Source organism: Halorubrum sp. Ea1 (assembly GCF_002252965.1).
Classification (GTDB): domain Archaea; phylum Halobacteriota; class Halobacteria; order Halobacteriales; family Haloferacaceae; genus Halorubrum.
Genome location: NZ_NHPG01000008.1, coordinates 1 through 52,994, shown reverse-complemented (window position 1 = coordinate 52,994; position 52,994 = coordinate 1). Strand labels below are relative to the sequence as shown.

The following is a 52,994-nucleotide window of genomic DNA, read 5'->3' as shown; positions in this document are numbered from 1 at the left end:
GCGTTCTGATGACGACGTAAGCACTGGAGGGAGTGAGCGAAGCGAACGACCGAAGCGCGTGGTTCGAGACGCCTCCGGCGTCTCGTCATCGCCGGAAATCAGAGATTTCCGGCTAGCAGTCAGAACGCAGAGCGTTCTGACGACATCACGAAAGGCGCTCCGCGCCTTTCGAACGACAACGAGCGTGCGCCGTCCTCGCGGCTGGGGCTTTGGAGGTGTTCACCGTTGATCCAGTATCAACCGTGTACCGCCGAGTGGCTGAGGATTTCGAGGTCTTCACCACGGCACCCGTAGCTTCCATTTATAAGCGATCGACTAAAACCTCTCAGTCGACCGCTCCACTGTCAACTACCTCCTATCGCTCGATTCCGCCCTGCTCTTTGATCCGCATGATGTGCCGGACGTTCAGGTAGATCTCCTCCGGGGAGGTCTGCTCTTCCGAATCGTACAGGTCCGACACGCGGTAGAGGATCGCCGAGAGCTGCTTGCTCTCTGAGCTGTCGCCGCGTACGTCGGCCGCGACCTCGCGGAGGAACGCGCGGACCTCGTCGTCGTCGGGGAACGCCTCGTCCGCCGCGTCGACGACCGGGTCCGGGACGACCGGGTCGACGCCGGCGGCGTCGAGGGGGTCGGCGGGGTCGCCGCCCGTCGCGTCCCGTTCCCCGTCGCCGTCTGACTCGCTCCGTTCCCCGCTCATCGCCCTTCGCTCACCCCGCGTCGGCGCACGACGCCGGCGTTGTTCGCGACGTTCTCCACGATCACGCGGAACGCGTCGGCGGTCTCGCCCTCGCCGAGTACCACCGGCTCGCCCTCGTCGCCCCCGGTCCGGACCGCGGGGTCGAGCGGGACGCCGCCTAGGAAGGGGAGCTCGTGCTCCTGCGCCAGCGCCTTCCCGCCGCCGGAGCCGAAGATCTCGTGGAAGCCCCCGCAGTCGGGACAGCGGAACCCGGCCATGTTCTCGGCGATTCCGAGCACGTTCGTGTCGTGTTTGCCGAACATCCGGAGGCCTTTCACCGCGTCGTCGAGCGCGACCTCCTGCGGCGTCGTGACGATCACGGCGCCCGTCAGCGGGAGCGTCTGGAGGATGGTGAGCTGGGTGTCGCCCGTCCCCGGCGGCAGGTCCAACACGACGTAGTCCAGATCGCCCCACTCCACGTCCTCGACGAGCTGGGTGATGATCTTGTGGACCATCGGCCCGCGCCAGATGACGGGGTCGTCCTCGCCGGTGAGGAAGTCCATGCTCATCAGCTTCACGCCGAAGCGCTCGGGCGGAACGATCGTCTCCCCGTCGGTCTGCGGGCGCTCCTCGGCCGACACCATCCGCGGGACGTTCGGCCCGTACACGTCGGCGTCGAAGAGCCCGACGCGCGCGCCGAGCTCCGAGAGCCCCGCGGCGACGTTCACGGCCATCGTCGACTTGCCGACGCCGCCCTTCCCGGAGGCGACCGCGATCACGTTCTTCACGCCCGGAAGAACCTGCTCGTCCGCGTCCAGTTCGTCCGGGATCGACGCCGAGAGATCCACCTCGAACCCAGTGTCGGCGAGCGCGTCCCGGACGTCCTCGGCGATCGCCGACTCATGCGGCGAGAAGGGAGCGCCGAGCGCCAGCGACACGTGGACCGTGCCGCCGGTCCCGTCCGCCTCGGTCTCGACGGCCACGTCGTTCACGAGACCGAGCGAGACGATGTCGTCCCCGAGGTCGGGGTCCTCCACGCCCGCGAGCCGCTCCCGCACGTCCGCTTCGTTCATGCCCGGAGGGAGGACGGTGGGGCGAATAAGGGTTCTGTCACCCGATCAGTCGACCCGCGTGCCGGCGTCCTCGCCGCGCAGAAACGGCGACAGCCCGTCGGCGCCGAACACGTACGCCGGCGCGTCGAGCGCCAAGAGCTCCCGCACCTTCGCCGCCATACCTCCGGAGACGTCGGTCGCGTCGCTCGCCCCGAGCGCGTCGGCGACCGCCTCGAAGGAGTCGATCGCGGGGATCACGTCGCCGTCGTCGTCGAGGACGCCCGGAACGGTCGAGCAGACGCCGACCCGTCGCGCGCCGAGCCCCGAAGCGAGCTCGACCACCAGCTCGTCGCCGGAGACGACGGTGACCCCCTCACCGGCGGTCGCGACGCCGTCGCCGTGAAGCACCGGGACGAACCCCTCGCCGAGCAGCGTCGCGGTCGAGCCGAGCGGCAGGTCGAGGTCGCCCTCGACCCCCTCTGGGCGGGCCGAGAGCGACAGCGGGTGGACCGGCACCGCGGGCACGTCGCGGTCGCGGAGCCGGTCGAGGACCGCCCCGTTTAGCGTCTTCATCGCGCCGTGGACTTCGGCCACCGCCGCCGGATCGCGGGTCCCCTCGCTCGTCGACACGCCGTGCTCGCTGGCGCGGTGGTGGCCGAAGCTCCCGCCGCCGTGGACGACGACGAGCCGGTCGACCGCCCCGTCGGCGAGGGCGTCGGCGACCGCGTCGCAGGCGGCCGCGAGCGCGTCGTCGTCGAGCGTCTCGGGCCGGTCCTTCTCAGTGATCAGGCTCCCGCCCAGCTTGAGCACGACGGGAGGCGCGGCGCCGTCGGAGACGCCGGCGGCGACGTCTCTTCCGTCCGCCTCGGTCGCCTCGCGGTCTGCGGTCACGGCTCCACCACACGAACGCCCTCGGTCGCCAACTCCGCGCGGAACGCGTCCTCGCAGCCCTGCGTGAACGAGAGCGCCGTCTCGGTAGCGTCGCTCTCGTCGAGCGCGACGATGCAGCCGCCGCCGCCCGCGCCCGTGAGCTTCGCCCCGTGCGCGCCCGCGTTCCGGGCGGCCCACACCATCGAGTCGAGCGACCGCGCCGAGACGCCGAGCGCGGAGAGCAGGCCGTGATTGAAGTCCATCAGCTCGCCGAGCTCCGCGAGCAGCTCCGCCGGCGGCTCGGCGTCGCCGGTCGGCTCCGAGCCGGAGCCGGGCGCGCCCTCGGCGACGGCGTCTGCCAGTAGCGCCTCACCGGTCCGGACGACGTCGCCGATCGACTCGACGGTGTCGGCGGCGAAGCCGTACTCCTCGCGGAGCTCGCCGACGCCGGCCACGAGCTCGCCGGTGTCGCCGGCGCCGCCGTCGAAGCCGACGACGAACGGGAGGTTCGGCGCCTCGATCGGCTCGCAGTCGTCGCCCTCGACGCGGACCGCGCCGCCCATCGTCGAGCAGAAGGTGTCGGCGCGGGAGGCCTGCCCGTCCTGCACCTCGTGCTCGGCGCGGTACGCGCGGTCGGCCAGCTCGCGGCGGTCGATCGGCTCCCCGAGCGCCCGCGTCGCGGCGTCGATGCCGGCGACGACGACGGCCGCGGAGGAGCCGAGCCCCGCCCCGAGCGGGATGTCGCTCTCGACCGTGATGTCGAAGCCGGCGTCCGGCGCGTCGGCCGCGTCCCGGGCCTGCCGCACCGCGGCGTCGACGTACCCCATCGCGGCCTCGACCAGCGGCGTCGGCACGTCGACGTCGGGGTGGTCGCCGGTGCCGCCGGAGTACTCCACCGTGAACCCGTTTAGCGAGAGGTCCTCGGCCTCGACGCGGACGTGGTCGTCCGACCGCGGTTCGGCGGTCACCGCGGCGCGTCGCTCGATCGCGGCCGGCACGGCCGGCTCGCCGTAGACGACGGCGTGTTCGCCGAAGAGGTACACCTTCCCCGGCGCTTCACAGACGGTCATACGAATCCCCTCTCTCCGGGGGCATACAGGCGTTGCGTTTGTCGGGTCGGCGTCCGGGCCCGCGGAGGCGAGACGGCGGGAGCCCCCTCCCGCCAGCTTTTCAGCATCGGCCACCGTCGCGTTCGTCATGGCGCAGATACCGTCGCTGCTCGCGCGGTCGGTCACGAACTTCGTCGACGGCGTGGCCGTCGCGATTCCGCGGCTGCTGTCGGGACTGATCTTCCTCGCGCTGGCGTACGCGACGGTGCGGGTCGTCCTCTCGCTCGTCCGGACCTCGATCGATCGGATCTACGTCGGTGACCGCGAGCTCGTCGGCGACCTCATCACCACGCTCGTGGCGGTCTTCCTGTGGTTCGGCGTCGCGCTGACGTTCCTGAAGGTCGTCGGCATGGGGGATATCGCGGCGAGCCTCGGCACCGCCGTCGGCTTCATCGCGCTCGGCGTCTCCTACGCGCTCTCCGAGATGATCGAGGACACCGTCGCCGGCGTCTATCTCCTCCGCGACCCCGACTTCAACGTGGGATACCGCGTCGAAGCGAAGGGCGTGACCGGAACGGTCGCGGCCATCGAGCTCCGGAAGACCCGGATCGACACGGACGACGGTGACCGGATCGTGATGGCCAACCGGGAGATAGAGCCGCGCTGGACCCACGACGTGCCCGACGGGGAGCAGTAGTTTCGCGGTCCGGGCGAAGGATATTCACCCAATACTTATCAATTCTGTCTGAGATATCTGCGGTATGTCATCCCAAGTAGATGCGAGCGCCGAGGAAACGGTCGACGGAGACACGACACTCGCCGCGCTTTCGCACGCGTCGGCGCTGGTCGCCTCGTTCTTGGGGCCGCTGCTGTTCTTAGTGCTCGCGGACGACGACGACGAACTCGTCAAGCAGAACGCGAAGAACTCGCTCAACTTCCAGATCGTCGTCTTCATCGCGATGATCGTCTCGGGGCTGTTGACGGTCGTGCTCGTCGGCTTCCTGCTCCTCCCGTTGATCGGACTGCTCGACCTCGTGTTGGTCGTTATGGCCACGCTGAAGGCCAACGAAGGGCAGGTGTACTCGTACCCGTACACGCCGAACATCGTCTGAGGACCGCGGAACCCCTCTTTTACCGCGATAGCAACGGAGAAAGCGACGGCTCTGCGCTTTCGAAACGTCTTAAAAGTCGAACTCGACGTCGAAGACCGGTTACAGCTCGTCCTCGAAGTCGTCGAGGGCGAAGACGGTGTCGGCGCCGCGGCGGTCGAGCGTCTCGTTGGCGAGCAGCCAATAGACGACCGACAGCGCGCGTCGACCCTTGTTGTTCGTCGGGATGACGAGGTCGACGTTCGACAGCTGGTTGTTGGAGTCGCACATCGCGATGACCGGGATGCCGACGGTGATGGCCTCCTTGACGGCCTGCGCGTCGCCGATCGGGTCGGTCACCACGACGACGTCCGGTTCGATGTAGCCGGCGTAGTCGGGGTTCGTCAGCGTGCCGGGGATGAAGCGTCCCGTGCGGGCGCGGGCGCCGATGGCGTCCGCGAACTTCTCGGCCGGGAACCGGCCGTACTGCCGCGAGGACGTGACGAGGATCTGCTCCGGGTCGTAGTTGGAGAGGAAGTCCGCCGCGGTGCGGATCCGTTGGTCCGTCGTGCTCACGTCGAGCACGTACAGCCCGTCGTCGCGGACGCGGTGGATGAACCGCTCCATGTCCTTCGTCTTCTGCTGGGTCCCGATGTGGACACCGGCGGAGAGGTAGTCCTCGACGGGGATCAGCAGGTCGACGTCGTCGTCGGGCATGACGTCGTCGTCGAACGGGGAGGCCTCCTCCTCGTCCGCCTCGTCGCCCTCGTCGGTCTCGGCGTCGGCGGGTGCCCCGTCGGCAGCCGCGTCGGCGGTCGGTTCCTCGGTCGTGTCGGCCTCCTCCTCGACCGCCGCGTCGACCGCCTCGGTCTCCGCGTCGTCGTCGAGTTCGACCGCGTCGTTGTCTTCGCTCATGCGTGGTGTGGGCCCGTCATACCGCGTCGTCCGCGATGCGGACCAGTTCGTTCAGCTTGGCGGTTCGCTCGCCGCCGACCGTGCCGGTCTTGATGAACCCGGCGTCGGTCGCCACGGCGAGGTGTGCGATGGTCGTGTCTTCCGTCTCGCCCGAGCGGTGGGAGATGACGGTCTCGTACCCGTTGCGGGCGGCGAGCTCGACCGCGTCGAACGCGTCCGACAGCGTCCCGATCTGGTTCGGCTTGATCAGGATGCTGTTGGCCGCGCCCGCGTCGATCCCCTCCTGGAGGCGCTCGACGTTGGTGACGAACAGGTCGTCGCCGCAGATCAGCGTCCGGTCGCCGACCCGGTCGGTCAGCTCCGCGAACGCCTCGTAGTCGTTCTCGTCGAGGGGGTCCTCGACGTACGCGAGGTCGTACTCGTCGACGAGGCCGGCGACGTACTCGACCTGCTCGTCGGTCGACTTGGTCTCGTCGCCGTACACGTACGCCTCGGAGTCGTCGTCGTACAGCTCGGCGGCGGCCATGTCGAGGCCGAAGCGGATCTCGAAGCCCACCTCGTCCTCGACCAGTTCGACCGCCTCTTCGACGACCTCGAACGCCTCCGCGTCCGAGATCGGGGGCGCCCACGCGCCCTCGTCGCCCTTCGCCGCGGGCACGCCGCGCTCGTCGAGCACGTCCGCGACCGCCGCGTGGACCGCGGCGTTCGCGAAGACGGCCTCCGAGACGCTCGGCGCGCCGACGGGGGCCGCGAGGAACTCCTGGATGTGGGTCGCCTCCTTGGCGTGCTCCCCGCCGCCGACGACGTTGCCGAGCGGGACCGGGAAGTTGCCGCCGCGGAACGCGCCCCCGAGGTGCTGGTACAGCGGCGCACCGAGCACGTCGGCGGCGGCCTTCGCGGTCGCCATCGAGATCGCGACGGCGCTGTTGGCGCCGATCGCGGAGAAGTCGTCCGTGCCGTCGGCCGCGCGGAGCGCGGCGTCGACGGCGCGCTGGTCGCCCGCGTACAGCCCCTCGAGACGGGGGACGGCGTGTTCGCGGGCCTTCGCGATCGACTCGCTCGCGGGGAGCTCGATCGCCTCGTACTCGCCGGTGGACGCCCCGCTGGGCGCCGCGCCGCGGCCGAAGCCGCCGGACTCGGTGAGCACGTCGGCCTCGACCGTGGCGTTCCCGCGGGAGTCGAGCACGCGACGCAGCGAGACGCTGGTGATGCGGGTCATCAGTTGGACTCCCTCCGGACCGTGAACGGGAGCACGCCCGCGTCGTACTCCTCCGCGGCGACGAGGATGGGCTCCGTCTGGTCCGTGTCGATCAGCACGGGCGCCCCGTACGACACCTGCAGCGCTCGCGCGCCGAGGATGCGTGCCTTCTCGTATCGATTGTATCGCTGTGTTGACATTGTTACTGGTACGGGGAGACGACGTCGACGAGGTCGCGATGGCTGACCATCATCCGGCGGCAGCAGTGCCGGTCGACCCCGAGTTCGTCGAGCACGTCGCCCGGGTCCTCTTCGCCCTCGCGGGCGCGCTCCTTGAACTCCTCCCAGTGTTCACCGATGACGTTGCCGCACGTGAAACACCGGACGGGAATCATCATGACTGGATCACCTCAGCGGTAGGACTTCTGGTAGCGGGCACGCGCGCCGGGTCCGCCCCACTTCTTGGGTTCGGACTGGCGCACGTCGTTGACCAGCAGCGTGCGGTCGAAGCTCATGTACGCGTCGCGCAGCTCGGCGTCGCCGAGGTGCTGGACGAGACCGCGCGCGATGGCGGTCCGCGTCGCGTCGGCCTGGCCGCTGAAGCCGCCGCCCTCGACGTTGATGTCGATGTCGACGCCGTCGCGGAGCTCCTCGCCCGCGATGCGGAACGGCTCCAGCATCTTGAGCCGCGCCTGTTCCGGTTCCACCAGCTCGACTGGCTGGGAGTTGATGCGAACGCGACCCTCGCCGTCGCGCACGGTGGCGCGGGCGACGGCCGTCTTCTTCTTGCCTGAGGTGTTAGTTACCATGTGACGTTGGCTCCCAGAGACTCGGAGATCTCCCCGAGCGTCGTGAACTTGATGTTCGAGAGGCGGTCGAGCGAGGTGCCGTCGAGGACGACGGTCTCGGCGTCCTCGTCGCGCTCGTAGGGGTTGCCCACGTAGACGCGGACGTTCGAGAACGCCTCGCGGCCGTCCTCCGTCTTGTACGGCAGCATGCCGCGGATGGCGCGCTTGAAGATCCGGTCGGGGCGCTTGGGGTAGTACGGCCCGCTGTCGGAGCCGAGCTCCGCGCGGGTGTGGTACGTCTCCATCGTCGCCTCTTCGTTGCCGGTGATGACCGCGCGTTCGGCGTTGACGACGGCGACCGTCTCGCCGTCGAGGACGCGCTGGGCGACCTTCGACGAGACGCGGCCGAGGATGCAGTCGCGGGCGTCGACGACGACGTCCGCGTCTATCTTCGCGAGACTCATCGGATCACCCGGACGTCGCTCCCTTCGGGGTTCTGTTGTACGAACTGTTCTAGCGACACCGCTTCGCCGGCCTGATCGATCTTCGTGCGGGCGGTGCCCGAGAAGTCGACGGCGGCGACGGTGACGTTCTTTTCGAGCACACCGCTGCCCAGCACCTTGCCGGGGACGACGACCGTCTCGTCTTCCTGAGCGTACCGTTCGATGCGGCCCAGGTTGACCTCAGCGTGCGTGCGCCGTGGCTTCTCCAGTCGGTCGGCGACGTCCTGCCACACGTTGGCACCGGAGTCGCGCGAGACCGACTTCAGATCGGCGATGAGGTTCTGTAGTTTCGGATTCGTCTTGCTACTCATAGCTGTCCCTCCTGAAGTGGAGAGTTAGTGAAAACGGAGTGCAGGGAGCAGGATTTGAACCTGCGGACCTCTACAGGACAGCGCCCTGAACGCTGCGCCGTTGGCCTGACTTGGCTATCCCTGCGTGCACTCCTGCGTAACCCGGCTCCCTTCAAACCACTTTCGGTCCCGCCGTCGGAACGACCCGACTCGAGTCCGAGGCGATCCGACGCGGCGTCGGATCGGGCAGCGGCGCCGCGGCTCCGTGCAGGGGCGAGCGCCGGCCGCGTGGTCTGAAGGTCCGTCATTACGTTAGACCGCGACTTTCGTCTGTAGTTCGTCCGCGCGCTCCTCGATGGAGTCGATCGCGCGGAGCAGCAGTTCCTCGACGCTGAACGACCCGTCCGTCTCGATGTGGAAGACGAACGCGCCGGGGACGTCCTCGATCGCGACCTCCTTGCCGGGGAACCGCTCCGAGAGGTCGTTGTCGAACTCGTCGGTGAGCTCTATCGAACCGTCGGGCGCCTCGATGACGCCGCGGAGGATCCGCGGCTCGTCGTCGTCGAACTCGCCGAGGTCGCCCTCGACCGAGACGCGCTGGAGGTGGCGGTAGCCGACGGAGACGCCGCCCTGGTGTTTGGCGTGCTCCTTGCCGGTGTTCAGCACCGCGTCCGCCTCGAACTCCAGCCGCTGTCCCTCCTTCAGCTCGATGATCGGCACGTTCTCGTCGGCGACTCCGACGAGCGGGTCCGCGCTCTCGATGTCGCCGGAGTACGCCGTCCCCGGTCCCTCGACGTCGAGCGCGAGGGTGACCTCGTCGCCGACCTCGAAGTCGTCGAGCGGCGTCGTCAGGGGCACCAGCCCCAGCCGAAGCCCGATCATCTCGTCGAACATGACGGAGGAGTTCTCGACGAACCGGACGGTGTCGATCGAGAACGTCGGGACGTCGGCGATCATCGCGCGGCGGATGCCGTTCGCGAACGCCGGGGTGAGCCCGCGGATAAGCACCCGCGCGCTGCGTTCGTCCCGTTCGACGTACTGGACGTCGAAGTCGTCTTCCGTCATGTCAGACTCGCTTGTTCTTTGGCGCCTTCGTCCCGTCGTGCGGGATGGGCGTGACGTCCTCGATCCGGCCGATCTCGACGCCCGCTCGCGAGAGCGCGCGGATCGTCGCCTGCGCACCGGGACCGGTGGACTTGTTGAGGTTGCCGCCGGGGCCGCGCACGCGAACGTGCACGCCCTCCAAGCCGGCGTCCTTGACGCGCTCGGCGACGACCTCCGCCATCTGCATGGCGGCGTACGGCGACGCCTCGTCGCGGTTCTGCTTCACCACGGTGCCGCCGGACGACTTGGCGATCGTCTCGGCGCCCGTCTCGTCGGTGACCGTGATGAGCGTGTTGTTGAACGACGCGTACACGTGGGCGATGCCCCACTTTCCGTCCTCGGATTCACTCATGGTTGGTTACTCCTGTGACTCCGCGCGCTCGGGGTGGAGATCGTCCGCGAGCGGGCTCGTCTCGTCGAAGGCGATGGCGCCTTCGTCGTCCACGTCGACCTTCACCGAGGGACGCGTGACGCGAGCGCCGTTGACGGTGATGTGGCCGTGGACGATGAACTGGCGGGCCTGCTGCGTCGAGGACGCGAACCCCTGCCGGTAGGCGACCGTCTGGAGACGGCGCTCGAGCAGGTCGGTCACGTCCAGCGAGAGGACCGCGGAGATGTCGTCGTTGTCGCTGAGGATACCGATGCGGCGGAGTCGCGCAACGAACTCCGCACCGGCATCCTGGGCGACGTCGACGTCACCCTGGGCCTCGCCGAGCAGGCGACGCGCCTCGCGTCGCATGCTGCGCAGCTCGGACTGGGCGCGCCAGAACTCCTCTTTGTTCTTCAGGCCGTACCGCGAGAGGAGGTCGGACTCCTCGGCGATGCGCTCGCCCTGGTACGGATGATTCGGCGTCTCGTAGCCCTTCGTGTTCTTACCGGTGCTCATTCCTCGTCACCCGCTTCGTCTTCCGCCATCTCCTCGCGGATCTCCTCGACGTTGACGCCGATGGTGCCCTCGGACCGACCCGTGGACTTCGTGCGCTGGCCGCGTACCTTCTGGCCGCGCTTGTGGCGAACGCCCTTGTACGATTCGATGACTTTCATCCGGTTGATGTCGTGACGGCGCTTCTCCTGGACGTCGGTGCCGACCAGGTGCGTCGTCTCTCCGGAGTAGAAGTCGTTCTGTCTATTCGTCATCCACGACGGGACGTGGTCTTCGAGGTTCTCGGCGATGTCGACCACCGCGTCGATGTCGCCCTCGTCGAGGAGACCGAACGTGGCGTTGCGATCCACGTCGGCCTTCTCGGCGACCAGCCGCGCCGTGCGCGTGCCGATGCCGTCGAGTTCGGACAGGCTTCGCTCGACCGTCTTCGTCCCGTCGAGGTCCGCGCCCCCGATCCGGACGAAGTACTGGAGGTCTTCCTCCTCCTCCGGCGAGTCGTCCTGTGATTCTTCCGTGCTCATGTGTTGGTTGTGGTGAGCCCTACCGGCGCGAATCCGGCGGTGCTCGGTCCGTTCGAGCGTTGCGGCGGGGATTCGAACCCCGGAGGCAGTGACGCCACAGAGTTAGCAACCCTGCGCCTTGGGCCAGGCTTGGCTACCGCAACTCGCGTCGTATCGTCGCCCTCGTGGACTCGGGACCCGGCGCCCCTGCAGTTCGTGCATCCGTACGGTCCCGCCTTCGCTACTTAAACATCACGGAAGGGCGGAGCGAATGCGCCCGGTTCGCACGGGTGTGAGAGGGTATCACGGTGGAACGGGGAGTCGCCGAGTCTGTCGCGGTCGGGCGGCTCCTTCCGGTCGCGACCGTGCGGCACCGTCCAGTGGAGATTGTGCGGCACCGTCCGGTGGAGGTCGTCGACCGCGCGCCCCGGGGGTTCCGTTTGGCGTACTGTTTAGTGGATGCCGCGGGTGCATCGACGCATGAAGGCCGTCCAGTTCGGTTCCCACGGCGACCGCGACGTGATCGAGTACGGCGAGTTCCCCGACCCGGAGCCCGACCGCGGCGAGGTCGTCGTCGACGTCAAGGCGGGCGCGCTCAATCACCTCGACATCTGGACCCGTCGCGGCCTGCCCGGTGTCGACCTGGAGATGCCCCACATTCCCGGCAGCGACGCGGCCGGCGTCGTTGAGGCGGTCGGCGAGGGCGTGACGCGGTTCGAGCCCGGCGACCGCGTCGCCGTGAGCGCCGGCGTCTCCTGCGGCGAGTGCGAGTTCTGCCGCCACGGCGAGGAGTCGCTGTGCCCCTCGTTCCACATCATCGGGGAGCACGTCCGGGGCGTCCACGCCGAGAAGGCGACCGTCCCGAGCGAGAACCTGGTCCCCGTCCCCTCGGGCGTCGACTGGGAGGTCGCCGGCTCCGCCTCGCTCGTCTTCCAGACCGCCTGGCGGATGCTCCAGACCCGCGCGGACATCGAGGCGGGAGAGAAGGTGCTCGTGCTCGGCGCCTCCGGCGGCGTCGGCCACGCCGCGGTCCAGATCGCCGACCACGCGGGCTGTGAGGTGTTCGCGACCGCCTCCAGCGAGGAGAAGCTCTCGCACGCCGAGGCGTGCGGCGCCGATCACGTCATCGACTACGAGGCGAACGACTTCGCCGAGGAGATCGCGGGGCTCACCGGCCGCCGGGGCGTCGACGTCGTCGTCGACCACGTCGGCGAGGCGACCTACCCGAACTCCCTGAAGTCGATGGCGAAGGGCGGCCGGCTGGTCACCTGCGGGGCGACGACCGGACCGAACCCGGACGCGGAGCTCAACCGCATCTTCTGGAACCAGCTCTCCGTCATCGGGTCGACGATGGCGACGCCCGGCGAGGTCGACGACGTCCTCGAACTCGTCTGGGACGGCACCTTCGACCCGGCCGTCCGCGAGACGCTTCCGATGAGCGAGGCCGCGCGCGCCCACGAGATGATAGAGAACCGTGAGGGCTTTGGCAAAGTAGTGATTAAACCGGACAGTGAGCTCTGAGACCGACGCGGACGGGAGCACGGGCGGCTACGTCCACGTCCCCGACTCCGAGACCGACGGCGAAGGCGAGGGCGCCGTGGGCGTCGCCGACCCCGCCGCGTCGGAACCGGGCGCGGGCGATCCGGGGACCGACGAGCCGACCGCCGACGGCTTCGGCCGACGGGGATGGGCCCTGACGGCCGTCCTGTTCACCTGCGTCCTCGTCATCCCCGGCGTCATCTACCTCTACCCGTACGCCGCGGGCTGGTTCGGGCTCCCATTCTTCGCGACGTACCTCGCGCTCCCGCTCGTCCCCGCGGTCCTGCTCGGGCTGGTCGCCGTCTGGTCGATGACCGCGGCGACGCGAGACCGGTAGCGAGGGCGACGCGATCTCCCGACGCCGCCGGCCGCGAGCGCCGAACGACAACCGTTTTGAACGACACCCGCGCAGTAGCGATATGTTGATCACCGTCTCCGGCCCGCCGGGCAGCGGGAAGAGCACGAACGCCGCGGGACTCGCCGGTCGACTCGGCTTAGAGCACGTCTCCGGCGGCGACATCTTCCGCGAGATGGCGGCCGACCGCGACATGACGCCGGTCGAGTTCAACGAGTTCGCGGAGGAGGACCCGCAGTTCGACCGCAAGCTCGACCGGCGCCTCCGGGAGATCGCGACGACCCGCGACGAGTTGGTCCTGGAGTCGCGGCTCGCCGGGTGGCTCGCCGCCGATCACGCCGACTTCCGGTTCTGGTTCGACGCCCCGCTCTCGGTCCGCGCCGAGCGGATCGCCGACCGGGAGTCGAAGCCCGTCGACCGCGCGAGGACCGAGACGAGGCGTCGCGAGGACTCCGAACGCAAACGGTACGGGGAGTTCTACGGCATCGACATCGACGACCTCTCCATCTACGACGCCGCGTACAACACCGCCCGCTGGAGCCCCGACAGCTTCCTCGACGTGCTCGTCGCCACCGTCGAGGCGTACGACCCCGATGACGACGAGGGGAAGGCGCCCATCGAGGGCGTGACCTACGACTTCTGAGCCGCGACCGCACGCAATCTCCCAATGACCGACACAGCCGACGACACACCCGATCCCGCGGACGACCCCCTTCGGGCACCGCCCGGCGAGCGCACGGTGCCCGAGCTGCTCCGATTCGGCGTCGTCAACGTCGACAAACCCGCAGGCCCGTCTTCCCACCAGCTCTCGGCGTGGGTGCGCGACGCGATCAACGACGCCCTCGCCGCGCTCGATCCCGAGGGCGAGCCGATCGACGGCGTCGCCCACGCCGGCACCCTCGACCCGAAGGTCACCGGCTGTCTGCCGACGCTCACCGGCGACGCGACGAGGGCGGCGCAGGTCTTCTTGGAGGGGACGAAAGAGTACGTCGCCGTCCTCGAGCTCCACGGGTCGCCCCCGAGCGACTTCCGCGAGGTCGTCGGCGAGTTCGAGGCGCAGATCTACCAGAAGCCGCCGCGGAAGAGCGCCGTGACCCGCCGGCTCAGGACTCGAACGATCCACGACCTCGACGTCCTCGAAGTCCGGGACCGGCAGGCGCTCCTCCGTATCCGGTGTGAGTCGGGGACGTACGTCCGGAAGCTGTGTCACGACGTCGGCCTCGCGACGGGAGTGGGCGCCCACATGGGCCACCTCCGCCGGACCGCCACCGACCCGTTCGACGACGGCGACCTCCACGCGCTCCAGGACCTCGTCGACGGCCTCGCGTGGGCTCGTGAGGGCGACGAGTCGCTGCTCCGCGAAGTCGTCCGGCCGGCGGAGGACGCCCTGGTCCACCTCCCGTCGGTGACGGTCGCGCCGTCGGCCGCGCGGAACGTCGCCACCGGCGCGCCGGTGTACGCGCCCGGCGTCATCGACGCGGACGCGGACGCCCGATCGATAGACCCGTCGGCGGGATCCGACGACCGGCCGCTCGTCGCGTGCCACACGCCCGACGGCGTCGCGGTCTGTCTCGGCCGGCTCGTCGGCGACCCCGACGCCGAGTCCGGCGTCGTCGTCTCGCTGGAACGCGTGCTTTTATAATCGCGCCGTCGCGGGTCGGGGTATGGACGAGAGCGAAGGGAGCGGGCCCGACGGCGACGATTCCGAGGACGGCGACTCCGGTGAGCGCGGCGGTCGACCGGTCTCCCTCGGCACCGCGAGCGCCGCCCCGGGCGAGGTCGCCCGGGGGTGGTTCGAGGTCGCGGAGCTGCCGACGGGCGCCGCCGAGCGGCTCCCGGTCGTCGTCGCGAACGGGTCGGGAGACGGGCCCGTGCTGTGGCTCACCGGCGGCGTCCACGGCGACGAGGCGACCGGCGTCGCCGTCGTGCAGGACGCCATCGCGACGCTCGCAGAGGACGCCCTCGCGGCGCTCGCCGGCGCGGTCGTCGCGGTACCGGTCGTCTCGCCCGCCGGTCTCAGACGGAACTCGCGCCACACGTACTACGACGACGAGGACCCGAACCGTCACTTCCCGGACGCCGACGCGGAGTCCGCGCGGCCGCCGAAGCTACAGGAGCGGATCGACGCCAGGCTGTACGCCGCGATCACGGGCGAGACGGTCGAGGGCGCCGTCGAGGGTCCGGCGAGCGCGGGCCGCAACGGGTCGGGCCGCGAGCCGGTCGACCCCCCGGTCGCGGAGCCCGCGGGAACGGGCGTCGTCGCCGACGCCCTGATCGACTGTCACACCGCGGGCGTCGCCAGCGAACCGTTCGCGATCCGCGACCGCGTGCTGTACGGGGAGCGCCGCAGCGAGGACGACGCGGTCGCGCTCTCGGACGAGCTCGGGCGGCTCGTCGACGCCTTCGGCTTCCCGACGCTGCGCGAGTACCTGGCCGCGGAGTACGTCGAGGAGAACCTGCAGCGCTCGACCGCGGGCGCCGTGCTCAACGAGGCCGGAATCCCGGCGTTCACCGCGGAACTCGGCGCGCACAGCGTCGTCGACGACGCGCTCGTCGAGGCCGGCGTCGCGGGGGTGTTCGCGGTCGCGGTCGAGATGGGGATCCTCGCGGCCGAGGACGTTCCGGACTCCGTGGGGAGGCCGATCGACCGCCCCACCCCCGCGCCGGTCGAGTTCCCGGTCCGTCGCTTCCGCGGCCCGACGACCGACGTCTCCGGGCTGATCCGTCACCGCGTCGCCGCGGGCGACGCGTTCGCAGGGGGCGACGTCCTCGCCGACGTGGTCTCGGCGACCGGTGAGCGCCGCGGGACCGTCCGCGCCGACCGCGACGGCTACGTGCTCGGCCGCGCCGAGGGATTGGCGGTCTACGAGGGCGACCCGATCGGGAACCTCGCGGTACGCGACGACGGCGACCTCGTGGTCCCGCGCGAGGACGACGACGAGTGAAGCGAAGTCCTTAATTACCGCACTCTCATTTCTCCGCGTGCAGACAGGGACCGTGGGGTAGTGGTATCCTATGCGGATGGGGTCCGTATGACCTGAGTTCGACTCTCAGCGGTCCCACTTCGACTTCTCAAACAGTTAGCGGCGCCGCTGTCGCCGAGAGGCCCTCTCAGACCCCTTCCACGAGCCGTTCCAGCTGTTCGGGCGGCACCGCGCCCCGGGCCGTGCGTCCGTCCTACCTGAACGTCGGGACGCCGGAGACCGCCGCGTCCCGCGCGTCGGAGAAGTCGCTCCGGAGCCGGTCGCGCCGCTCCTCGTCGGCGATCGCGGTCCGTATTTCGTCGGCGTCCAGCCCCGCGTCCTCGGCGAGGTCGGCCAGCACGTCGGCGTCGCCGATGTCCCGTCCGTCTACCCAGAGCGCCTCGAATATCGCCTCGTCGAAGTCGGGCCACCGGTCCCGGCGCTCCTCGCTCACGTGCAGCGAGGCGACCTGCGCGTCGAACGAGTCCACGCGCTCGGGGAGGTCGTCGAGGTCGAGCATCGCCTCGGCGTCGTACCGATCTCGGAGGCGGTCCACGTCCCGTCGGACCCGCTCGAAGTACTCGTCGTCTTTCCCGTCGTCGATCGAGTGGATGACCTCGCCATCGGGACCGCGCTTGTGCCTCCGGCGGTCGTACGGGTGCCAGTCGATATCGAGATCGCGCTCCCGCGTCTCCCGGTACGCCGCCAAGGACCGGCGGCCGAGGTAGCAGAACGGGCAGACGTAATCCGACTAGATCGTGACGACGGCCTCGTCCGAACTCATTACCGCGGGCGGTCGGGTGCCGACTGAATTCCGGTACCGGAGGGTCCGACCGGACCCGTTACGACAGGAAGTCGGTCAGGTGCTCGGTGAACGCCGCGGGCCGGTCCTCCGGGACCCAGTGGTTGGCCTCGAGGCCGACGAGTTCGCAGGAGTCGATATCGGCTTCGAGCCGCTCGGCCCACTCGATCGGCTGGAACTCGTCTTCCGTCCCCCACAACAGGAGCGTGTCGGCGGTCACGTCTCGGGGGTCGATCTCCGTCGTGTGGCTGGTGTTCGTCGCGCTCGCGTTGCGGACGACGCTCGTGACGCCCTCCTCGCTGGCCCACGGCGCCGTCATTCCCTCGAGGAACGCCTCGTCGTGGTCGTCGCCGAGGAGCGTGTCCCGAAACAGCGCGTCGAGCATCCCCTGCAGCTCCTCAACGCTCGTCTCCCGTGCCGTCTCGGGGAGGCCGAGGTCGGTGATCGTCCCGATCGGCCACGAGTCGTAGGCGACGGAGTTCGACAGCACCAGCCGGTCGACGGCGTCCGGGGTCCGCACCGCGTAGCGCAGCCCGACGCCGCCGCCGAGGTCGTGGCCGACGAAGTCGATCGCGTCGAACCCGAGTTCGTCGACGAGCCCGCGGACTGCGAGCTCTTGGGCGCGGATCGACCGGTCGAACCCGTCGCGCATCGCCGACCCGCCGTAGCCGATCATGTCCGGTGCGATCGCGCGCCGCTCGGTCGCGATCGCCTCGAACTGGTCGCGGAAGAGGTACGAGTTCGTCGGGATCCCGTGGAGGAACACGACCGGATCCCCCGTCCCCTCGTCTCGGTACGCCATCTCGACCTCGTGGTCGTCGACCGCGACGGTCGTCCGCTCCTGTGCGTCCGTCCAGTCGGCGTACGTCGTCGTCATCGCGGTTTCACCTCCGTGGGGGTTCGGCCCAATGGGAGAAATGCGTGGTGCGTAGTAGCAGCGATACGCACAACCGGGCGGAGCGCGAGCGGGGACGCCGTCGCCCCGGGGAAGCGCCCACCGCCTCCCACCGCTCCGGAACCACTAAACGCCGCACCGACCTACCGCGGGTAATGGCTGATTGGACGGAGAAGTACCGCCCGAGCACCCTCTCGGAGGTCCGCGGCAACGACAAGGCCCGCGACGCGTTCGCGGAGTGGGCTCGCTCGTGGGACGACCACCGCGAGGCCGTCGTGCTCCACGGGAGCCCGGGCGTCGGGAAGACGAGCGCGGCCCACGCGCTGGCGAGCGACATGGGCTGGGAGACGGTCGAACTGAACGCCTCGGACCAGCGCACCGCCGACGTCATCGAGCGCTTCGCGGGGCGGGCCGCCCGCAACGCCACCCTCGGCGGGAGCGCGGCCGGCGGCGGCGCGACCGGCGGGGACACGGCCTCCCGCCAGCTCGTCATCCTCGACGAGGCCGACAACATCCACGGCAACTACGACCGCGGCGGCGCCTCGGCGATCACGAAGCTCGTCAAGGAGTCGGGCCAGCCGATCGTCCTCATCGCCAACGACTACTACGACATGGCGCGCGGGCTGCGCGACGCCACTCAAGAGATCGAGTTCCGCGACGTCTCCGCGCGCTCCATCGTCCCCGTCCTCCGCGACGTCTGTCGCAAGGAGGGAATCGAGTTCGAGTCCGACGCGCTCGAGCGGATCGCCGAGCGGAACCGCGGCGACCTCCGCGGCGCGATCAACGACCTGCAGGCGGCCACGGAGGGGCGGGACTCGATCGCGATCGAAGATGTGGTCACCGGCGACCGCGACAAGGCGCTCGGGCTGTTCCCGTTCCTCGACGCGGTCCTCAAAGAGGAGTCGGCGGAGGAGGCGCTGCAGTCGGCGTACGCCGTCGACGAGACCCCCGACGACCTCACGAAGTGGATCGAGAACAACGTCCTCGACGTGTACGAGCCGTCGGAGGCGGTCCGGGCGTACGACTTCCTCGCGAACGCCGACGTGTGGCTGGGTCGCGTGCGCGCCACGCAGAACTACACCTACTGGCGCTACGCGACCGACAACGCGGCCGCCGGGGTCGCCGCCGCCCGCGACGGGGAGAAGGGCGGGTGGACCCGCTACGGTCGCCCGCAGTTCTGGAGCTCCTCGGACGCGACCGCCGACGAGGTGGTCGGACAGATCGCGGCCGCCAGCGGCTGCAGTATCGCCACCGCTCGCCGCGAGGTGCTCCCCTTCTTGCAGACGGTCACGCACCACTGCAAGCCGCGCGAGCTGACGGTCGCGATGGCGGCGGCCTACGACCTCGACGAGGCGGGCGTCGCCTTCGTCACCGGCTCCGGCGAGTCGACCAACAAGGTCGCGTCGATCGTCGAGGACGCGCAGGCGCTCCGCGAGGATCGGATGGAGGACCACGCCGAAGGCGCGTTCGCCGGCGGCGCGCGGGCGGCGGAGGCCGACGACGCCGACGCGGGGGCCGCCGGCGCCGCCGCCGCCGAAGGGCCGGCCCCCGGCGCGAGCGGCGGGACCACTGACGACGCGGCCGGGGGCGACCCAGTCGACGCCGGCGACGCGGACGGCGGCGACGGAGACGAAGAGGACGACGGACAGGCCGGGCTGAGCGACTTCTTCTGAGCACGCCGTCGCCGCTCGCGGCGCTACGTCGGCGGCGAGCCGCCCGGTTCGGTGGCGACGCTCTCCCGGTCCGACTCCGTCGAGTCGACCTCGTCGACGCTCTCGACGCCCGCGAACTCGAACCGCGCCCCGCCCGCTCGGCCCTCGGTCACGGACACCGACCAGCCGTGGGCCTCCGCGATCCGTTCGACGATCGCGAGCCCGAACCCGGTGCCGTCGTCAGCCGTCGTGTGGCCGGGCTCGAAGACGGACTCGCGCTCCGAGGGGTCGATTCCGGGGCCGTCGTCCGCGACGTAGAACCCGTCCGAGAGAACCCCGACGAGGACCCGGAGCGACCCGTCCGCCGGTTCGACGCTCCCGCTCGTCGCGTCGCCGACGTCCGCGTCGCCCTCGCCGGACACCTCGCCGGGCGAGCAGTCGTCGGACGCCCCGTGTTCGATCGCGTTGCGGAAGAGGTTCTCCAACGCCTGTCGGAGTCGGCTCCGGTCGCACTCGACCGTCGGAAGCGGGTCCTCGACGACGAGCGCGGCCTCGGGGCCGGCTCCGACCGTCCGCCACGCGGCGTCCACGACCGCCCGGAGGTCGACCGTCGCGGTCTCCTCGACGGTGTGTCCCTCGCGGGCGAGCGCCAGGAGGTCGGAGATGAGGTCGTCCATCCAGTCCAGCGCGTCGTGGGCTCGGTCGAGTCGCTCGTCGGCCGCCTCGCCCTCGAACTCCTTCGCCAGTTCGACGTTCCCGACGGCGACCGAGAGCGGGTTCCGGAGGTCGTGGGAGACGACGCTGGCGAACTCCTCCAGGCGCTCGCGCTGTCGCTCCAGCCGGCGGCGACGCTCGTCTCCCTCGCCGGCGGGGAGGAGGTAGCCGACGACGTCGCCGTCCCCGTCGCGGCGTCCGCACTCCCGGACCCACAGGGGGCCGTCGCCGGTCACGAGGCGGTATGTGACGTCGACGTCCCCGCCGTCGAGCGCCGACCGGAGGCGCTGACGGTCCGCCTCGGCCGTCGCCTCCAACCAGTCGGTCCGTGGGAGGGCGTCGACGTCCAGCCGCGACTCGCCGCCGGCTTCGACGACGAATCGGTCCGGATCGCCGTTGGGGCGTCGATAGGCGACGCCCGGTCGGCGCTCCATCGGTAGTGACACGTTTCGATCGCTATCGTATAGGATATTAAACCTTACTTAACTATCAGTTGTCTGACTGTCGGTATCAATCTCGGTTCGTATGAAATCAAGGCGTAACGTGGCGAAAATAGCATTTTACCCCGATTTATTGACATCCGCAGCAAGCAGATCGGACTTTTATATCAAGTAGAAAATGCGTGTCTGACGGTGTAAATCGGGGGTATCCGGAGCTATCCGAGCCGACCCGAGGCGCCGCCCCCGGTTCGGGGCTATCCGAGGCCGGGAGGGTTTACCACGCTCCGTCTCCTCTCGACGGCTATGCGCGCGGCGATCCTTCGCGAGTACGGCGAACCGCTGGCGGTCCGCGAGGTACCCGCCCCCGAACCCGGACCCGACGAGGCGGTGGTCCGCGTGGCGGCCTGCGGCGTCTGTCGGAGCGACTGGCACGCCTGGATGGGCCACGGCGAGTGGGCCGACGACCGCGTCCCGCGCGGGCAGGTGCTCGGCCACGAACCCGCGGGCGAGGTGGTCGCAGTCGGAACGTCCGTCGACCGCTTCGAGCCCGGCGACCGCGTCGTCGTCCCCTTCTCGCTCGGCGACGCCACGTGCCCGTACTGCCGCCGGGGGGCCGGCAACGTCTGCGCCGATGGGCGGGCGCTCGGCTTCGAGGCGGACGCGCCGGGCTCGTTCGCGGAGCGGGTCGCCGTCCCCGCCGCCGACTACAACCTCGTCGAGCGCCCCCCGTGGCTCGACGCGACCGCCGCGGCCGCGCTCGGCTGCCGGTACATGACCGCCTACCACGCGCTCGCCGAACGGGCGGGGTTGTCCGGCGGCGACGCCCTCGCGGTCCACGGCTGCGGCGGGGTCGGGCTCTCGGCGGTCCAGATCGGCGACGCCCTCGGCGCCCGCGTCGTCGCCGTCGACGTCGACGACGACGCGCTCTCGCTCGCGAGCGACATCGGCGCCGACGCCCTCGTGAACGCGGCCGACGCTCCCGACGCCGAGGCCGACGACTCCGTCCCGGACCGGGTCAGGGACCTCACTGACGGCGGCGCCGACGTCTCCGTCGACGCGCTCGGGATCGCCGAGACCTGCCGCAACTCGGTCCGCTCCGTTCGGCCCCGCGGGACCCACGTCCAGGTGGGACTGACCACCGAGGCCGAGCGCGGCGAGGTGTCGCTCCCGACCGACTGGATGACCCGCTGGGAGGTGTCGTTCGTCGGTTCTCGGGGCATGCCGCCGACGAGCTACGACGACCTGTTCGCGCTCGTCGAGGCGACCGATGTCGACCCCGGCGCGCTCGTGAGCGACGAGATCGCGCTCTCTGCGGTCTCGGACCGGCTCGCCGCGCTCGGCGAGTACGACGTGCACGGCGTCGAGGTCGTCACCGACTTCGAGGGGTAGGCCGTGCGCGCGGCCGTCAGCGCCTCACTCCTCCCGTTCGACGCCCAGCCCGGGAATGGCGACCGCTCCCTCGACGCGAGCCATCAGCTTCGACGCGGTGAGCACGAGCGCGAGGTACGTCACGCCGGTCACGACGAAGATGAGCGTGTACCGGAACGTCTCGGAGGCGATCTGGTCGGCCCGGTAGTACAGCTCCGGCACCGTGATGAACGCCGCCAGCGACGAGTACTTGATCAGGTAGACGAACTCGTTGGTCCACGACGGGATCGCGTAGCGGAGCCCCTGCGGGAGCACCACGTAGTAGATCGTCTCCAGCTTCGAGAGCCCGATCGCGCGGCCGGCGGTGATCTGGCCCTCCTCGACGCTCTCTAAGGCGCCGCGGATGTACTCCGCCTGGTAGGCGGCGCCGTTGAGCGTGAACCCGAGGATCGCCACCCACACCACGTTCCGCGGGAAGACGCCCGAGAGCGCGCCGGGAACGTAGCTCGCGAGGTTGAGCCCGTAGTAGAGCACGAACAGCTGGGCCAGCAGGGGCGTCCCGCGCAGCAGCTCGGTGTACCCGAGCGAGAGCCACGAGGAGAACCGACCGTACACCCGCGCCACGGCCAGCGGGACGGCGATGAAGAACCCGAGGACGAGGCTCACGGCGGTGATAACGACCGTGAGCCACGTCCCCCGCGCGAGGTCCGGGGAGAGCTCCACGACGAACGCGGCGTCGCTCGCGTAGGCCGCGAGCCCGGGGAGCGCGGCGAGCGTCGCCTCCACCGCTCCCGCCGGAACGAGCGGCTGCCCGACCGGAACGAGAACGCCGCCGAGCCACCGGTTGACCCAGCTGACGACGAGCCAACCCCAGAACAGCGCGCCGGCGGCGACGAGGAGGAGCCGACCGACCGAGCGGTCGGCGGCGGCCACGCGTTCCCGGACCGTCGCGGGTCTCGTCGCGCTCGCCATCAGTCGTGACTCTCGATCCGTTCGAGGAAGCGGCCGGTCCGCTCCTTCTCGGGTCGTTCGAACAGCTGTTCGGGCGGCCCGCGCTCGACGACGTGGCCCTCGTCGAGGAACACGATCTCGTCGGCCACCTCGCGGGCGAAGCTCATCTCGTGGGTGACGACGAGCATCGTCATCCCCTCGTCGACGAGCCCGTGCATCACCTCCAGCACCTCGCCGATGAGCTCCGGGTCCAGCGCGCTCGTCGGCTCGTCGAACAGCATCAGCTTCGGCTCCATCGCCAGCGCGCGGGCGATGCCGACCCGCTGCTGCTGCCCCCCGGACAGCTCGGCGGGGTAGGAGTCCATCTGGTCGGCGAGCCCGACGCGGTCGAGCTGCGCGGCCGCCCGTTCCCGGGATTCGGACTCAGAGAGCCCGAGCACCCGGCGGGGACCGAGCGCGACGTTGCCGCGCGCGGTTAAGTGCGCGAACAGGTTGAACCCCTGGAACACCATGCCGACCTCTCTGCGGAGGTCGTCGACGTCGATGTCCGGCGAGAGCACCTCTTCCCCGTCGAGCCGGATCGACCCCTCCTGCGCCTCGGCGAGCCGGTTGACGCAGCGCAGCATCGTCGACTTGCCGGAGCCGGACGGGCCGATGAGGACGGTCACGTCGCCGCGGTCCATCTCGAAGGAGACGTCGTGGAGCACCTGCTCGTCGCCGTACCACTTCGAGACGTCGGTCACGCCGAGGAAGTCGCCGTCACTCACGCCGACTCACCCTCCGGGATCGCGTAGCGGGTGCCGAGGTAATCGAGCGCGCGGTTCGTCGTGAACGTGAGGACGAAGTAGATGGCACTGATGAAGAGGATGACTTCGAGCACCGCGGTCGTCTGCTCCGAGAACAGGTCGTATCCCCGGGTCAACAGCTCCGCGAGCCCGATCGCGAAGACGATGCTCGTGTCTTTCAACACGATCGTGAACTCGTTTTGGAACCCCGGGATCGACCGGCGCAGGGCCTGCGGAACGACGACGTACCGGACGGCCTCGAACCGCGAGAGCCCGATCGAGCGGCCGGCCTCCAGCTGGCCGGCATCGACGCTCGACAGCGCCGCACGGAAGATCTGCGACTGGTAGGCCGCGCTGCGGAGGCCGAGCCCGAGTATCCCGGCGGTGACCGCGGAGGATATCGAGGCGACCCCGAGGTTGATCTGCGGGACGCCGACGACGAAGTACATCACGATGAGGATCACGACGATAGGCGTTCCTCGGAGGACGATCCCCGCGGCGTTGACGGCCCGTTCGAGGTAGCCGTCGCCGTACACCTCGACCGCGCCCGCCGGGAAGCCGACGAGGAAGCCGAGGAGGATCGAGGCGAATGTGAGCCCGATCGTCAACAGCGCGCCGACGCCGAGGTAGTCCGCGTTCCTGAAGACGAACTCCCAGTCGGCGGCCTCGCCGACGAACGGCCAGTTTAGGGCCGCGGCGCCGAGGCTCTCGACCGCGGCGAGCGCGAGCGTCCCCGCGGCAGACATCCTACTCTTGCCCGAACCAGGTGTTGGTTATCTCCTCGTACGTGCCGTCCTCCTGTACGGTCGCGAGGCCGTCGTTCAGCGCCGACTGGAGCTCCGACTCGCCCTGACGGAGGCCGAACCCGAACCGCTCGCCGGTCTCCTCGACGAACGCGACCGTCACGTCGCGGTTGGCCGCGAACGTCTCGGCGACCGGGTTGTCGACGACGACGGCGTCGATGTTGCCGTTTTCGAGGTCCTCGACGGCGAGGACGTAGCTGCCGTACGTACTGGCGTCGTCCTCGGCGATGACCCCCGGTTCGACGAGGTTCGACTGCACCTGGTCGGCACCGGTCGTCCCGGACTGCGCGCCCACGCTGACGCCCTCGAAGTCCTCCCAGCCCGACGGCTGGAAGTCGCCGCCGTCGCGCACGAGGATCGCCTGGTCCGACTCCCAGTACGGGTCGGAGAAGGCGATCGTCTCCCGACGCTCGTCGTTGATCGTCATCGCCGCCGCGATCACGTCGATCTCCTCGTTCTGCGTGAGCGCCGGGATGAGCGAGCTGAACTCGAAGGTGGCCCACTCGCCGATCTCGTACTCGGTCTCTTCGACGACCGCCTCGAGCAGATCGATGTCGAACCCGACGAGCTCGCCGTCCTGCTGCATCTCGAACGGCGGGAACCCCGGCGCGGTACCGGGCGTGATCGTGGTGCCGCTTCCGCCGTCGCCGAGGCACCCGGCGACGCCGGACAGCCCGACTGCGCTGGCGCCGCCGGTCAGCTTCAGATACGTCCGACGACTCACGTCGGTCTCCGTTCGATGTGACATACCGGTGTGAGAACGGGGACTGATTTCAACCTTTCCTCCGCGAGCGGGACGCCTCGTCCGCCGTCGGCCGAGTCCCGCCCGATCGATCGGGCGGGACTCGGCCGCGGAGGGGGGTCCGACGTCGGTCCGGTCAGTCGCCACCGCGGTCAGTCGCCGCCGATCGGTTCCGTCGCGGTGCCCGCGCCGTCGGCGCCGCGGGCGACCCACGCCGCGCCCGCCGCGAGCGCGACCGCGACGCCCAGCGCGGCGAGATTGATCCGCTCCCAGCCCGCGGTGTACAACACCAGGTCGCGCCCGAGGAGGAGCGTCGCGACGAGCGCGGCCATCGCTCCGGCGGCGAGGAGTCGGACCGTGGCGGCCGTGGACCGACTCACGCCCGCGTAGCCCGACCGGACCGCCTCGGTGGCGAACGCGACCGTCGCGACGAGTCCGAGATGCCCCGCGAGCCCGGTCGCGTAGAAGCCGGCCTGCGCGCCCGGCGAGTACGTCACGAACGGGACCGCCCGCGAGAACACCGCGCTGGCGACGATCCCGACGAGTCCGACGGTCGCCGCGATCCGGAGGAGCCGCGCCGACCCCCCGCCGCCGCCCCAGATGGTCGTCAGTCCGAGCAGCGTGAAGATCGTCAGCGCGACGATCAGGTGGGCCGCGTGCGTCGAGACGGTGTAGCCGCCGGGGACGAGCCCGCCGACCGTGACGGTGATGGCGCCGACCGTGATCTGGAGCGGGAGGATGGCTACCGCGAGCGTCGCCGCGAGACGCGTCCGGCGGTCGAAGCTACCGAGCCACGTCCAGCCGGCGGTCCCGATGATGAGGAACCCGGTGATCATCGCCCACGCCCGGTGGAACCACTCGATGAAGTCCGGGTTGATCGTCAGCGCGGGGATGAGCTGGTCGGAGCAGAGCGGCCACTGGGCCTCGCACGCCAGCCCGGAGCCGGTCGCCGCGGTGTAGACGCCGAGCGCGAACAGCGTCAGCGTCATCCCCGTCGTCGCCGCCGCGTATCGTCTGAACGTCAGCCACGCGGGCCGAAGACTCATTGATCGAGTTCGGGCGCGAGCGCACTTAGACCGTTCGGAGGCTCCACGTGGACGGGAAGACGAATCGGCCAGAAGCCGGCGCCACGATTTATAAATAGGAACGCGGTGGCGCGTGCCGAGGAGCGCCCGGAGGGCGCGACTCGCTCGCGCGAGGGAGTCGGCCGCCCGAAGCAACGCGGAGGGCGGCCGACGAGGTTGGGGAGGCGTGAGGCGGCGGTGCGGTTGCGGTCCCGCGAGCGAAGCGAGCGGGAGCACGGAAGTCGCAGCACGCGCAGCGAACGGAGTGAGCGAGCAGGACCGTCTTCCGGCGGTCGGGTGGGATTCAAAGGGGCAGTCGCGATTCTCGCGAGCAACGCGAGCGGGAAGACGGGAGACGAAGCCTCCCGGAAGGACGAAGCACGACGACGGAAGCAGCGTGGCGCTACGCGCCACGGGCAGCCGGCGGCGAAGCCGCCGCCGACACCACAGCGAGGGAGCGAGAGCGACCGAGCGAGGAGCGCAACGAGTCGCGCGAGTCCTCGCGGCTGGGGCTTTGGGGTGTCCACCGTTGATTCCAGATCAGTCGTTTATAAGTAAGCGGCTGGGGGTTCGGGAGCGTTCACCGCCCCACCGACGGAAACGATATATAAGTGAACGTTCGAACCGACGGAATCGCAGCTCCTCGTTTCGTCTTACCCCGACAGTTCTCGTTTCGCTCGCCGCGCCCGCTCGGACATCTCCTCGTTGCCCTCGACGTCGGCGAGGGTCTCGACGGCCTCCAGGTTCCGCACCGCGTCGTCGAGGAAGGAGAGCACGTCGCCGGTGTACGCGTACACCATGTAGTCGTCAGTCATCACGTCCACGATCGCCTGCGGGCCGAGCCCCTCGGCCCGAAGCTCCAGCACGTATCGCATGAACTTCTCCTCGGGACAGCCGCAGTAGGGGTTCGCCTGACAGTCGCAGTCGAGGAAGTCCTCGGCGAAGTCGAGGATGCGGTCGCGGGTCGTGGAGTCGAGCTTCGAGAGCCCGTCACCGGTGAACAGCATGTCGAGGGTCGCGCCGGCGAAGGCCCCCTTCGGGACGTTCGCCTCAAGCTGGGAGGCGAGCTGCCGGTGGTTCTTCACGTAGATCTTGTCGGTGAACGCCACGGTTATCGTGAGATACGCCGGCTGGCAGTAAAAACGGCGTGGTCGCCGTCGCCGTCGGTGAAACGGTCGTCCGAGGCCGAGCGCGGCCGGTCACCGACCCGGGTCGAGCGCGACCGATCACCGGCCCGGGCCGAGCGCGACCGATCGCCGAACGGCATCGGGTCACACGCCCGTCCGGGAGTCGTAACGGTTATTTATCAAAGCGGGGTAGATATCGACGCGTGTCCGGGTTAGGGTAGTGGACTATCCTTCAGCCTTGTGGAGGCTGAGACGCGGGTTCGATTCTCGCACCCGGACCTTCTCACGACGACCGCAGGGAGGAGTGACAAGGCCGGATGGCGAAATTGAATCACGCGAGACGAGCGGAGCGAGTCTCGCCTCGGGTTCGATTCTCGAACCCGGACCTTCTCACGACGACCGCAGGGAGGAGTGACAAGGCCGGATGGCGAAATTGAATCACGCGAGACGAGCGGAGCGAGTCTCGCCTCGGGTTCGATTCTCGAACCCGGACCTTCTGGCGGCGAGCGACACTCCGAGCCGCGAGGCTTCGCGGAGAACCGAAGCGGAGAGGTCGCCTGGCTAGAACGCGACGCGCTCGCCGTCTTCGGGGACCGCCACGCCCTCCGCCTCCGACCGGAGCTCCTCGCGCGAGAGCAGACAGTGGTTGATCGCCTCCATGTGGACCACGGCGACCGCCGCGTCGGTGGCCTCGCGGACGGCGGCGACGTCGTCGACGCCCATCGTGATCGGCGGTCCCTGATTGAACCGCGCCTCGCCGCCGTTGAGCACGACGGCGTCCGGCTCGAACCGGTCCAGCGTCTCCGCGACGGGCCCGTACCAGACCGTGTCGCCGGCGACGTACAGCGTCTCGTCGCCGTCGAGGACGAAGCCGGAGACGGGACCCATCTTCTCGGCCAGTTCCCCGTGGCCGTGGCGACCGGGGGTCCGGTGGAGGTCGACGCCCGCGAACGACGCCGCGTCCTCGACGGGTCGCACGTCGGTGAACCCCTCGTCGACGAACGCGTCGGCCTCGCTCGGCTGGCAGAACACCGGGACGTCCGGATCGAGCGCCTCCGTCGCCGCGTCGTCGAAGTGGTCCGGGTGGCGGTGGGTGACGATCACCGCGTCGTGCGACAGGTCGACGTCGGGCATCGGGACGAGCGGGTTGGCGCGGTCGTTCGGCGTGTCGTCGATGGGCGGCAGCGCGCCCCGAGACGCGACCAGCGGGTCGACGAGGAAGGTGCTCCCGTTCACGGTCGCGAGGACGGTGGCGTTGCGGACGAGAGTGACGCTGAGGTCGGGGGCGGACATACGGGTCCGTTCGGCGAGCGCGCGGTTGTGGCTTGCGGCGGGACAACGCCCCCCGCGGCGTCGCTCGAAGGTCCGGAGAAGCCCGAGCGCCAACCGGGCCGGCTCTGAGCGGACGGAGATGGCGCCCTCGGAGCGGGAGAACCGTCGGCCTAGCCACCGCGACGCGACCGTCAGCACCGCGTGGCCGTCGCCCGGAGTGGCGGTTCGATAGGCCGCGCCAAAATCCGTTCACGGCGCCGGAGTCGCCCGAACTGTTCGCGTAACGCACCGTGTATTTATGTGCCGGACGGGCGTCGTGTCCCCCGTCATGTACGGACGTGAGTCGCCGTGAGACGCCGGAATCGTATCCGAGCGGGAACCGGGGCCGACGCGGCCGGTGTCGCGGGCGGTCTCGCGGGCCGCAGGCGGCGCGACGGACCGCCGCTCAAGGAGGGGTTCGAGCACGACATGGGCGACCGGGAGGCGGACGCGACTCACGGCGTCACCGACCCGTCGGTGCGCGTCGAGGCCCGATGACCGCCGAGAGCGACGCGGACGAAGCCGCCGCCGACCGACCCGACCGGCCCGACGCCACCGACGACTCCGCCGGCACGATGCGCGGACGGGCCGGGGAGAGCCGGCTGAAGCTCTGGCTCCTGTTGCGGGCGAACCGGCTCGTCGTCGCCGGGGCGCTGACGGTCCTCGTCTTCGTCGTGTCGGTCGCAATCGCCGCGGGAATCTCCCCGTCTCTCGCCGCGAAGGTCGAGGCGAAGGACCCGATCGAGACGCTGTTCTCGGCGATGATCACGGCGATCGTCACCGGGGCGACGCTGGTGGTCACGATCGGTCAGCTCGTACTCACGCAGGAGAACGGTCCGCTCGGCGACCAGCGCGATCGCATGGACGGCGCGCTCGCGGTCCGGGAGACGGTCGCGGAGCTCCTCGGCTCGCCGGCGCCGACCAATCCGGCCTCCTTCCTCGACGCGCTCCTCGGCGTCGCGTCGGAGCGCGCCGACGCCCTCCGCGAGTCGGTGCGCGACCGTGACGCGGGTGGGACGGGCGAGACCGACCGTCCCGACGAGCCCGCCCTCCGGGAGGACGTCGACGAACTGGCGTCGTCCGTCGGCGAGAGCGCCGACGCCGTGCGCGACCGTCTCGACGGCACTCGGTTCGGCTCCTTCGACGTGGTGTTCGCCGCGCTCGACTTCCCGTACGGCCGCGAGATAGCGCACGCGGAACGCGTCGCCGCCGACCACGGCGAGGCGCTCACCGACGACGAGCGCGACCTCCTCGGGGACCTGACGGAGGCCCTGTCGCTGTTCGGTCCCGCCCGCGAGCACGTGAAGACGCTGTACTTCCAGTGGGCGCTGATCGACCTCTCGCGGCTGATCCTCTACGCCGCGGTGCCGGCGCTGGTCGTCGCGGGCGCCATGGTCGCGGTCGTCGACGTCGGGACGTTCCCGGGGCGCACGCTCGGGGTCGACCACCTCACGCTGGTCGTCGCGGGCGCGTTCGCGGTCACGCTGCTCCCGTTCTCGCTGTTCGTCTCCTACGTGGTCCGCGTCCTCACCCTCGCGAAGCGGACGCTCGCCATCGGACCGCTGGTGCTGCGGGACACGGAGTAGGCGAGCGCGGCCGCTCTCCGGGGGAGGAATGTCGCCCGCAACACTAACGACCGGTCTCATCTCCGGCGGCGTGCCGCGTCGACCGGGAAACCCTCGTGGCGGGCGGTCGCCTGCGCGGCGACGGGCGGGTCGCGTCAGCGACCGGATGTGACGCGCCTGGGTTCTCCGCGCTGTCATCGCTCCCATCGGGGAGTACTCGGGCGGGGACTGAGGGCGCGCGTCCGACGGTAGCCGGCGGACGCGTTTAAAAGGTCCGCCGCGCGCTCAGTCGTCCTGCTCGGTGCCGGCGACGATCACGGCGCCGCTCTCGTCGTCCTGCCGCTCCGACACGGAGACCGGGTCGATCCCGCGCCGGGAGGCGTCGAACTCCGAGAGCAGGTAGACGAGGCCGGCGAGCAGGAGCGCGCCGAACGGGAGCAGGGCGAGCGGCGTTACCCGGGTGACCCCCCAGACGACGAGCAGGAGGACGACCACGGCCGCGACCGTGACCGCGTAGTAGATCTGCGTGCGGACGTGGTCGATCAGGTCTGCGCCGGTGAACGTCGCCGAGAGGACGGTCGTGTCGGAGATCGGCGAGCTGTGGTCGCCGAAGATGGCGCCCGAGAAGATGACGCCGACCATCGCCGCCACGAGCGTGTGGCCCGCCGCGCCGCCGCCGCTGATCTCCCACGCGATCGGGATCGCGATCGGGGTGACGATCCCCATCGTCCCCCACGAGGTGCCGGTCGAGAACGCGATGAGGCCGGCGACGACGAACACGAGCGCCGGCAGGAGGGAGGCCGAGACGGAGCCCACGGCGACGTTCGCGACGTAGGCGCCGGTGCCGAGCGCGTCGATCGCCTCGCCGATCCCCCACGCGAGCACGAGGATGGAGGCCGCGGTGAGCATGATCCCGAACCCGTCGATCGTGTACTCGGTCGCGTCGCCGACCCCGAAGATGTCGTAGGCCCGTCCGAGGACGAACCCGCTGGCGACCATCGCGAACGAGCCGATCATCAGCGCGACCTCGTAGGAGGCGTTGAGCGCGGCGTCCCACAGCCGCCCGCCGGCCGCGCCGAACTCGCCGGCGAGGAGGTCGCCGCCGAAGCCGACCGGCGAGAACTCGCCGGACCACAGCGCGGTCCCGATCGTCACGGCGATCAGCACCGCGACGGGCACGAAGAAGTTGGCGAGCCGCGGCGTCGACGCCGGGGGATCGCCGAGCTCGCCGGCGACGTCCTGCATCGGCACCGCCTCGTCTCGGGTCACCTTCCCGGCGGTCCACGACCGGTGTTCGGCCGTGAGCATCTCGCCGTAGTCGCGGCCCGAGCCGACGATCAGGAGGACCATTACGATCGCGAGGATGGCGTACATATTGAACGGGATCGAGGAGACGAACACCTCGAAGGTGCCGGGCCGGTTCGCCGCCGCGACCCCGGCGGAGTCGTACCCCTCGGCGATGAGCGAGAGTTGGAACGCGACCCACGAGGAGATCCCCAGCGTCGCCACCGGCGCGGCGGTGGAGTCGACGATGTACGAGAGCTTCTCGCGGGAGATCCGGAGGCGGTCGGAGACGTCCTTCATCGCCGACCCCACGATCGCGGTGTTCGCGTAGTCGTCGAAGAAGAGGACGATCCCGAGCCCCCAGGCGACGAGCCCGGCCTGTCGCTGGGAGTCGAGGCGGTCGAGCGCCCAGTCGCGGACCGCGGCGGTGCCGCCGAGGTTCCACACCATGGCGACGCCGGAGCCGAGAAGCAGGGTGAACACGAGGATCGTCGCCTGAAACTCGTCGGAGACCGCCGCGACGATCCACTCGAACGTCTGGACGATCCCGAGCCCGCCGGTGACGATGACGGCCCCGGACCAGATGCCGAGGAACAGCGAGAGCACCGCCTTCCGGGTGATCACCGCGAGGACGATCGCGAGCAACGGCGGGGCGACGGACAGCGCTCCGAAGTCGGTCATGGCCACCACCACTCACGCGAGAGTATTTAATACCTCCCCGACACGAGAGTTGACGTATCACCGGAAATATAACTCATAGGCGAATTTACATAGCTGTATATTCGCTGTGAGCGACCGTTCGTCGATCGGTGATCGCTCTCGACGATGGATCGTCGACCGGCTCGGTCGACGCTACGACGGCGGTCACCGCCCGCGGCCGGCGGAATCGGCGCGTATCCGAACGCACTTACGTCCCTGTGACCGACCCACGCGCAATGTCTGTACGAGTCGGCATCCTCGGCGCCACCGGCGCCGTGGGTCAGCGGTTCATCCAGTTGCTCGACGATCACCCGACGTTCGACCTCGCGGCCGTCACCGCGAGCGCGGACAGCGCCGGGAAGACGTACCGCGAGGCCGCCAAGTGGCGCGTTGACACGCCCATCCCGGAGAGCGTCGCGGAGATGACGGTGACGGAGACGACGCCCGCGGGGATCGCGGACGACGACGTCGACCTCCTGTTCTCCTCGCTCCCCTCTGGAGTCGCCGCCGAAGTCGAGCCCGCCTTCCTGGAGGAGGGGTACGTCGTCTCCTCGAACTCCTCGAACGACCGCATGGCGGCGGACGTCCCGCTCACGATCCCGGAGATCAACCCCGGCCACCTCGACCTGATCGAGGTCCAGCGCGACGAGCGGGGCTGGGACGGCGCCCTCGTGAAGAACCCGAACTGCTCGACGATCACGATGGTGCCCACCCTCGCGGCGATCGACCGGTTCGGCCTAGAGAGCGTCCGCGTCTCCACGCTACAGGCGGTCTCAGGCGCGGGCTACTCCGGCGTCACCTCGATGGAGATCCTCGACAACGCCATCCCGCACATCGGCGGCGAGGAAAACAAGATGGAGACGGAGTCGCGGAAGCTCCTCGGCGAGTTCGACGGCGCGGAGGTCAACCTCCACGAGGCCGACGTCGCCGCCTCCTGTAACCGGATCCCCACCCTCGACGGTCACTTGGAGAACGTCTTCGCCGAGTTCGCCGAGGACCCCTCGGCCGCGGACCTCCGCGAGGCGATGCGCTCGTTCGAGGGCGTCGGCTCGCTCCCGAGCTCCCCGGACCAGCTCATCAAGGTGTTCGGCGAGGACGAGCCGGAGCGCCCGCAGCCCCGCCTCGACCGCACGTACGCGGACGGGATGGGCATCGTCGCCGGCGGCGTCCAGTCGACCGACGCCGGCGCGAAGTACAACTGCCTCGCACACAACACGATCCGCGGCGCGGCGGGCGCCTCGCTGCTGAACGGCGAGCTGCTCGTCGAGGAAGGGTACGTCTAAGCGAGCCGACCCGCGACCGTCAGAAACTTACTTCTCCGCGTTCCGCTCCCGACGCTATGTCAGAGACGACCCTCGAACGGTCCCTCCGCAGGGGCGTCGCCGTGCTCCTCGTCCCGCTGTCCGGCGCGACGACCCTCCCCGAATTCGTCGAGTCCGCGCTGCCCGGAATCTCGAACGTCCTCGGCGCCGCGCTGTTCGTCGCGGCCGTCGCGTACCTCGTCGTCAGCGTCGGCGGACAAGTGGTCTCGGCGGCCGACACCCCGCTGTAGTCGAACGGCGAAGCGAGGGACCGGCGGTCGCCTCCGGCGACCGAAGGCTTCAACAGCCGCGTCTCGGATTCGGCTCACATGGTGGACAAAGACGTCGTTCGTCGGGGCTACGACGCGCTCGCGGAGACGTACGCCGCCGACCGCGGTCGGGAGGGTCGCGGGAGAGCGATCCTCGCTCGGTTCCGCCGGTCGCTGCCCGAGTCGGCGCGCGTCCTCGACGCGGGGTGCGGGCAGGGAGCACCCGTGTTGCGCGACCTGAGCGCGTCTGCGACCGCGACCGGGCTGGACGTCTCCCGAACGCAGTTGGAGTTGGCCGCCGAGAGCGTTCCGGACGCGTCGCTCGTGCAGGGCGACGTGGCCGCGCTCCCCTTTCGCGCCGATTCCTTCGACGCGGTGACGGCGTACCACTCGCTGATCCACGTCCCGCGGGACCAGCGCCGACGGGTCCTCGAGGAGTTCGCTCGCGTGCTCGTCGACGGCGGACGGCTGCTCCTCTCGGAGGGAACGGACGAGTGGGCGGGGACGAACCCGGACTGGCTCGACACCGGCGTCGAGATGCAGTGGTACATCGCCGGGGCCGCCCGGACCCGCGAACACCTTCGAGAAGCGGGCTTCACCGTCGAGGCCGAGCGGGAGGCCGCCGACTCTCTAGACGACGGGAACGAGGGGCGGTGGACGTTCTTCGCCGCGGAGCTGGGGAGGTAGGCGGAGCGAACGGAACCTCACTTCCCTTCGAACTCCGGCTCGCCGTCGCCCATGAACGCCGTGACGCCCTCCATGAGGTCGTCCGTGTTCATCACGTGGCCGAAGCCCATCGCCTCCACCTCCAAGCCCGCCTCGCCGTCGGTGCGGCCGGCGTGCATCGCGCGCTTCGTATACTTCTGGGCGATCGGCGGGCCGGCGGCGAGCGACTCGGCCAACTCGCGCCCGCGCTCGGCGAGTTCCTCGCCGGGGACGACCTCGTTGACGAAGCCGTAGTCGGCCAGCGTCTCGGCCTCGTAGCGCTCGGCGGTGAAGATGATCTCCTTCGCGCGCCCCTCGCCGACGATCCGGGCGAGGCGCTGCGTACCACCCCAGCCCGGGAGGAGCCCGAGGTCGTGCTCGGGCTGGCCGAGCTCGGAGCGGTCGGAGGCGATCCGCATGTCGGCCGCGGTGGCGAGCTCCATCCCGCCGCCGAGGCAGTAGCCGTCGATGGCGGCGACGACGGGGCTGTCCGACGCCTCTAGCTTCCCGAACGTCTGCTGCCCCTGCCGCGAGAGCTCGACGGCGCTTATCGGCTCCGCGCCGCCGGCGGCCATGCTCTGGACGTCGGCGCCGGCCGAGAAGGCGCGGTCGCCGGCGCCGGAGAGGAGGATCGCCCGTACCTCGTCGTGCTCGTCGAGCCGGTCGATCGCGTCCGCGAACTCGTCGAGCAGCTCCCCGCTGATCGTGTTCATTCGGTGCGGGCGGTCGATCTCGACGTGACCGACCCGGTTCTCGACGGAGACGTTGAGCGTGTCGTAGTCCGCGAGCGCGTCGTCGCCCTCGGCGTCTTCCCCGTCGTCGGTCCCGCCGTGGAACCCGCCCGCCTCGGCGGCCTCGCGCAGGTAGTCGGTCGCCTCGTAGCGCGCCTCGCCGGTCTCCTCGCGGAGGTCGTCGAGGACGTCGACCAGCTCGTCGAGCCCCTCGCCGTCGGCCAGCTTCGCGGGGCCGTCGGGGAAGCCGGCACCGAGCATCACGGCGCGGTCGATGGCGGGCGCGTCGGCGACGTCGTTCCCGATCAGCCCGGCGACCTCGTTGGCCATCACGGCGAGGAGCCGCTTCCGGACGTCCCCGTCGATCGCGTCCGAGGGGATCTGCGCGCCCTCGCCGTCCTCGTAGTCGTAGAAGCCCGAGCCGGTCTTCTTCCCGAGCGTCTCCGCCTCGACCTTCTCGACGAGCAGCGGGCAGGGGCGGTACGCCTCGCCGAGGGTCTCGTGCATGTAATCCAGCACGTGGTACCCCACGTCGATCCCGACCTGGTCGGCGAGCTCGAACGAGCCCATCGGGAGCCCCATGTCGAACTTCGTCGTGGAGTCGACCGCCTCCATCGTGGCGTCGCCGGACTCGACGATCCACGCCGCCTCGTTCATCAGCGGGACGAGGATTCGGTTGACGATGAAGCCGGGGCTGTCCTTCCGGACGCGGACGGGGGTCTTCCCCATCGACTCCGCGAGCCCCTCGATCAGTTCGAGGGTGTCCTCCGAGGTGTGCTTCCCGGAGATGACCTCGACGAGGTCCATCCGGACCGGCGGGTTGAAGAAGTGCATCCCGCAGAAGCGCTCGGGCCGGTCGGTGACCTCGGAGAGCTCGGTGATCGAGAGGCTGGAGGTGTTGGTGACGAAGACGGCCTCTTCGGGCGCGTACTCGACGACCTCGTCGTACACGTCCTTCTTGATGGCCATCTTCTCGGGGACGACCTCGACCACCACGTCGGCGTCGGCCAGCGACTCCTCGAGGTCGACGTACGCCTCGACGCGGTCAAGCGCCGCCTCGGCCTCGTCGTCGCCGATGCGGTCCTTCTCGGCGAGCTTGCCGAGCGACCACTCGATCTGGTCGTAGCCGTCTTGGACGAACTCCTCTTCGATGTCCCGCAGCGCCACGTCGTAGCCGGCGAGGGCGGCGACCTCCGCGATGCCGTGGCCCATATTTCCGGCACCGAGCACCGTCACGTGCTGGACGTCTTCCAGTTGCATACGGCAACGGTCGGAACCGTCATGGTTGAACGTTTCCATCTTCCAAACGGGAAACCCAAGGTAAGTTTATATCGGGTCCGACCCGCGGGCCGACGGGGTCGTCGAGAGCGTAACCGCGGCCGCGACCGAAACGGTCGGGTGGCTCCGGCCCGAACCCCGGACCGATGGACGACCGAGTCGCGGCGACCCTGCGGGAGGACCCGACGATGGCGGCGCTTATCGACCGACACGGTCGGCTCGCGATCGAGCCCGCGGCCGACGAGTTCGCGCGCCTCTGCACCTCGATTGTGAACCAGCAGCTCTCGACAGCCTCCGCGGCGGCCATCCGCGAGCGGTTCCTGGACGTCCTCGGCGGCGACCCGACGCCGGACCGCGTGCTCGCGGCCGACGAGGGCGCCCTGCGCGAGGCCGGGCTCAGCGGGACGAAGGTCGAGTACCTGCGCGCGACGGCCGAGGCGTTCCGCGACGGCGACCCCGACCTGACCCGCGAGGGGCTGGCCGACGCGAGCGACGAGGCGGCCGTGGGCCGGCTCACCCAGATCCGCGGCGTCGGCGAGTGGACCGCGCGGATGTACCTGATCTTCGCGCTCGGACGCGAGGACGTGCTCCCGCTCGGCGACCTCGCGGTGCGGAAGGGGATCGAACAAGTGTACAACGATGGGGCGGAGCTGACTCGGGGAGAAATGCGGGAGATCGCCGAGGCGTGGCGCCCATACCGGAGCTACGGGACGCGGTACGTCTGGGCCGAGTACGAGTCGTGAGCTGTTGCCCCCGGTTCGACGGTGGATCGTTCAAACGTCCCAGCCGCTCGCTTATAAATAGGTGATTGCGGAGTAACGGTGAACACTTCCAAAGCCCCAGCCGTGAGGACTCGCGCGACCGCCGGAAGACGGTCCTGCTCGCTCACTTCGTTCGCTGCGCGTGCTGCGACTTCCGTGCTCCCGCTCGCTTCGCTCGCGGGACCGCGACCGCCCCGCACCTCACGCCTCCCCAGCCTCGTCGGTCGCCTGCGGCGACCGACTCCCTCGCGGTCTCCTCGCGGTCGCCGGTGGCGACCGCTCGGAGGCGCGCCACCGTGATTCCTTAAATAGTCGACCGCGAACCCGTCTACTCCTCTTCTTCGAGGATCTCGCCGGCCTCGGTGCGCTCCGTCTCGTCGGTGTCGGCGCGCCGTCGGACGTCGACGCGGTAGTCCGTGAGGATGTCGCGGCCGAGGAGGAGCGGGTACTCCATGTGGCCGCGGTCCTCGACGCTGGCGGTGACGGTGTGCTGGTTCCCGCCGATACCGATCACGAGGTCGACGACGGGGCGGGCCTTCCCGCCCTTCACGCTGCCCGACTTCACGCGCGTCATGCTCTTGATCGGGCCGGCGCCGATCTCGGCGGCGAGCTGGGTGTCGATGCTCGTCCGGGTCGCGCCCGTGTCGGACTTCGCGAGCGCCTGCGTGGAGCCGGAGGTGCCGGTGACGACGACCTCCTCGATGTAGCCGATGTCGGGCTGTTCGGTCGGGCTCGGCTTCGGGGCGGGCGCGCAGGAGGGCCGCGAGTCGTCGAGCGTGGCCGCGATGCGCTCGACCTCGTCGTCGTCGACCTCGCCGCCGACCGTCTCGATAGCGAGCCGCGCGATGTGGGGGGCGGGGCTCGTGCCGGTCGCCTCGTAGAGCCCTTTGAACCCGGCCGTCGGGTTCACTTCGAGGACGTACCAGCCGTCGTACCCCTCGACGAGGTCGACCCCGGCGTAGTCGAGGTCCATCACGTCGGCCGCGTACAGCGCGGTCTCGGCGGCCTCCTCGGGGATGTCGTCGGTGGCGTCCTCGACCGCGCCGCCGAGCGCGACGTTGGTGCGCCAGTCGCCCTCGGGCGCGTAGCGGTACATCGAGCCGACGATCTCGTCGCCGACGATGTACACGCGCAGGTCGCGGTGCTCCTCGTCGTCGCGGTCGATGAGCTTCTGGAGGAACGCCTGTCGGTTGCCCACCTTCGGGTTCACCCGCTCGGTGAGGTCGACCTTCCACGTGCCGCCGCCGTGCGTCCCGATCGCGGTCTTGTAGACGCCGACCTCGCCGAAGCGCTCGCGCCCCTCGTTGAGCCGGTCGTTCGAGAGTGCGAGCAGCGCGTCGGGCACGCGGATGTTCCAGTCCGCGAGCGTCGCCGCCGTCGCGAACTTGTGGATCGACGCGAGCACGGCGTTCGGCTCGTTCAGCATCGGCCTGATGCGCTCGAACGTCGTCGCCAGCCCGAGCAGTTCGGCGGGCTGGTCGGTGTTCGACAACAGCAGGCGGTTCGCGATGACATCGACGGCGGGCTCCACCGAGACGTCGCCGTCCTCGACGCTGATCGCGGCGTTTTCCTCGCGGAGCCAGACGGGCTCGTGCCCCAGGTCTTCGACCGCGTTGCAGATCGCCTTCGTTTCCTTGCTGTTGTGCAGCGACAGCACTCCCACCCGGACCGGGTCCGAACTCATGCCCACACCTGCGTGGCCCCGGGTAAAAGGTCGCCCGATCGGTGAGGGTCGGCGGCGACAGGGCGAAGACATCGACCGGGGACGCGCACGGTTATTGCTCCGGCGACCGAACGCGGACGCGTGAGCGCTATCGTCAGGGCGTTCGCTCGACGCCGCGCGAGGGTGTTCTGCACCGCACGTCGCGCCGACGGCGGTGGGACCGCCGACGCGCTCGAGGCCCTCGTCGGCGAGGTGCGCGCGGACGAGACCGACCCGGCGGAGAGCGCGCGACGCGTGCTCCGAGGGGCGGCCCCGAGCGGCGGCTTCGAACTCGTCCGCGGCGGCGAACCGCTGTCGGTCTCGGACGGGGCGACCGACCGGACCGTGTACCCGTTCCTGTTCGAGGGCGCCGGCGGCGCGGGCGACGACGCGGCGGCCGACCCGATGGCCGTCGACGGCGAGTGGCTGTCGCCGACGGCGTTCCTCACGCGCGAGGCGGCGCCGCGGCTGTGGGAGAGCTACCGCCGCGTCGCGCCCGACGTCGACCTGCTCCGGACCGACGAGACGCACGGCGCCGCGTGGCTCTCCGTCCGGGCGCTGGAGGTGGTCCGCGACACGGCCGGCGCGGTCGCGTTCGGCGCCCTGGACGGCGGGGTCGAGCGGATCGCGGACCGTGCTCGCGTGCTCCGCCGCGCCCGCCCGAGCATGGTCGTCGTTCGGAACCGGGTCGACCGGGCGATGATCGGCTCGGACCGGACCCCCGAAGCGATCCACGACCGCGCCGTCGACGCGCTCGACGACGCGCTCGACGCGGACCGCGAAGCCGCAGAGCGGGCCGCGGCCGCGCTCGCGGACGCGTCCGGGAAGACGGCGACGCTGTCGCGGTCCGGAACCGTCGCGCACACGCTGCGTCGGGTCGGGCGCCCGGTCGTCGTCGGCGAGTCCCGACCGAGCCGCGAGGGGGTGGCCGCCGCGGAGGGCCTCGCCGCCGCCGGCGTCGACGTCACGCTCGCGACCGACGCCGCGCTCCCCGGTCTCGTTCGTGAGAGTGAGGTGGGGTGCGTCCTGCTCGGCGCCGACCGGGTCCTGCCCGGCGGCGACGTCGCGAACAAGGTCGGGTCGTACCCGCTCGCGCTGGCGGCGGCCGAGGCCGCGGTCCCGGTGTACGTCGTCGCCGCCGCCGACAAGATCGCGACGGCCGACGAGGTCGTTCGGGAGTCGGGCGACGCGGCGACGGTGTACGACGGCGACCGCCCGATCGGCGTCGCGAACCCGATCTTCGAGCGCGTTCCGGGGGATCTGTTGACCGGGGTGATAACCGAGGACGGCCCGCTGGATCGGGCGGCGATCGCGGAGCGGGCGCGGGAGCACGCGTCGCGGGCCGAGTGGGTGACCCGACGGGGCCCGTGACCGGAGACCGCCGGTCCGGCCGCGGGGCGACCGGGTCGTCATATATATACCCCCCGCCCTGCTCCCTCGTGACATGAGCGACGATCGGATGTTCACGTACAACGGCGGCGCGGTGCCGCCGGGCGAGACGCAGAACATCCGCTACGGGATCAGCGAGACCTACCTCGGCGACCCGGTTCGGATCCCAGTGACGATCGTCAACGGCGAGCGCGACGGGCCGACGGTGTTCCTCACGGCGGCCGCGCACGGCGACGAGCTCAACGGGATCGAAGTGGTGCGCGAGGTCGCACACGACTGGGACCTCTCGTCGCTGTGCGGCACCCTCGTCTGCCTCCCCGTCCTCAACGTCCCCGGATTCATCGCACAGCAGCGGTACCTCCCGGTGTACGACCGGGACCTCAACCGCTCGTTCCCTGGCGAGCCCGGCTCGACGAGCTCGAAGCGGATGGCGAACCAGATATACTCCAACTTCATCGAGCCCTGCGACTTCGGGCTCGACTTCCACACCTCCACGCGGGGCCGGACCAACATGCTCCACGTCCGCGCGGACATGGCCGACGCCGGCGTGCACCGCCTCGCGATGGCGTTCGGCTCGAAGGTGATCATCGACAGCGACGGGGCGACCGGCACCCTCCGCGGCGAGGCGACGGCCGCCGAGATCCCCACGATCACGATCGAGATGGGCGAGGCCCACCGCTTCCAGCGCCCGCTCATCGACGACGCCCTCGACGGCGTGCGCTCCGTCTTCGCCGAGTACGGACTGCTCGAGACCGACACGGTGCGGTGGCCCGGCTGGCGGACCATCGTCGCCGGCGCGGGCGAGAAGACGTGGCTCCGCGCCGACTCCGGCGGCATCGTCGACACCCACTTCGAGAGCGGGTCGCTCGTCCGCGAGGGCGACCGGATAGCGACGATCACCAACCCGTTCAAGGAGGACGCGGTCGGGGTCGAAGCCCCCTTCACCGGACTCCTCATCGGACTCTTGGAGAACCCCGTCGTCTACCCCGGCAACCCCCTCTGCCACCTCGTCGAGATCGACGAGGCGGTCCGCCGCGCGATCGAGACCGGGGACTCGCCGACCCCGGTGGGGCAGCCGGAGTCGTCTGAGCCGTCGGAGCCGGCGGACTGAACCGTCGGAGCCGAGGGAGCCGGCGGACTGAACCGTCGGAGCCGAGGGAGCCGGCGGACTGAACCGTCTGAATCAGCGGACTGGGCCGCCTGACGACGCGGTCACGTCACGGTTGTCCCACCGAGCCGTCCGCGGTACGCGACCGCGACGGCGGCGACGACCGCGAAGAAGCCCGCGAGGAACGCGACCGGCTGGAGGAGGACCCGCTGGGCGACCACCGCCCCCGGCTCGCGCGCGACGGTCCGCGTCCAGAACTCGTAGCGCTCGCCTCGGTAGTCGACGATCACCAGCCCGTCGCCGAGCGTCGGCTCAGCGGGGTACGACAGCGAGTCGACGCGGGCGTCCGGTTCCCCGACGCCGAACCCGCCCTCGGCCTCGCGAGCGCGGTCGAACGCCTCTCGGGCCTCGGGGGTGAGGTCGCCGTAGTCGACGACGTCGCCGTCGCTCAGCCCCTCGGCGTCCACCCCGGAATCGGCCACCGACGACCCGCCTTGGACCGGCTGCACCGTATGGGTGTACGCCGGATCGGGTTCGCCGACGGCCACGGGGAGGTACAGCGGGTTCGCCATCAGGAGGACGCCGACCGCGAGGAGGCCGGCGGCCGCGAGGCGGGATACCATTCGTGACTCCCTTCGGCCGGGCCGGGCTTGAGGGTTTCCGCGCTCGCCGTCCGTCGGAACGGCGGATCCGCGGGAACGCTTTTGCCGTCGACGTGACAATCGCAACGTGTCCGGACCAGATCCGGACGGGTGATCACATGAGCGAGCTCAGACTATCGAGTACGGCGTTCGGTGACGGCGAGCGCATCCCCGAGGAGTACGGCTACGCGGAGCGGAACGTGAACCCGCCGCTGCGGATAGACGGCGTCCCCGACGAAGCGGCGGCGCTCGTGCTCATCGTCGACGACCCGGACGCGAAGGAGCCGGCGGGAACGGTGTGGGACCACTGGCTGGTCTGGGACATCGACCCCGGTCGCGAGGCGATCCCCGAAGGCTGGTCGCCGACGGCGGCGACCGAGGGGCAGAACGATTTCGGCGAGCACGGCTACGGCGGGCCGAATCCACCGGACCGCGAGCACACCTACCGGTTCCGGCTCTACGCGGTCGACGAGCCGATCGGCCTCCCGCCGTCCGCCGACAGGGAGGACCTCATCGACGCGATGACCGGGCGGATCGTCGCCAAGGCCCGGATCGAGGGGACGTATCCGCCGTGACGGGCGACGGCGGGCGTCGGAGCCGCAGCGACCTCGCGACCGAGTCCTATATTCCGTCGCGGGCGAACCACCGACCATGACCGAGGACCTCGACACGCCGGTGCTGGACAACCACCTCCACCTCGACCCGCGCCACGGGCGCGGGATCGACGCCGTCGAGGACTTCGTCCGGCTCGGCGGCACCCACCTGCTCGTCGTGAACAAACCCTCGTGGCACCTCGGCGTCGAGCCCGACGAGCCGGCCGACTTCCGGCCCGTCTTCGAGGAGACGCTCGACGCGGTCGCGGCCGCGACCGAGGTCCTCCCGGGCCGCGCCTGGCCCGTCCTCGGCGTCCATCCGGGCCTGATCAGCCGGTTGGTCGACGAACGCGGCTTCGCGCCCGAGGCGGCCCGCCACCTCATGCAGGGCGGCCTGGAGGTCGCGAGCGAGTTCGTCGCCGACGGGCGGGCGCTCGCGCTGAAGTCGGGCCGCCCGCACTACGACGTGAGCGACGCGGTCTGGGACGCCTCGAACGCGGTCACCCGCCGCGCGTTCGAACTCGGCGCCGCGCTCGACTGCGCCGTGCAGCTCCACACCGAGGCCAGCGAGGACCTCACCGACCTGGCCGCCGTCGCCGAGGAGTCCGGACTCGACCCGACGAACGTCGTGAAACACTACGCCGAAGGGCGACTCGCGGGCCCGACTCCGAGCGTGATGAGCGAGAAGGACCGGCTGGAGCGCGCCGCCGACTCCGGCGAGCCGTTCCTGATGGAGACCGACTTCGTCGACGACCCCGAGAAGCCGGGGATGGTGATGGGCCCGAAGACCGTCCCGCGCCGCGTCCGCTGGATGTTAGGGGAGGGGTACGACGAGGCGGTCCGCCGCGCGCACGTCGAGACGCCCGAGGCGGTGTACGGGATCGACACCGAGGCGACCCTAGAGGGACCGACGCCGTGAGCGACGCCGCCGCGGCCGCCCGCGCCGCGCCGCCCGAAGTCCTGTTCACTGGCTTCCCCGGGTTCCTCGGGTCGGCGCTCCTCGAGCGGGTCCTCGCCCGCGGCGACGGCCCGGTCGCCTGTCTGATCCAGCCGCGGTACCGCGACCTCGCCGAGCGGCGCGCCCGGGAGATCGTCGCTGCGGTCGGCGGCGACGCGCCCGGGAACGACGACGTGCCCGGCAGCGACCCCCGCGCCTCGGCCGTCCACCTCTACGAGGGCGACCTCACGGAGCCGAACCTCGGGCTCGGGTCGGCGCTCGACGACCCGGAGCTGCTGGGTGGCGTCGACGAGCTGTACCACCTCGCGGCCGTCTACGACCTGAGCGTCGACGCCGACCTCGCCGAGGCCGTGAACGTCCGCGGGACCGAGCGCGTCCTCGACGCGGCCGAGCGGCTCGACGTCGACCGCCTCCACTACGTGAGCACGTGTTACGTCAGCGGCCGGTACGACGGCGTCTTCACCGCCGACCGCCTCCGCGAGGGCCAGTCGTTCAACAACCACTACGAGGCGTCGAAGTACCGGGCGGAAGTCGCGGTGCGCGAGCGGATGGGCGACGGGCTCCCGGCGACCGTCTACCGCCCGGCGATAGCGGTCGGCGACAGCGAGACCGGCGAGACCGACAAGCTCGACGGGCCGTACAACCTCCTCCGACTGCTCTTCGCGCAGCCGAAACGGCTCGCGGTCGCGTTCTCGGTTCCGGGCGCGGCCGAGACCGAACTGAACGTCGTGCCGCGCGACTACGTCGTCGACGCGATCGCGGCGCTGAGCGCCCGACCGGAGACGGTCGGCGAGACGTTCCAGCTCTGCGACCCGGACCCGCTGACGGTCCCGGCGTTCGTCGCGGCGCTGAGCGACGCCGCCGACCGCCGGACGGTGAGCGTCCCGATCCCGAAGCGGGCGGCGAAGGCCGCGGCCCGCCTGCTCTCGGCCGCGGGGGTCGCCGTCGAGCCGGCGACGATCGACTACCTCGACCACCCGACCCGCTACCGCTGTCCGAACGCCGAAGAGGCGCTGGCCGGGACCGGAGTTTCGGTCCCGCCGTTCGAGTCGTACGTCGACCGCCTCGTGGCGTTCGCCCGGGAGAACCCGTCGGTCGGCGACGATCCGATGACGTGACGGGCACGTCGAGCGCTCCGCACCAGAGAGCGCGAGCCGCTGGCGCGGCCGGGACGCGACCCGAACGCGGGACGGGAGCGCCGATCCCCCGAATCCCGCCGCCGAGCGGGTGAGACGCCCTCTCTCGCGGCGATCGATAGGAAAGGCATTTGAGTAGTCCGGGCGACGTACCGCACATGACCGACGACGACGCCGTCGAAACGTTCTATACCGACGACCGCTGGCAGAACTGGCTCGACCGGCTGGAGGAGGAGGACCTCGACCCCGAGAACGAGGACTCTGCGCGGCTCCTGTTGAACCTCCAAGACGACGCGGCGATCGCCGTCGTGAAGGTGCTCGCGGCGCTCGACGAGGACCGCATCGACGAGGACCGCGCGGTCGAGGAGATCCGGGGCGTGCGCGACATCGTCCTCGCCGACGTCGACTTCGACGACGAGGACAAGGTGATGCTGATCGACGGCGTCCAGACCTCGCTCGTCCCCGTCTTCTACGCGGCCGAGGAGTACGTCGTCGGCGGCGTCGTCGAGGGCGACGTGACCGAGTTCGTTCGCGCCGCGGCCGAGGCCGAGGCCGAGGACGACCTCGACGCCGCGCTCGGCTACGTCGTGCAGGCCGGCACCCGCGTCATCGACGGCGAGACGCTCGACATCGACGTCGTCGAGGACCTGGAGTACGGTCTCGTCTCCGAGTGGGTCAACGGGCTCGACTCCCTGCAGTCCGCGATCGAGGACCCGGAAGTCGTCGAGGAAGAGGACTGAGCTCGGCGGCGGACGACGGCCCCGTCCGAGATGAACCGTTTTGAACCCGCGCGACGTTAGCGAGGTATGGCGCTCCCCGCGGCCGAGATCGCGATCGTCCTGCTCGTGATCTGGACGGTCAGCTCGTTCCTCCCGCTCGTGCCGAGCGGCGTCCTCGCGGCGCTGACCGTCGTCGGCTACGCGTACACCACCGGCTTCGCCGAGCCGGGGCTCGGCGTTCTCCTCGGGCTCGTCCTCGTCTCGCTCCTGGCCTCCGCGGTGGAGCTCGTCTCGGGGATGGTCTCGGGACGGCTCGGCGGCGCGTCGACGCGGACCATCGCCCTCGGCACGGCGGTCGGCGTCGTGTTGCTGTTCGTGATGGGCCCGATCGGCCTCGTCGTCGGGCTGGGCGGCACCGTCTTCCTCGACGGCCTCTACGAGCACCCCGGCGAGACCCGCGTCGCCGTTCGGCGGTCGGCCTACGCGGTGATCGGCGTCTTCGCCGGCCCCTTCGTACAGGCGGTCATGCTGGCCGGCGTCACCGCGGCGTTCGCGCTCTCGGTCCTCTGAGAGCGGCCCGGAACGGGGTCGCGAGGCGCCGCGCCGTCACCCAGCGGTCTCGGCCTCCGGTCCGTCACGCCGCGACCGCGAACAGCAGCAGGCTATGTGAATATGTCTTTGATACGACTCAGTTACCGTCAGAGTCGAGGCTGAGTCTCATACTGTGACATCTAACCACCAACGTAATTATCTTGTACCTCAGTTCCAGCCACCCATGCATAAAAGTATTTAAAAATTGTAATTTTTCGAATCTAGTTCGGTTTTTGTAGATTATCTTGGATAGAATTTATTAGTTTCACCGTGGTTGCGGGATTTTTAATACCGTCCACACGGTACAGGATGTTGTTAGCTCGGGACCAACCTCGAACTACCCACTGTGGAGCCAGCCTAGTAAGCACGGTTCTCCTGGTGGGCCACCAGACAGCGCCTGCTATGTCCAAAGACAACAACGACGACACAAACGACGTATCGCCCCCACAAGAGCCAGCTGCTACCCCGCTGTTCTCAGCGGCAGATCTCGATATTGGTGACTATCCAGTCGTCCACATTCCACAGAACCGCCTGTTCATCCTTCAGGAGTACGCTCGTCGAATCGCTGGCGCTTCAAGCGGGTCTGTAGAGAACCACCGAAAGGGTAAGATCGGTGAAGATGCTGTCGCCAAACCGCTCGGTGTCCGAGACTCTATCAACCTCGAAGTTTACGCTGATGGTGGAGACGGGGGCGTTGACCTCCAGCACCGTGGGGCGAGCATTGATGTGAAGACAGTCGGTCAGCATCGCTCTGATCCTTCGCTAACTGTGGATGCCTACGAGCAACTACGAGCCGACTACTACGTCCTTGCATCACGAATTAGTGAGACGGATGTTCGTCTCATCGGATATGCCCCTCGTAAGTTCGTTGCGAATGCACCTGTCCGAAGTCACGAGGGTAGTAACTACCACTTCGTCGAACAGGACTATCTGTTTCCGTTTCCGCGGTCAATCTGAATACTGAATTGAGGTAGTAGTTCAGTATACCAGTCGCTATGGGGTGCAAGGTGGCGTCCGACACAATTTGGTCGGAGCCAGCCTAGTAAGCATTCTTCTGTTACTACTACAGCGTATTATATTTGTCCACGTGGACAAGCGGTTCGAAGGAGTCGTCTTTATTCTGTGGTCAGTGAGAGGGCTACAGAGATAATTTTATGAAGTTCTTTTTCGAGGCGAATAAATCCCCTCGGAGATGATTGGAATCTCACAAAGACGGAGTGACACTAGTGATTGATCGTATCTCAACTATTGAGCTTTGAGGATAGCCGAGAAGTAAACAGTCAATCTGTCATTACCAGATGTTTCCGCCCGTCAACTGGATGTCAATGGAAGCGACTGGTTGAATCAACTGACTATTTGTCTACACAGCGTCAACCAGCTATTGCAAACAGCAGCAGGTTGTGCGCCGCCGGCCCGAGCCCGACGGCGGCGACGAAGCCGAGCAGGAGGTATCCCTCCGACGGGCGGTCTCGAACGTACTCCGCGAACAGCCAGACCACGGCGCTCGCGACCGCGAGCTTCACCAGCAGGAACACCCACCCCTCGCCGAGCACCGGGACCGGGGGGATCCCGCCGAGTTCGAGAAGTATCCGGGAGACGGGCGTGCGTTCGCCGAAGCCGAGTTGGGTCGTGCCCACCGCGGTCGAGACGCCGTCGAGCGCGTGGCCGAACACCGCGAGCGCGCCGACCGCGCCGGTGACCGCGGTCTCGGGGCGCAGGCGCGTCAGACCGACCCAGACCGCGGCGGCGATCGGGACGGTCGCCGCCAGCGAGACGGTCGACCACCGCGCGCCGGCCGGGGATACTCCGGTCGCGAGCGCGGCCCCGACGACCGGAGCGAGGAGGAGCGCGCCCGCGGCGGCGAGGAGCGTCGGGACGCGTTCGGGCTGGGCGGTCGCCAGCGCGAGCCACGTCGCGCCCGCGAGCGACCCCACCGTGAGGTAGACGGTTGGGGAGCCGGCGAGCGGCGCGAGCGCGCGCGGGAGCGCGCCGACGACGTAGAGCACGTGGGCCGCGGAGCCGAGCGCCATCCACGGCGCGAGCGCGAGCACGTGGCGCCCGGTGACTCGCGGGGGGCGCCGCCGGAGCGCGACGCCGACCGCGCCGGCCGCGAGCAGGACGGCGACGAGGTACGGGAGCGGTGGGAGGGTCGTGCCCGCGGGGAGGAACGGGATCGCGCCGGCCATCAGACGGACAGGACCGGCTGGCTCGCGTAGAGGAGGACGTACTCGGCGGCCTTCCCCAGCACCTCGCCCGGGTCGCCGGAGACGGGCTCGCGCGGGACGACGATGAAGTCGGACTCCAGCTCCTCGGCGGTGTCGAGGACGACGCTGCCGGGGTGAACCGTCTTCACCGACGTCGAGAAGCCGGCCGCGACGGAGTTGCTGTGGGGCACCCCGGCGGACTCCGCGCGCCGCGCGACGGAGTCCGTGAACGCCTCGGTGTCGTCGGCGACGTCGCTCTCGTCGATGACGCCGTGGTCGATCGCGCGGACCACGTCCTCGTCTAACACGTACAGGGCGTGGACGCTCGCGCCGTACTCGGCGGCGACCGCGATCGCGTAGTCGACCGCCTCGTGGGACTCCTCGCTCCCGTCGACGGGAACGAGGACGAGGTCGATATCGAGATCGGTCATACGCGGGACGTCGTCGGGGGAGTTCAAAAAGCCCGCCCCATGCGGTCGGCGCGCCGGAGCCGACGACGGCGTCGGCGGAGCGGGGCTCAGAAGCCGGAGAGCTCGCGCTGCGGCGCCTCGCGCCGCTCGTCCGGGGGCACGTTCGTCGCGACGATCTCGTCGACCGCGTCCCGGTTGTCCGCGTCGCTGTTGATCGCGCGGGTCGCGTCCTCCAGCTCGACGCGGAACCCCGCGTCGGCGTACGGCCCCTCCATCACGCCGCTGTTGCTCACCACGACCCGGACCCCCGCCTCGTCCAGTTCGCTCGCGACGTCGAGAAGCCGGCGCTGGTCCTCGCGGTCGAACCCCTCGGCGCTGTACTCGTTGAAGCTCGCGGTCGCGCTCATCGGCTCGTACGGCGGGTCGAAGTAGACGAGGTCGCCGGGATCGGCGACGTCGAGGACGTAGGCGAAGTCGCCGTTGCGGAGCGTCGCGTCCGCGAGCACGTCGCTCGCGCGGCGGATCCGGTCCCGCTGGACCCAGTCCGGATTCGCGTACCGACCGATCGGGACGTTGAAGCCGCCGTCGGCGTTCTCGCGGTAAAGGCCGTTGTAGCAGGTCCGGTTGAGGTACAGCAGGAGGGCGGCCTCCTCCAGCGGGTCGAACGACCCCTCGTAGGGGCGCCGGTTGAACCGCGCTCGCTGCTGGTAGTAGTAGCACTCCACGTCGTGACCGCGTGGAGTCTCCTCTGCGAACGGGATCGACGGGTCCGGGTCGGCCTCTGGGTCGTCGAACGGCTCCAGCCGCTCGATCAGCGCTTCCGGTTCGTCGCGCACCCGCTCGTAGAAGTTGATCAGCCGCGGGTTCGCGTCGTTAATCGTCGCGTCATCGGGCTCCAGGTCGAAGAAGAGCGCGCCGCCGCCGACGAACGGCTCGTGGTAGCGGCCGTACGAGGCCGGGAACCGAGCGTACAGCTCGTCGAGCAGCTGGCGCTTGCCGCCGGCCCACTTCAGGATCGGCTCGGCCATGCGATGTCGAGACTCCCCCGCGGCGGCGTATAAACGTCTCGGGCTCGGTCGTCGGGGTACTCGCCGCCGGATTCAGTCGTCGGCGGGCTCGACGTCGGGGTTCGGGAGGTCGGCGACGTGGGCGGCGGCCTCCTCGAAGTTCGGCCCCGGCGCGATCGTTCCGGCCTCGCGGTCCCACTCGATGTACCCGGCCTCCTCCAACGCTGGGAGGTGGCTCTCGACGAGCTCGTCGGCGATCTCGTCCGACCGGCCGCGGACGCGGAGGTCCGCGACCGTCGCGACAGTTCCGTCGAAGAGCCCGGCGATCGTCCGCCGCGCCTGCGCCGCGTCGAGCACCGTCGGCCGACCAGAGGAGGTATCGTGTGTCGTTGACATCGCTGTTCGTATCTGTAGATGAACGCGAGGCGAAATAAAAGTACGGGCGGTGGGGCGACAGGCGAGGGAGGCGAACGACGGAGACCGGGCCGGAGACCCGTCTCGGAGGGTGGAGAGCCGGCCCCGTGACTTACCGCACCCGCAGGGTCCGGTGTAGCGTGTAGCCGGCGATCACGAGGAACACGAACGGGCGCCCCGTGAGCGGGTGCGCCAGCAGCGACCCGGTCGCGAGGACGAGGTACCCCTTGCCCGGCGGCGACCACGGGGTCCGGTCCCGCATCGCCGCCAGTTCGGCGGCGAACGCGTAGAGGAAGCCGCCCGCGACGGGGATCCACAGCGCCGCCGCCAGGAGGGTCCCGAGCGACGTGCCCGCGACCGCGCCGACCGAGCGGGGCAGCCACCCGACCGCGGTCGCGTACTCCGGGTCCGTGAGCCCGCGGGCGACGACCGACGCCGGCAGGTACAGCGCCGCGACCGCGACCGTCGTCCAGAAGGGGACGTTCGAGCGCGACCGCGAGGCCGGCGATTTGACCATACGGAACCGCGGGGACCGCACGGGAGAAACCCTCCGGTTCCGGGCGCGGACCGAGCGTCACCGCCGCACCGACCGACCCGTTTCGGGTGGAAACGTTCCAGTTTCGATAGAGGTATACGAAACTGTGGCATGGTACTCGTTACACGGCGTTAACAATCGTTTGAAACGCTCTGAGCGAATGGTCTGTGGTACCAATACTCAGAAACTATACGTAATATGAAAGGTTTTTACTCCCGCGCGACCAACGGGTAGATATGCAACCGATGAACGGCGGATACACGGCGCGAGCGGTGATGGCCGGATCCGACAGCCCGCCCAACGGGGGCCTCGTCGTCTCGCTCGCGTTCCTGGCGCTGGTCGCGCTCCCGCTGGTGGTGGCCTCCTACCCGCTCGCCTCCGCGGGGCTGCTCGCCGGCGTCGTCGCGCTCGTCGCGCTGGGGCGCTCGCTCTCCCGCCACGTCGACCGCGGAACCGTCCGAACGATCAGCCTCCCCGGACTCGGCACGGTCGAGTACCGATTCACGCGAAGCTAACTCGTCGCCCCCGCTGTTTTCCCCCTCCAACTGTTCGGTCGAACGCCGACGCTACAGGCCGTACACGACGCGTTCACCCGTGTCCAGCCCGTTCGCGAGCGCGGCGTGGATCCGCCCCTCGCCGGCGACCCAGTCGCCGAGGAGGAACAGGTCCTCCCGCCGGGCGGAGTCGATCGGCCCGCGGTCGACGCCCGCCTCCGGGAGCGCGTAGCGCCACCCCTGGTGGTCGGTCCACGCCGGGTCGGCCAGCCGCTCGTCGCCCACGACTGAGGCGGCGTGCTCGGCGAGGTCGGCGACGTTCGCCGCGGGGTCGTCGTCGTAGCGCTCGGCGGACCACTCCGGACCCGCCTGAACGACCAGCAGCGTCTCGCCGTCCGGGACGTGCCCCGCCTTGCACTCCTCGCGTGAGATCCAGCCGACCGGGTGCTCTTTGTCCGTGTTGACGAGCCCGTAGTAGGGGACGTCGATCGCGAACGGGTAGTGGAGCACGGCGGACCACACCGACCGGTACGCCACGTCGCCCACGGCGTCGACGAGCGCCTCGCGGACCGGCGACTCCCACTCGGCGTCGCGGAGCAGCTCCGCGGTCTGCGGCGCCGGGGGATTGAGGAGCAGGACGTCGAACGGGCCCCACGTCTCCCCGTCGGCGTCGTCGACCTCCCAGCGGTCGTCGGCCCGTCGGACGGTCTCGACGCGCGTCCGGCGATGGACCGTCGCATCAGTTCGTCCGAAGAGCCGCTTGGCGATCTGGGTGAGGCCGCGTCGGTAGCTCCACTTGTGATCGTCGGCGTCGCGGCCGGGCGAGACCTCGCCGTCCGCGTCGAAGGTGTACACCGGCTCGGTGATGTCGACGAGCCCCTCGTCGTCGAGCCTCTCCGTCATCAGTTCGACGACGCGTTCGTCGTCGGACTTCAGATAGTTCGCGCCGTAGTCGTAGGTCAGGTCGTCGTGGCGACGTGTCGCCGCGCGGCCGCAGATGCCGCCGGACTTCTCGAGCACGGTCACGTCCGCGTCGGGCGCCGCTTCGTCGACGACGAACGCCGCGGCCGCCGCGCCCGCACCGGCGCCGACGATACCGATATCAGTCATAACAGTTGTAGGGGACGCGGTCACTTAACCCGTCGTCTCGCGGACCCGCGGGCGGAGCGCAGGGAATCGGGCCGAAAAGGGGAACGGCGAGAACGGGCGCGGTCAGTCGTCGGCGCCGACGACCATCACGGGCGCGGCGGCGCCGCGCTGGACCCGAGTGGGGAGCGTCTCCGGGTGGACGAGCCGGTCGAGCCCAGTGCGGCGCGCGGAGCCGACCACGATCAGGTCGGCGTCGTGGGCGGCGGCGAAGTCGAGCACCTCCTCGTGTGCCGTCCCGTACCGGAACCGCTTCTCGACGTCGACGCCGGCCGCCTCGCCGCGGGCCGCGGCGTCTTCGACGAGCGCCTCGCCCGTGCGCTCGCGGCGCTCGACGACCACGTCCCAGTGCTCTGTGGTGTCGACGACGTAGAGGGCGTCGACGGTCGCGCCGTGCGCGGCCGCGACGTCGAGGCCCGCGTCGACCGCGGCGCGGCCGGCCTCGTCGTCGCCGGTGACGACGAGCACGCGCTCGAAGAGGGACCCTCCCCGTGCAGTCCCTTCGGCGGTCGGAGCGGCGGGGTCGTCGGTGGCGGTCGGAGCGGCGGTGCCTGCGGCGTCGACGTCGGTGGAATCGATGTCGGCGGGGTCGGCGGCGTCGACGTCGGCGGTGTCGATGTCGGCGGTGTCGATGTCGGCGGACATGGTGGTGGTGCCGGATTTGCCCTTTCGGAGGCTCCGGTCGTGTTCGTGTTCACCTTGGAGCGTCCTTCTCTTAACAATTTTCGACAGTATAGACGATTATCATTATCTATCCGGTGACGAACTCCAAAGTTGATCCCGATTCGCGATGATCGATCCGGATTTATTCGACGTGCGTCCAAGTAACCGACGGCGAGTCGAAGCGGTTCACCGCGTCGGACCCCGCCGCGCTCCCAGACGCCTTCTCGCCGGACCTGACCTCGCTCCCAGACGCCTTCGCACCGAC

General features: G+C 69.9%; 59 protein-coding genes, 4 tRNA genes and 1 pseudogene. 26 read left to right on the top strand and 38 right to left on the bottom strand.

What is annotated here, in order from left to right:
* Positions 1–355: 355 nt before the first annotated feature.
* From DJ73_RS01055 to mvk, 4 genes are all read right to left on the bottom strand, one after another.
* Positions 356–697 (bottom strand): hypothetical protein, encoded by a 342-nt coding sequence (locus DJ73_RS01055; protein ID WP_094557080.1) that lies wholly within the window; start codon positions 695–697, stop codon positions 356–358.
* On the bottom strand, positions 694–1,749 hold the full coding sequence (locus DJ73_RS01050) for an Mrp/NBP35 family ATP-binding protein (RefSeq protein WP_094523902.1): 1,056 nt from the start codon (positions 1,747–1,749) through the stop codon (positions 694–696). The genes DJ73_RS01055 and DJ73_RS01050 overlap by 4 nt, the downstream gene beginning before the upstream one ends.
* A gap of 45 nt (positions 1,750–1,794) precedes the next feature.
* On the bottom strand, positions 1,795–2,538 hold the full coding sequence (locus tag DJ73_RS01045; protein WP_254921555.1) for an isopentenyl phosphate kinase: 744 nt from the start codon (positions 2,536–2,538) through the stop codon (positions 1,795–1,797).
* A 77-nt stretch (positions 2,539–2,615) separates the two neighbouring features.
* Entirely contained in the window at positions 2,616–3,668 is a 1,053-nt protein-coding gene (mvk, locus tag DJ73_RS01040) for a mevalonate kinase (RefSeq protein WP_094523904.1), read from the bottom strand.
* Positions 3,669–3,795: 127 nt separating this feature from the next.
* Here mvk and DJ73_RS01035 point away from each other — a divergent pair, with 127 nt between their 5' ends.
* Together DJ73_RS01035 and DJ73_RS01030 are read left to right on the top strand one after the other, a co-directional pair.
* On the top strand, positions 3,796–4,344 hold the full coding sequence (locus DJ73_RS01035) for a mechanosensitive ion channel domain-containing protein (RefSeq protein WP_094557079.1): 549 nt from the start codon (positions 3,796–3,798) through the stop codon (positions 4,342–4,344).
* Positions 4,345–4,408: 64 nt separating this feature from the next.
* Complete coding sequence (locus DJ73_RS01030) at positions 4,409–4,759, top strand: DUF4870 domain-containing protein (protein ID WP_094523906.1); 351 nt, start codon at positions 4,409–4,411, stop codon at positions 4,757–4,759.
* 99 nt (positions 4,760–4,858) lie between these two features.
* Here the strand turns inward: DJ73_RS01030 and rpsB are convergent, their stop codons facing one another.
* From rpsB to DJ73_RS00965, 13 genes are all read right to left on the bottom strand, one after another.
* A complete protein-coding gene (rpsB, locus tag DJ73_RS01025) occupies positions 4,859–5,650 on the bottom strand; it encodes a 30S ribosomal protein S2 (RefSeq protein WP_094523907.1) in 792 nt (263 codons plus the stop codon).
* Between the two features lie 16 nt (positions 5,651–5,666).
* Entirely contained in the window at positions 5,667–6,869 is a 1,203-nt protein-coding gene (gene eno / locus DJ73_RS01020) for a phosphopyruvate hydratase (protein WP_094523908.1), read from the bottom strand.
* On the bottom strand, positions 6,869–7,048 hold the full coding sequence (locus tag DJ73_RS01015) for a DNA-directed RNA polymerase subunit K (RefSeq protein ID WP_094523909.1): 180 nt from the start codon (positions 7,046–7,048) through the stop codon (positions 6,869–6,871). Before DJ73_RS01015 ends, eno begins: the two co-directional genes overlap by 1 nt.
* Positions 7,049–7,050: 2 nt before the next feature.
* Positions 7,051–7,245, bottom strand: coding sequence for a DNA-directed RNA polymerase subunit N (locus DJ73_RS01010; RefSeq protein WP_094523910.1), 195 nt, complete (start codon positions 7,243–7,245; stop codon positions 7,051–7,053).
* 12 nt (positions 7,246–7,257) lie between these two features.
* Positions 7,258–7,656 carry a 30S ribosomal protein S9 gene (locus DJ73_RS01005; protein ID WP_094523911.1) on the bottom strand — a complete coding sequence of 133 codons (399 nt, stop codon included), beginning with the start codon at positions 7,654–7,656 and terminating at the stop codon, positions 7,258–7,260.
* Entirely contained in the window at positions 7,650–8,099 is a 450-nt protein-coding gene (locus DJ73_RS01000) for a 50S ribosomal protein L13 (protein WP_094557078.1), read from the bottom strand. The genes DJ73_RS01005 and DJ73_RS01000 overlap by 7 nt, the downstream gene beginning before the upstream one ends.
* The gene (locus DJ73_RS00995; RefSeq protein ID WP_094523913.1) at positions 8,096–8,449 is read right to left on the bottom strand and encodes a 50S ribosomal protein L18e; all 354 of its coding nucleotides are present in this window, start codon (positions 8,447–8,449) and stop codon (positions 8,096–8,098) included. Before DJ73_RS00995 ends, DJ73_RS01000 begins: the two co-directional genes overlap by 4 nt.
* A 39-nt stretch (positions 8,450–8,488) precedes the next feature.
* A tRNA-Leu gene (locus tag DJ73_RS00990) sits at positions 8,489–8,573 on the bottom strand.
* A gap of 167 nt (positions 8,574–8,740) precedes the next feature.
* Entirely contained in the window at positions 8,741–9,493 is a 753-nt protein-coding gene (locus DJ73_RS00985) for a DNA-directed RNA polymerase subunit D (protein ID WP_094523914.1), read from the bottom strand.
* A 1-nt stretch (position 9,494) separates the two neighbouring features.
* Positions 9,495–9,884, bottom strand: coding sequence for a 30S ribosomal protein S11 (locus DJ73_RS00980; RefSeq protein WP_004046448.1), 390 nt, complete (start codon positions 9,882–9,884; stop codon positions 9,495–9,497).
* Positions 9,885–9,890: 6 nt separating this feature from the next.
* The gene (locus DJ73_RS00975) at positions 9,891–10,418 is read right to left on the bottom strand and encodes a 30S ribosomal protein S4 (protein WP_094523915.1); all 528 of its coding nucleotides are present in this window, start codon (positions 10,416–10,418) and stop codon (positions 9,891–9,893) included.
* Positions 10,415–10,936, bottom strand: coding sequence for a 30S ribosomal protein S13 (locus DJ73_RS00970; protein ID WP_094523916.1), 522 nt, complete (start codon positions 10,934–10,936; stop codon positions 10,415–10,417). The genes DJ73_RS00975 and DJ73_RS00970 overlap by 4 nt, the downstream gene beginning before the upstream one ends.
* Positions 10,937–10,993: 57 nt before the next feature.
* Positions 10,994–11,079, bottom strand: a tRNA-Ser gene (locus DJ73_RS00965).
* 316 nt (positions 11,080–11,395) lie between these two features.
* Between DJ73_RS00965 and DJ73_RS00960 the strand changes: the two genes are divergently transcribed.
* From DJ73_RS00960 to DJ73_RS00935, 6 genes are all read left to right on the top strand, one after another.
* Positions 11,396–12,436 (top strand): zinc-binding dehydrogenase, encoded by a 1,041-nt coding sequence (locus DJ73_RS00960; protein WP_094523917.1) that lies wholly within the window; start codon positions 11,396–11,398, stop codon positions 12,434–12,436.
* On the top strand, positions 12,426–12,791 hold the full coding sequence (locus tag DJ73_RS00955; protein ID WP_094523918.1) for a hypothetical protein: 366 nt from the start codon (positions 12,426–12,428) through the stop codon (positions 12,789–12,791). Before DJ73_RS00960 ends, DJ73_RS00955 begins: the two co-directional genes overlap by 11 nt.
* 82 nt (positions 12,792–12,873) lie before the next feature.
* Complete coding sequence (gene cmk / locus DJ73_RS00950; protein ID WP_094523919.1) at positions 12,874–13,452, top strand: (d)CMP kinase; 579 nt, start codon at positions 12,874–12,876, stop codon at positions 13,450–13,452.
* Between the two features lie 24 nt (positions 13,453–13,476).
* A complete protein-coding gene (locus DJ73_RS00945; protein ID WP_094557077.1) occupies positions 13,477–14,451 on the top strand; it encodes an RNA-guided pseudouridylation complex pseudouridine synthase subunit Cbf5 in 975 nt (324 codons plus the stop codon).
* Between the two features lie 22 nt (positions 14,452–14,473).
* Positions 14,474–15,754, top strand: a complete 1,281-nt coding sequence (locus DJ73_RS00940) for a succinylglutamate desuccinylase/aspartoacylase family protein (protein WP_094557076.1) — start codon at positions 14,474–14,476, stop codon at positions 15,752–15,754.
* A 46-nt stretch (positions 15,755–15,800) separates the two neighbouring features.
* Positions 15,801–15,871: transfer RNA gene (locus DJ73_RS00935), tRNA-Pro, on the top strand.
* 49 nt (positions 15,872–15,920) lie between these two features.
* Here DJ73_RS00935 and DJ73_RS00930 read toward each other — a convergent pair.
* Positions 15,921–16,523, bottom strand: a pseudogene (locus DJ73_RS00930) (DsbA family protein); the annotation flags it as partial.
* A 91-nt stretch (positions 16,524–16,614) separates the two neighbouring features.
* Positions 16,615–17,451 (bottom strand): alpha/beta fold hydrolase, encoded by an 837-nt coding sequence (locus DJ73_RS00925; RefSeq protein WP_094523922.1) that lies wholly within the window; start codon positions 17,449–17,451, stop codon positions 16,615–16,617.
* Between the two features lie 173 nt (positions 17,452–17,624).
* Here DJ73_RS00925 and DJ73_RS00920 point away from each other — a divergent pair, with 173 nt between their 5' ends.
* Positions 17,625–19,142: a replication factor C large subunit gene (locus DJ73_RS00920; protein ID WP_094557075.1), complete on the top strand. Its 1,518-nt coding sequence runs from the start codon at positions 17,625–17,627 to the stop codon at positions 19,140–19,142.
* A gap of 23 nt (positions 19,143–19,165) precedes the next feature.
* Here DJ73_RS00920 and DJ73_RS00915 read toward each other — a convergent pair whose 3' ends face one another.
* Positions 19,166–20,269: a HAMP domain-containing sensor histidine kinase gene (locus tag DJ73_RS00915; protein ID WP_094557074.1), complete on the bottom strand. Its 1,104-nt coding sequence runs from the start codon at positions 20,267–20,269 to the stop codon at positions 19,166–19,168.
* A gap of 309 nt (positions 20,270–20,578) precedes the next feature.
* Here DJ73_RS00915 and DJ73_RS00910 point away from each other — a divergent pair, with 309 nt between their 5' ends.
* Entirely contained in the window at positions 20,579–21,664 is a 1,086-nt protein-coding gene (locus tag DJ73_RS00910; protein ID WP_094522084.1) for an alcohol dehydrogenase catalytic domain-containing protein, read from the top strand.
* 24 nt (positions 21,665–21,688) lie between these two features.
* Here DJ73_RS00910 and DJ73_RS00905 read toward each other — a convergent pair whose 3' ends face one another.
* The 6 genes from DJ73_RS00905 to DJ73_RS00880 form a co-directional block, all read right to left on the bottom strand.
* On the bottom strand, positions 21,689–22,615 hold the full coding sequence (locus DJ73_RS00905) for an amino acid ABC transporter permease (protein WP_094522083.1): 927 nt from the start codon (positions 22,613–22,615) through the stop codon (positions 21,689–21,691).
* Complete coding sequence (locus DJ73_RS00900; protein ID WP_094522082.1) at positions 22,615–23,361, bottom strand: amino acid ABC transporter ATP-binding protein; 747 nt, start codon at positions 23,359–23,361, stop codon at positions 22,615–22,617. Before DJ73_RS00900 ends, DJ73_RS00905 begins: the two co-directional genes overlap by 1 nt.
* Positions 23,358–24,125: an amino acid ABC transporter permease gene (locus DJ73_RS00895; protein WP_094522081.1), complete on the bottom strand. Its 768-nt coding sequence runs from the start codon at positions 24,123–24,125 to the stop codon at positions 23,358–23,360. The genes DJ73_RS00900 and DJ73_RS00895 overlap by 4 nt, the downstream gene beginning before the upstream one ends.
* Position 24,126: 1 nt before the next feature.
* Positions 24,127–24,930 (bottom strand): basic amino acid ABC transporter substrate-binding protein, encoded by an 804-nt coding sequence (locus tag DJ73_RS00890; RefSeq protein ID WP_094522080.1) that lies wholly within the window; start codon positions 24,928–24,930, stop codon positions 24,127–24,129.
* A 146-nt stretch (positions 24,931–25,076) separates the two neighbouring features.
* Entirely contained in the window at positions 25,077–25,970 is an 894-nt protein-coding gene (locus tag DJ73_RS00885) for a COX15/CtaA family protein (RefSeq protein ID WP_254921554.1), read from the bottom strand.
* A gap of 671 nt (positions 25,971–26,641) precedes the next feature.
* Positions 26,642–27,097, bottom strand: coding sequence for a DUF5814 domain-containing protein (locus tag DJ73_RS00880; protein ID WP_094526118.1), 456 nt, complete (start codon positions 27,095–27,097; stop codon positions 26,642–26,644).
* 224 nt (positions 27,098–27,321) lie between these two features.
* On the opposite strand from DJ73_RS00880, the gene DJ73_RS00875 reads away from it, so the two are divergent.
* Positions 27,322–27,394, top strand: a tRNA-His gene (locus DJ73_RS00875).
* A gap of 282 nt (positions 27,395–27,676) precedes the next feature.
* Here the strand turns inward: DJ73_RS00875 and DJ73_RS00870 are convergent.
* Complete coding sequence (locus tag DJ73_RS00870; protein ID WP_094557073.1) at positions 27,677–28,408, bottom strand: MBL fold metallo-hydrolase; 732 nt, start codon at positions 28,406–28,408, stop codon at positions 27,677–27,679.
* Positions 28,409–28,735: 327 nt separating this feature from the next.
* Between DJ73_RS00870 and DJ73_RS00865 the strand changes: the two genes are divergently transcribed.
* The gene (locus tag DJ73_RS00865) at positions 28,736–28,924 is read left to right on the top strand and encodes a hypothetical protein (protein ID WP_094522077.1); all 189 of its coding nucleotides are present in this window, start codon (positions 28,736–28,738) and stop codon (positions 28,922–28,924) included.
* Positions 28,921–30,012: a hypothetical protein gene (locus DJ73_RS00860; protein WP_094557072.1), complete on the top strand. Its 1,092-nt coding sequence runs from the start codon at positions 28,921–28,923 to the stop codon at positions 30,010–30,012. Before DJ73_RS00865 ends, DJ73_RS00860 begins: the two co-directional genes overlap by 4 nt.
* A gap of 264 nt (positions 30,013–30,276) precedes the next feature.
* Here DJ73_RS00860 and DJ73_RS00855 read toward each other — a convergent pair whose 3' ends face one another.
* Entirely contained in the window at positions 30,277–31,956 is a 1,680-nt protein-coding gene (locus DJ73_RS00855) for a Na+/H+ antiporter NhaC family protein (protein ID WP_094526105.1), read from the bottom strand.
* A 254-nt stretch (positions 31,957–32,210) separates the two neighbouring features.
* On the opposite strand from DJ73_RS00855, the gene asd reads away from it, so the two are divergent.
* The 3 genes from asd (at position 32,211) to DJ73_RS00840 (ending at position 34,231) form a co-directional block, all read left to right on the top strand.
* Positions 32,211–33,257 (top strand): aspartate-semialdehyde dehydrogenase, encoded by a 1,047-nt coding sequence (gene asd / locus DJ73_RS00850; protein WP_094526104.1) that lies wholly within the window; start codon positions 32,211–32,213, stop codon positions 33,255–33,257.
* Between the two features lie 56 nt (positions 33,258–33,313).
* Entirely contained in the window at positions 33,314–33,526 is a 213-nt protein-coding gene (locus DJ73_RS00845) for a hypothetical protein (RefSeq protein WP_094522073.1), read from the top strand.
* A 78-nt stretch (positions 33,527–33,604) separates the two neighbouring features.
* Positions 33,605–34,231 carry a class I SAM-dependent methyltransferase gene (locus DJ73_RS00840; protein WP_094522072.1) on the top strand — a complete coding sequence of 209 codons (627 nt, stop codon included), beginning with the start codon at positions 33,605–33,607 and terminating at the stop codon, positions 34,229–34,231.
* Between the two features lie 17 nt (positions 34,232–34,248).
* Here DJ73_RS00840 and DJ73_RS00835 read toward each other — a convergent pair whose 3' ends face one another.
* Complete coding sequence (locus tag DJ73_RS00835; protein ID WP_094557071.1) at positions 34,249–36,240, bottom strand: 3-hydroxyacyl-CoA dehydrogenase/enoyl-CoA hydratase family protein; 1,992 nt, start codon at positions 36,238–36,240, stop codon at positions 34,249–34,251.
* Between the two features lie 164 nt (positions 36,241–36,404).
* Between DJ73_RS00835 and DJ73_RS00830 the strand changes: the two genes are divergently transcribed.
* Positions 36,405–37,001 carry a DNA-3-methyladenine glycosylase gene (locus DJ73_RS00830; protein ID WP_094522070.1) on the top strand — a complete coding sequence of 199 codons (597 nt, stop codon included), beginning with the start codon at positions 36,405–36,407 and terminating at the stop codon, positions 36,999–37,001.
* A gap of 346 nt (positions 37,002–37,347) precedes the next feature.
* Here DJ73_RS00830 and DJ73_RS00825 read toward each other — a convergent pair whose 3' ends face one another.
* Positions 37,348–38,703 (bottom strand): RimK/LysX family protein, encoded by a 1,356-nt coding sequence (locus tag DJ73_RS00825; protein ID WP_176451048.1) that lies wholly within the window; start codon positions 38,701–38,703, stop codon positions 37,348–37,350.
* Positions 38,704–38,823: 120 nt separating this feature from the next.
* Between DJ73_RS00825 and DJ73_RS00820 the strand changes: the two genes are divergently transcribed.
* Both DJ73_RS00820 and DJ73_RS00815 read left to right on the top strand, forming a co-directional pair.
* Positions 38,824–40,092: a hypothetical protein gene (locus DJ73_RS00820; protein WP_094557070.1), complete on the top strand. Its 1,269-nt coding sequence runs from the start codon at positions 38,824–38,826 to the stop codon at positions 40,090–40,092.
* Between the two features lie 73 nt (positions 40,093–40,165).
* Positions 40,166–41,221, top strand: coding sequence for a succinylglutamate desuccinylase/aspartoacylase family protein (locus tag DJ73_RS00815; RefSeq protein WP_094557069.1), 1,056 nt, complete (start codon positions 40,166–40,168; stop codon positions 41,219–41,221).
* A gap of 101 nt (positions 41,222–41,322) precedes the next feature.
* Here DJ73_RS00815 and DJ73_RS00810 read toward each other — a convergent pair whose 3' ends face one another.
* Entirely contained in the window at positions 41,323–41,841 is a 519-nt protein-coding gene (locus tag DJ73_RS00810; protein WP_094526100.1) for a hypothetical protein, read from the bottom strand.
* 137 nt (positions 41,842–41,978) lie between these two features.
* Here DJ73_RS00810 and DJ73_RS00805 point away from each other — a divergent pair, with 137 nt between their 5' ends.
* The 6 genes from DJ73_RS00805 (at position 41,979) to DJ73_RS19535 (ending at position 46,813) form a co-directional block, all read left to right on the top strand.
* Positions 41,979–42,434: a YbhB/YbcL family Raf kinase inhibitor-like protein gene (locus DJ73_RS00805; protein ID WP_094522066.1), complete on the top strand. Its 456-nt coding sequence runs from the start codon at positions 41,979–41,981 to the stop codon at positions 42,432–42,434.
* Between the two features lie 76 nt (positions 42,435–42,510).
* Positions 42,511–43,371: a TatD family hydrolase gene (locus tag DJ73_RS00800; RefSeq protein ID WP_094557068.1), complete on the top strand. Its 861-nt coding sequence runs from the start codon at positions 42,511–42,513 to the stop codon at positions 43,369–43,371.
* Positions 43,368–44,528: an SDR family oxidoreductase gene (locus tag DJ73_RS00795; RefSeq protein WP_094557067.1), complete on the top strand. Its 1,161-nt coding sequence runs from the start codon at positions 43,368–43,370 to the stop codon at positions 44,526–44,528. The genes DJ73_RS00800 and DJ73_RS00795 overlap by 4 nt, the downstream gene beginning before the upstream one ends.
* A 176-nt stretch (positions 44,529–44,704) precedes the next feature.
* Positions 44,705–45,286 carry a DUF2150 family protein gene (locus DJ73_RS00790; RefSeq protein ID WP_094526098.1) on the top strand — a complete coding sequence of 194 codons (582 nt, stop codon included), beginning with the start codon at positions 44,705–44,707 and terminating at the stop codon, positions 45,284–45,286.
* A gap of 66 nt (positions 45,287–45,352) precedes the next feature.
* Positions 45,353–45,835, top strand: coding sequence for a DUF456 domain-containing protein (locus DJ73_RS00785; protein WP_094557066.1), 483 nt, complete (start codon positions 45,353–45,355; stop codon positions 45,833–45,835).
* A gap of 423 nt (positions 45,836–46,258) precedes the next feature.
* A complete protein-coding gene (locus tag DJ73_RS19535; RefSeq protein WP_141212881.1) occupies positions 46,259–46,813 on the top strand; it encodes a hypothetical protein in 555 nt (184 codons plus the stop codon).
* 413 nt (positions 46,814–47,226) lie between these two features.
* On the opposite strand, the gene DJ73_RS00780 is transcribed toward DJ73_RS19535, so the two are convergent.
* From DJ73_RS00780 to DJ73_RS00760, 5 genes are all read right to left on the bottom strand, one after another.
* Positions 47,227–48,042, bottom strand: coding sequence for a DUF63 family protein (locus DJ73_RS00780; protein ID WP_094557065.1), 816 nt, complete (start codon positions 48,040–48,042; stop codon positions 47,227–47,229).
* Positions 48,042–48,491, bottom strand: coding sequence for a universal stress protein (locus DJ73_RS00775; protein ID WP_094526095.1), 450 nt, complete (start codon positions 48,489–48,491; stop codon positions 48,042–48,044). The genes DJ73_RS00780 and DJ73_RS00775 overlap by 1 nt, the downstream gene beginning before the upstream one ends.
* Positions 48,492–48,577: 86 nt before the next feature.
* Positions 48,578–49,498 carry a DNA adenine methylase gene (locus tag DJ73_RS00770; RefSeq protein ID WP_094557064.1) on the bottom strand — a complete coding sequence of 307 codons (921 nt, stop codon included), beginning with the start codon at positions 49,496–49,498 and terminating at the stop codon, positions 48,578–48,580.
* 72 nt (positions 49,499–49,570) lie between these two features.
* Positions 49,571–49,873 (bottom strand): hypothetical protein, encoded by a 303-nt coding sequence (locus tag DJ73_RS00765; RefSeq protein ID WP_094523925.1) that lies wholly within the window; start codon positions 49,871–49,873, stop codon positions 49,571–49,573.
* 130 nt (positions 49,874–50,003) lie between these two features.
* Complete coding sequence (locus DJ73_RS00760; RefSeq protein ID WP_094523926.1) at positions 50,004–50,408, bottom strand: abortive infection protein; 405 nt, start codon at positions 50,406–50,408, stop codon at positions 50,004–50,006.
* Between the two features lie 263 nt (positions 50,409–50,671).
* Here DJ73_RS00760 and DJ73_RS00755 point away from each other — a divergent pair, with 263 nt between their 5' ends.
* Positions 50,672–50,941 (top strand): hypothetical protein, encoded by a 270-nt coding sequence (locus DJ73_RS00755; RefSeq protein WP_176451049.1) that lies wholly within the window; start codon positions 50,672–50,674, stop codon positions 50,939–50,941.
* A gap of 51 nt (positions 50,942–50,992) precedes the next feature.
* Here the strand turns inward: DJ73_RS00755 and DJ73_RS00750 are convergent, their stop codons facing one another.
* Together DJ73_RS00750 and DJ73_RS00745 are read right to left on the bottom strand one after the other, a co-directional pair.
* Positions 50,993–52,030 (bottom strand): NAD(P)/FAD-dependent oxidoreductase, encoded by a 1,038-nt coding sequence (locus DJ73_RS00750; protein ID WP_094526093.1) that lies wholly within the window; start codon positions 52,028–52,030, stop codon positions 50,993–50,995.
* A 102-nt stretch (positions 52,031–52,132) separates the two neighbouring features.
* Complete coding sequence (locus tag DJ73_RS00745) at positions 52,133–52,711, bottom strand: universal stress protein (protein ID WP_094526092.1); 579 nt, start codon at positions 52,709–52,711, stop codon at positions 52,133–52,135.
* Positions 52,712–52,994: the final 283 nt, after the last annotated feature.

What these genes read in the sequence shown, in the direction of transcription:
- DJ73_RS01055 (WP_094557080.1), bottom strand. Translation starts at nt 697, where the DNA reads ATGAGCGGGGAACGGAGCGAGTCAGACGGCGACGGGGAACGGGACGCG.
- DJ73_RS01050 (WP_094523902.1), bottom strand. Translation starts at nt 1,749, where the DNA reads ATGAACGAAGCGGACGTGCGGGAGCGGCTCGCGGGCGTGGAGGACCCC.
- mvk (WP_094523904.1), bottom strand. Translation starts at nt 3,668, where the DNA reads ATGACCGTCTGTGAAGCGCCGGGGAAGGTGTACCTCTTCGGCGAACAC.
- DJ73_RS01035 (WP_094557079.1), top strand. Translation starts at nt 3,796, where the DNA reads ATGGCGCAGATACCGTCGCTGCTCGCGCGGTCGGTCACGAACTTCGTC.
- DJ73_RS01030 (WP_094523906.1), top strand. Translation starts at nt 4,409, where the DNA reads ATGTCATCCCAAGTAGATGCGAGCGCCGAGGAAACGGTCGACGGAGAC.
- rpsB (WP_094523907.1), bottom strand. Translation starts at nt 5,650, where the DNA reads ATGAGCGAAGACAACGACGCGGTCGAACTCGACGACGACGCGGAGACC.
- eno (WP_094523908.1), bottom strand. Translation starts at nt 6,869, where the DNA reads ATGACCCGCATCACCAGCGTCTCGCTGCGTCGCGTGCTCGACTCCCGC.
- DJ73_RS01015 (WP_094523909.1), bottom strand. Translation starts at nt 7,048, where the DNA reads ATGTCAACACAGCGATACAATCGATACGAGAAGGCACGCATCCTCGGC.
- DJ73_RS01010 (WP_094523910.1), bottom strand. Translation starts at nt 7,245, where the DNA reads ATGATGATTCCCGTCCGGTGTTTCACGTGCGGCAACGTCATCGGTGAA.
- DJ73_RS01005 (WP_094523911.1), bottom strand. Translation starts at nt 7,656, where the DNA reads ATGGTAACTAACACCTCAGGCAAGAAGAAGACGGCCGTCGCCCGCGCC.
- DJ73_RS01000 (WP_094557078.1), bottom strand. Translation starts at nt 8,099, where the DNA reads ATGAGTCTCGCGAAGATAGACGCGGACGTCGTCGTCGACGCCCGCGAC.
- DJ73_RS00995 (WP_094523913.1), bottom strand. Translation starts at nt 8,449, where the DNA reads ATGAGTAGCAAGACGAATCCGAAACTACAGAACCTCATCGCCGATCTG.
- DJ73_RS00985 (WP_094523914.1), bottom strand. Translation starts at nt 9,493, where the DNA reads ATGACGGAAGACGACTTCGACGTCCAGTACGTCGAACGGGACGAACGC.
- DJ73_RS00980 (WP_004046448.1), bottom strand. Translation starts at nt 9,884, where the DNA reads ATGAGTGAATCCGAGGACGGAAAGTGGGGCATCGCCCACGTGTACGCG.
- DJ73_RS00975 (WP_094523915.1), bottom strand. Translation starts at nt 10,418, where the DNA reads ATGAGCACCGGTAAGAACACGAAGGGCTACGAGACGCCGAATCATCCG.
- DJ73_RS00970 (WP_094523916.1), bottom strand. Translation starts at nt 10,936, where the DNA reads ATGAGCACGGAAGAATCACAGGACGACTCGCCGGAGGAGGAGGAAGAC.
- DJ73_RS00960 (WP_094523917.1), top strand. Translation starts at nt 11,396, where the DNA reads ATGAAGGCCGTCCAGTTCGGTTCCCACGGCGACCGCGACGTGATCGAG.
- cmk (WP_094523919.1), top strand. Translation starts at nt 12,874, where the DNA reads ATGTTGATCACCGTCTCCGGCCCGCCGGGCAGCGGGAAGAGCACGAAC.
- DJ73_RS00945 (WP_094557077.1), top strand. Translation starts at nt 13,477, where the DNA reads ATGACCGACACAGCCGACGACACACCCGATCCCGCGGACGACCCCCTT.
- DJ73_RS00940 (WP_094557076.1), top strand. Translation starts at nt 14,474, where the DNA reads ATGGACGAGAGCGAAGGGAGCGGGCCCGACGGCGACGATTCCGAGGAC.
- DJ73_RS00925 (WP_094523922.1), bottom strand. Translation starts at nt 17,451, where the DNA reads ATGACGACGACGTACGCCGACTGGACGGACGCACAGGAGCGGACGACC.
- DJ73_RS00920 (WP_094557075.1), top strand. Translation starts at nt 17,625, where the DNA reads ATGGCTGATTGGACGGAGAAGTACCGCCCGAGCACCCTCTCGGAGGTC.
- DJ73_RS00915 (WP_094557074.1), bottom strand. Translation starts at nt 20,269, where the DNA reads ATGGAGCGCCGACCGGGCGTCGCCTATCGACGCCCCAACGGCGATCCG.
- DJ73_RS00910 (WP_094522084.1), top strand. Translation starts at nt 20,579, where the DNA reads ATGCGCGCGGCGATCCTTCGCGAGTACGGCGAACCGCTGGCGGTCCGC.
- DJ73_RS00905 (WP_094522083.1), bottom strand. Translation starts at nt 22,615, where the DNA reads ATGGCGAGCGCGACGAGACCCGCGACGGTCCGGGAACGCGTGGCCGCC.
- DJ73_RS00895 (WP_094522081.1), bottom strand. Translation starts at nt 24,125, where the DNA reads ATGTCTGCCGCGGGGACGCTCGCGCTCGCCGCGGTCGAGAGCCTCGGC.
- DJ73_RS00890 (WP_094522080.1), bottom strand. Translation starts at nt 24,930, where the DNA reads ATGTCACATCGAACGGAGACCGACGTGAGTCGTCGGACGTATCTGAAG.
- DJ73_RS00885 (WP_254921554.1), bottom strand. Translation starts at nt 25,970, where the DNA reads ATGAGTCTTCGGCCCGCGTGGCTGACGTTCAGACGATACGCGGCGGCG.
- DJ73_RS00870 (WP_094557073.1), bottom strand. Translation starts at nt 28,408, where the DNA reads ATGTCCGCCCCCGACCTCAGCGTCACTCTCGTCCGCAACGCCACCGTC.
- DJ73_RS00860 (WP_094557072.1), top strand. Translation starts at nt 28,921, where the DNA reads ATGACCGCCGAGAGCGACGCGGACGAAGCCGCCGCCGACCGACCCGAC.
- DJ73_RS00855 (WP_094526105.1), bottom strand. Translation starts at nt 31,956, where the DNA reads ATGACCGACTTCGGAGCGCTGTCCGTCGCCCCGCCGTTGCTCGCGATC.
- asd (WP_094526104.1), top strand. Translation starts at nt 32,211, where the DNA reads ATGTCTGTACGAGTCGGCATCCTCGGCGCCACCGGCGCCGTGGGTCAG.
- DJ73_RS00845 (WP_094522073.1), top strand. Translation starts at nt 33,314, where the DNA reads ATGTCAGAGACGACCCTCGAACGGTCCCTCCGCAGGGGCGTCGCCGTG.
- DJ73_RS00840 (WP_094522072.1), top strand. Translation starts at nt 33,605, where the DNA reads ATGGTGGACAAAGACGTCGTTCGTCGGGGCTACGACGCGCTCGCGGAG.
- DJ73_RS00835 (WP_094557071.1), bottom strand. Translation starts at nt 36,240, where the DNA reads ATGCAACTGGAAGACGTCCAGCACGTGACGGTGCTCGGTGCCGGAAAT.
- DJ73_RS00830 (WP_094522070.1), top strand. Translation starts at nt 36,405, where the DNA reads ATGGACGACCGAGTCGCGGCGACCCTGCGGGAGGACCCGACGATGGCG.
- DJ73_RS00825 (WP_176451048.1), bottom strand. Translation starts at nt 38,703, where the DNA reads ATGAGTTCGGACCCGGTCCGGGTGGGAGTGCTGTCGCTGCACAACAGC.
- DJ73_RS00815 (WP_094557069.1), top strand. Translation starts at nt 40,166, where the DNA reads ATGAGCGACGATCGGATGTTCACGTACAACGGCGGCGCGGTGCCGCCG.
- DJ73_RS00810 (WP_094526100.1), bottom strand. Translation starts at nt 41,841, where the DNA reads ATGGTATCCCGCCTCGCGGCCGCCGGCCTCCTCGCGGTCGGCGTCCTC.
- DJ73_RS00805 (WP_094522066.1), top strand. Translation starts at nt 41,979, where the DNA reads ATGAGCGAGCTCAGACTATCGAGTACGGCGTTCGGTGACGGCGAGCGC.
- DJ73_RS00800 (WP_094557068.1), top strand. Translation starts at nt 42,511, where the DNA reads ATGACCGAGGACCTCGACACGCCGGTGCTGGACAACCACCTCCACCTC.
- DJ73_RS00790 (WP_094526098.1), top strand. Translation starts at nt 44,705, where the DNA reads ATGACCGACGACGACGCCGTCGAAACGTTCTATACCGACGACCGCTGG.
- DJ73_RS00785 (WP_094557066.1), top strand. Translation starts at nt 45,353, where the DNA reads ATGGCGCTCCCCGCGGCCGAGATCGCGATCGTCCTGCTCGTGATCTGG.
- DJ73_RS19535 (WP_141212881.1), top strand. Translation starts at nt 46,259, where the DNA reads ATGTCCAAAGACAACAACGACGACACAAACGACGTATCGCCCCCACAA.
- DJ73_RS00780 (WP_094557065.1), bottom strand. Translation starts at nt 48,042, where the DNA reads ATGGCCGGCGCGATCCCGTTCCTCCCCGCGGGCACGACCCTCCCACCG.
- DJ73_RS00775 (WP_094526095.1), bottom strand. Translation starts at nt 48,491, where the DNA reads ATGACCGATCTCGATATCGACCTCGTCCTCGTTCCCGTCGACGGGAGC.
- DJ73_RS00770 (WP_094557064.1), bottom strand. Translation starts at nt 49,498, where the DNA reads ATGGCCGAGCCGATCCTGAAGTGGGCCGGCGGCAAGCGCCAGCTGCTC.
- DJ73_RS00765 (WP_094523925.1), bottom strand. Translation starts at nt 49,873, where the DNA reads ATGTCAACGACACACGATACCTCCTCTGGTCGGCCGACGGTGCTCGAC.
- DJ73_RS00760 (WP_094523926.1), bottom strand. Translation starts at nt 50,408, where the DNA reads ATGGTCAAATCGCCGGCCTCGCGGTCGCGCTCGAACGTCCCCTTCTGG.
- DJ73_RS00755 (WP_176451049.1), top strand. Translation starts at nt 50,672, where the DNA reads ATGAACGGCGGATACACGGCGCGAGCGGTGATGGCCGGATCCGACAGC.
- DJ73_RS00750 (WP_094526093.1), bottom strand. Translation starts at nt 52,030, where the DNA reads ATGACTGATATCGGTATCGTCGGCGCCGGTGCGGGCGCGGCGGCCGCG.
- DJ73_RS00745 (WP_094526092.1), bottom strand. Translation starts at nt 52,711, where the DNA reads ATGTCCGCCGACATCGACACCGCCGACATCGACACCGCCGACGTCGAC.